The sequence below is a fragment of the Caminicella sporogenes DSM 14501 genome (assembly GCF_900142285.1).
Lineage (GTDB): Bacteria > Bacillota > Clostridia > Peptostreptococcales > Caminicellaceae > Caminicella > Caminicella sporogenes.
The window spans coordinates 1-57,671 of the sequence record NZ_FRAJ01000015.1 but is presented as its reverse complement, the minus strand read 5'-3'; the positions used below and the strand labels follow the sequence as shown (position 1 = coordinate 57,671).

The following is a 57,671-nucleotide window of genomic DNA, read 5'->3' as shown; positions in this document are numbered from 1 at the left end:
GAAGTTCATTTTATTGATGTTGGACAGGCAGATAGTATTTTTATAAGAAATAAAGATGTTTGTATGTTAATTGATGCTGGAAACAATGATGATGGAGATTTAGTTGTAAATTATTTAAGAAGACAAGGCGTAAAAAGACTTGATTATGTAGTAGGGACTCATCCCCATGAGGACCATATAGGAGGACTAGATGTAGTAATAAATAATTTTGATATTGGAAAAGTATATATGCCTAAAATAATCCATAATACGAAGACATTTAAAGATGTTGTATTAGCTGTAAAAAATAAGGGATTAAAAATTACACCTCCTGTTGTTGGAGAAAAATTTAAATTAGGAGATGCAGAGGGGATTATTTTAGCTCCAAATTCAAAAAAATATGAAGACCTTAACAACTATTCAATAGTTATTAAAGTAACTTATAAAGATACATCATATTTATTTACAGGCGATGCAGAAGATATTTCAGAAAGGGAAATGATAAAAAGAGGATTAGATTTATCTGCTGATGTATTAAAGTTAGGACATCATGGAAGTCATTCTTCAACGACAGATGAATTTTTAAATAGAGTAAAACCTAAATTTGCAGTAATTATGTGTGGTAAAGGAAATGATTATGGACATCCTCATAGAGAAACAATGGAAAAACTTAAAAAGATGGGAATACCAGTTTATAGAACAGATGAATGTGGGACTATTGTAAGTATATCAGATGGTAAAGATATCAAGTTTAATGTCAAGTCTGGAAGTTATTCATATCCTGCACAATCAAAAGAAAAGCTGCATAAAAATAATTTTAAGAATACAAAAAAATATACAGTTTCAAATAGTATAAGTGTTTCAGCAAATATAGATAATCCAAATCCAGAGCAAGGTTCTACTATAAATCTTATAGTTAATGGTCCAAGTAAAGGAAAAGTAAGTGCTATTGCTTATTATAAGTCAAAAAATACAAAATATACATCAGTTATAGATAGCAGTGGCAGAGCAGTAATACCAATGAAAATTGGTAGAGCGGCCAAAGGATTTAAAGTTATAGTTGATGTAGTAGTAAATTACAAAGGAAAAGAATATAAGACAAGTACCTCTTTTACTCCAAAATAGGAGGAGGGATTTTATTGAAGGTATTGATAGACAGATTTGAAGGTGATTATGCCGTTTGTGAAAGAGAAAATAGAGAAATTATAAATATTGAAAAATATAAAATTCCTAAAGAAGCCAAAGAGGGCGATGTTTTAATAATTGAAAATGATAGGATTATCATAGATAAAGAAGAAACTGAAAAAAGGAAAAAAGAAATAGAAGCATTGACAGATGATATTTGGGAGTGATTTTAAAAATAAAAGCTATAATGTTCGGAATAATATATACAAAAAATAAAAAACATAAAATAAAATTCGGAAATAATATTGACTAATATAGTTTACTTTGATATTATTTAATTGAAAAGAGAATAATGAACTCATATAATTCTGGTAATATGGTCCAGAAGTTTCTACCAGACAACCGTAAATTGTCTGACTATGAGTGAAAGCGCACCTAGGGTTCCGATTAAAATTTTTATTTTAATGGCAGGTCCGAGTGGTGCGGATGTTACATGATTTGTAATGTTACACCGTGGGGAGAAAAGCCCGGACGGGGAGGTTTCACTTCATAGTTGAAAACTTTCTCGTTCGGGCTTTTGTATTTTTGATTAAAAAACTAATTATTCAGACTTTAGATAAAATAAGACTATTAAAGATTTGTCTGTGAGCATTATTTATTCAATTTATTAAAAATAATAAATTTATTAACGAGCTCATTAATTATTTTTAGTTTTAAATTTAAAGGAGGATAAAAAATGGATATATCAACCAAGAAAATTAAAAACAATTCAATTTTTGAAAAAATATTCAAATTATCTGCACATAAAACTGATGTAAAGACTGAAATAGTAGCAGGTATAACTACTTTTATGACAATGGCATATATTCTCATTGTAAACCCAGATATTTTAAGTGCTACGGGAATGGACAAGGGAGGAGTGTTTACAGCTACGGCTTTATCAGCAGCACTAGCAACTATGCTAATGGCTTTTCTTGCTAATTTACCGTTTGCACTTGCACCGGGAATGGGACTCAATGCTTTTTTTGCATTTTCAGTAGTTATAGGTATGGGTTATAGTTGGCAGTTTGCATTAACAGCTATATTGATTGAAGGCATAATATTTATCCTTTTAACTTTATTTAATGTTCGTGAAGCAATAATAAATGGTATGCCTATGGTTATCAAAAATGCAGTAAGTGTTGGTATAGGATTATTTATAGCTTTTATAGGATTTCAAAATTCAGGCATTATAGTTGATAATCCAGCTACTTTAGTAGCTTTGGGAAATGTTAAGAGTCCGGGTGTATTATTGGCTATTGCTGGAATAATTTTAACAGGTTATTTATTGGTAAAGAATGTAAAAGGTGCATTGCTAATAGGTATGTTGGGAACTACTGCTTTAGGTATGATTTTAGGAATTACTAATTTGCCTAGTGGAGTAGTTAGTGTACCACCATCAATAGCACCAGTTGCTATGAAATTTGATTTTAGTAAAATATTTACTTTAGATATGTTAGTAGTTGTATTTACTTTCTTATTTGTTGATTTATTTGATACAATAGGAACTTTAGTTGGAGTATCAGCTAAAGCTGATTTATTAGATGAAGAAGGTAGAGTTCCAAATGCTAAACAGGCATTGCTTGCAGATGCAATAGGTACTACTGCAGGAGCTATGATGGGAACAAGTACAGTTACAACATATGTTGAAAGTGCTTCAGGAGTTGCAGAAGGTGGAAGGACAGGTCTTACAGCATTTACTACAGGAGTATTGTTTTTAATATCAATGGTATTTGCTCCAATTTTAACTTCAGTACCTGCACAGGCGACAGCTCCAGTATTAATATTAGTTGGATTATTCATGATGAGTCCAATATTAAAAATAAAATTTGATGATTTTACAGAAGCTATTCCAGCTTTTTTGACAATAATATTAATGCCTTTAACATACAGCATTGCAGAAGGTATTGTATTTGGTATTATTTCTTATGTACTTTTAAAAACTTTATCAGGAAAATACAAAGAAGTACATCCTATGATGTATATTATAGCAGTATTATTCTTAATAAAACATGTAATATAATATGAAGCCCTAATATAGTTTAAATACTATATTGGGGTTTTTTGCTAAAATTATTGGTGATTATAAAAATATAGAGGTGGTAGAAACCATGAGCATGAAAGTTAGGAGAGTTTATGTTGAAAAAAAAGAAGGTTTTAATATTGAAGGAGAACATCTGTGCAGGGATTTTAGAGAAAATTTAGGAATTAAAAATCTAACAAAGGTTAGAGTAATGAATCGCTATGATATAGTGGGAATTAGTGATGAAGAATATGAATTGGCAAAGAAGACGATTCTTTCAGAACCAAATGTAGATAATGTTTATGATGAAGAAATTTATATAAAAGAAAATGAAAGAATTTTAGCCATAGAATATTTACCGGGGCAATATGACCAAAGGGCAGATGCAGCTGCCGAATGTATTCAAATACTTACTCAAAAAGATAAACCTTTTGTTAGAGTAGCTAAAATTCTTATACTTGAGGGAAATATAAGTGAAAAAGATTATGAAAAAATAAAGAGGTATAGTATAAATCCTGTGGATTCAAGAGAAGCTTCTTTAGAAAAACCTTCTACACTTGATATGGAAGTTGAGTTGCCATCTGATGTTGAAATACTTGATGGATTTATAGATAAAGATATAGAAAAGCTTATTAAATTTAGAGAAGAATATGGATTTGCTATGAGTATTGAAGATTTAAAGTTTTGCAGAGATTATTTTAGAGATGAAGAAAAGAGAAATCCTACTATTACAGAGTTAAAGGTAATAGATACTTATTGGTCTGACCACTGTAGGCATACTACATTTTTGACTGAAATAGAAGATGTAGAGATAGAAAAAGGTATATACGGAGAAGTAATACAAGATGCTTATGAAGAGTATTTAAAATCTAGAAAATACGTCTATGAAGATAATGAAAAGGATATATGTCTTATGGATATAGCAGTCATTGCAATGAAGGAGCTTAGAAAAAGGGGAAAACTTGATGATTTAGATGTATCTGATGAAGTAAATGCCTGCAGTATAGAAGTAGATGTTGATGTAAATGGAAAAAATGAAAAATGGTTAGTGATGTTCAAAAATGAAACTCATAATCATCCTACTGAGATAGAGCCCTTTGGTGGAGCTGCTACATGTTTAGGTGGAGCAATAAGGGACCCACTTTCAGGTAGAGCTTATGTATACGGTGCTATGAGAGTAACGGGTAGTGGGGACCCTAGAATGCCAATTGAAGATACACTGCCGGGGAAATTACCTCAAAGAAAGATAACTACAGAGGCAGCTCATGGATACAGTTCTTATGGCAATCAGATAGGACTGGCAACTGGACAAGTTGCTGAAGTATATGATGAAGGATTTATTGCAAAAAGAATGGAAATAGGGGCAGTTATAGGAGCTGCAGTTAAACAAAATGTAGTTAGAAAAAGACCTTCAAAAGGAGATGTAGTATTACTCGTAGGTGGAAGAACTGGAAGAGATGGATGTGGTGGAGCTACAGGTTCATCTAAAGCTCATACAGAAGAATCTATATTTACATGTGGAGCAGAGGTGCAAAAAGGGAATCCTCCTACAGAGAGGAAAATTCAGAGATTATTTAGAAATCCAGATATTTCGAGATTGATTAAAAAGTGCAACGATTTTGGAGCAGGTGGAGTTTCTGTAGCTATTGGAGAACTTGCAGATAGTCTTGAAATAGATTTAGATAGTATTCCTAAAAAGTACGAAGGGTTAGATGGTACGGATTTAGCTATATCTGAATCTCAAGAAAGAATGGCAGTAGTAATAGCTAGAGAAGATGTAGATAAATTTAAAAAAATTGCAGCTAAGGAAAATCTTGAAGCAACAGTTGTAGCAGAGGTAACTGATACTGGAAGACTTGTAATGAAGTGGCGTGGTAAAAAAATATTAAATATAAGCAGAAAATTTTTAAATACAAATGGAGTAAAGCAAAAGACAAAGGTAAAAGTTGTTCATCCAGAGAAAGAAGAAAATTATTTTGATAGAGAAATAGAAAAGTTTAAAAATAAGGATATTGAAAAGGCTTGGCTTGAAAATTTGAAGGATTTGAATACAGCATGCCAAAAGGGATTAGTAGAAAGATTTGACAGCAGTATAGGTGCAGGTACAGTTCTTATGCCGTTTGGTGGAGAATATTCTTTAACTCCAGCTGAAGGAATGGTATTTAAAATACCTGTATTGAAGGGTGAAACGAATACTGTAAGCATAATGACATATGGATACAATCCTAAAATAGGAAAGTGGAGTCCGTTTCATGGAGCACTCTATGCAGTACTTGAATCTATAGCTAAAGTTGTGGCTATAGGTGGGGATTATAGAAAGATTAGATTAAGTCTTCAGGAATATTTTGAAAAATTGGGAAAAGATAAGACAAAATGGGGTAAGCCTTTTAGTGCTTTACTTGGAGCATTTTATATCCAAAAAAAGCTGAACATTCCTGCAATTGGCGGGAAGGACAGTATGTCTGGAACATTTAAAGATATTCATGTACCTCCGACATTAGTATCTTTTGCAGTAAATATTGCAGATGCTGGAAATATAATATCTCCAGAATTTAAAAAAGTAAACAGCAAAGTAGTTTTAATCCCTCTTAAAAAAGATGAAAAATATCTTCCTGATTTTGAAATTTTAGATAAAAATTATACAAAAATATATGAATTAATAAATAAAGGTAAAATTTTAGCTGCACAAACTATAAGAAATGGAGGAATAGCAGCTAGTATAAGTAAAATGTGCTTTGGGAATAAAATAGGAATGAAGTTTTGGAATAGTATGAGTATAGACGAATTATTTAAAGCAGATTATGGCTCTTTAATAGTAGAAATAGATGAGCGTGAAGATGTAAAAGAGCTTTTAAAAGATGTAGAGTATAAAGTTTTAGGAAATACTCAAAGGGAGCAAGTTATAGAGATTAATAATATATGTATCAATCTTGATAAAGCAATAAAAGCATGGCAAGAACCTCTTGATAATATTTTTCCAATAAAAAAAGATGTGGAAGGAGTACCGGAAAAGATTTTTTATGATAGAGGAAATAAAATCGTTTCTTGTGTAAAGATAGCAAAACCGAGAATATTTATACCTGTTTTTCCGGGAACAAATTGTGAATATGATATGGCTAGAGCTTTTGAAAGAGCAGGAGGCAAAGTAGAGCAGTTTGTTTTTAGAAATTTATCTTCTATAGATATAGAAAATTCTATTGATGAAATGGTTAAAAAAATAAATAATGCTCAAATTATAGCTATTCCCGGTGGATTTAGTGCAGGAGATGAGCCTGATGGTTCAGGAAAGTTTATTGCTGTAGTATTTAGAAATCCGAAAGTAAAAGAAGCAGTTATGAATTTAATTAAAAATAGAGATGGATTGATGATAGGAATATGTAATGGTTTTCAAGCACTTATTAAATTAGGACTGCTGCCATATGGAGAAATAAGAGATATAGATGAAAATTCACCTACTCTTACATTTAATAGAATTGGACGACACATATCATGTATGGCTATGACAAAGGTTGTATCAAATCTTTCACCTTGGTTTAATAATGTAAAAGTTGGAGATGTTCACAGAATAGCTTTATCACATGGGGAAGGAAGATTTGTAGCAAATGAAGATGTTATGAAAAAACTAATTGAAAATGGACAAATAGCAACTCAATATGTAGATTTTGATGGTAATCCAAGCTATAGAGGAGAATTTAATCCAAATGGTTCATTTAATGCTGTTGAAGGCATAACTAGTCCAGATGGAAGAATTCTTGGTAAAATGGGACATTCAGAAAGAATTGGAGAAAATATCTGTATTAATATACCGGGAGAAAAGGACCAAAAGATATTTGAAGCAGGAGTGGGGTATTTTGGGTAAGTTGAGAATTGAGAATTAAAAATTAAAAAGATATTAGAGGAAAAAGATTAAGCTGAGAGCTAAGAGCTGACAACTAATAACAGCTGATAGTCAATTTGTTATCTTATTTAGAATTAATTTAACTTAGGAGGTTTTAAAATGAAGGTAGCTATTGTAATGGGCAGTGATTCTGATTTTAATGTTGTAGAAAAGTCAATAAAGATATTGAAAGAGTTTGGAGTAGAAGTACATGCAAGAGTTATATCAGCTCATAGAACACCATTTACTGCTATAGAGTTTGCTAAAAATGCTTGTGAAAATGGTTTTGAAGTAATTATTGGAGCTGCTGGAAAGGCAGCACATCTTCCGGGAGTATTAGCAGGTGTGAGTATACTTCCAGTAATAGGTTTACCTATTAAATCTTCTACTATGGATGGACTTGATTCATTGTTGTCAATAGTTCAAATGCCAAAGGGAGTACCTGTGGCAACAGTTGCTATAAATGGAGCAGAAAATGCTGCACTATTGGCAGTTCAAATATTATCGGTAAAATATCCACAGCTTAAGAAAAAGATTAAGGAATATAAAGAAAAGATGGCAAAAGAAGTAGAAGAAAAAGATGAAAAAATACAGTTGAAAATTAAGAATTAAAAATTAAAAAGATATTAGAGGAAAAAGATTAAGCTGAGAGCTAATCTGTCAACTTAAAACTGGAAATTAAAATTTTGGGAGGTAGATTTTATGAAAAAGCTTGAAATGTTATATGAAGGTAAGGCAAAAAAGGTATATAAAACTGATGATGAAAAGAGATATATTATAGAATATAAAGATGATGCTACAGCTTTTAACGGTGAAAAGAAGGGAACAATAGTAGGAAAAGGTATTATAAACAATAAAATGTCTGCACTGCTTTTTAAATTGTTAGAAGAAAAAGGGATACCTACACATTTTGTAGAGATACTTAGCGATAGAGAAATGCTTGTTAAAGACGTTAAGATACTGCCTCTTGAAGTTATAATGAGGAATGTAGCAGCTGGTTCATTATCTAAAAGGTTAGGGATTGAAGAAGGAACTATTTTGAAAACTCCTGTACTAGAATTTTGTTATAAAAATGATGACTTAGGAGACCCAATGATAAATGAATACCATATAAGAGCAATTGAACTTGCAACAGATGAGCAGCTTGAGAAAGTTAAAGAATATGCATTTAAGATTAATGAAATTTTAATAGATTTTTTCAAAGAAAGAAATATTAAATTGATTGATTTTAAATTGGAGTTTGGAATTCATGATGGAGAAGTAATTTTAGCAGATGAAATTTCACCAGATACTTGCAGATTGTGGGATGCAGATACAAATAGGAAGTTAGATAAAGATAGATTTAGGAGAGATTTAGGGGATGTTGAAAAAGCATATGAAGAAGTGCTAAGCAGATTGCAGTAATAAAGACGAGTATATATACATCCGGAGGGGAATTTTAATGTTTGATAGATATTTAAATGATGACAAGTTAAATGAAGAATGTGGGGTTTTTGGTATATATTTAAAAAAATGCAGTGAAATTTCAAGACTTGTTTACTTTGGACTTGTAACACTTCAACATAGAGGACAGGAAAGTGCTGGTATAGCAGTTTATAAAGATGGAAAAATTCAGTATTATAAAGATATGGGGCTAGTTAGAGAAGTTTTTAATGATAATATTTTAAAAAGACTTGATGGAGATATAGCCATAGGGCATGTGAGATATTCAACTACAGGAGAAAGTTATATATCTAATGCTCAGCCACTTGTTGTGCATTATAAAGGAGGAGCTATAGCACTTGCTCACAATGGAAATCTTGTTAATGCAGATAAAATAAGAAGTAAGTTAGAGGATAATGGCTGCATATTTCAAACATCAATAGACAGTGAAGTAATAGCAAATTTAATAGCTAAATATTACAAATTGGGATATAAAGAAGCAATAATAAGAGCTTCTAAAGAAATTAAAGGAGCATTTGCTTTAGCTATTATATGTGAAGGTAAATTAATTGGAGTAAGAGACCCGAATGGATTAAGACCTTTGTGCATAGGGAAATTAGGAGATGGATATATTTTAGCTTCCGAAAGCTGTGCACTTCATGTTGTTGGAGCTGAATATATAAGAGATGTAAAACCCGGTGAAATAGTAATTATTGATGATAATGGAATACAGTCAGTTATCTATGATGAATTTAGTAAAAGAGCACTTTGTTCTTTTGAATTTGTTTATTTTGCAAGACCGGATAGTGTACTTGATGGACAAAGCGTTTATAAAAGCAGGATAGAGGCAGGCAGAATATTAGCAAGGGAACATCCTGTAGATGCAGATATAGTTATGTCAGTACCAGATTCTGGAACAGTTGCAGCTATAGGTTATGCAGAAGAATCTAAAATTCCTTTTAGAGAAGGACTTTTAAAAAATAAGTATTTAGGTAGGACTTTTATTCAGCCAGATCAAAAGATAAGAGAGCTTATGGTTAAATTGAAATTAAGCGTACTTAGAGAAAATGTTGAGGGAAAAAGATTAGTTTTAATAGATGATTCTATTGTAAGGGGAACTACAAGTAAGAGAATTATAGATATGCTGAGAAGAGCAGGAGCTAAACAAGTACATGTTAGAGTAAGTTCACCACCTGTTAAATATTCATGCTATTTTGGTATTGATACTCCGACTAGAAAACAGTTGATTGGAGCTACTCATTCAGTAGAAGAAATTAGAAAAGCTATCGGTGCTGACAGTTTAGGATATTTGAGTGTTGAAGGATTATTAAAATCTATTAATATGACTAGTGAAAAGTTGTGTACGGCATGTTTTAGTGGAAACTATCCTATGAAAGTACCAGAGTCAGGAAATAAATATTTATTTGAAAAGAGATAAGATTATATGATGCATTAATACAAAATTATCTTATGAGGTGAATCTATGAAAAGTAAAAAGCTTACTTACAGTGAATCAGGTGTTGATATTGCTGAAGGTGCAAGAGCTGTACAGCTTATGAAAGGTTATGTAAAGAAAACTTTTACAGAGAATGTATTATGTGATTTAGGAGGATTTGGAGGACTTTTTAGTTTAGATACAGATAAATATAAAGCTCCTGTATTAGTTTCAGGAACAGATGGGGTAGGAACTAAATTAAAAATTGCATTTATGATGGATAAACATGATACAGTTGGTATAGATTTGGTGGCTATGTGTGTAAATGATATATTGTGTCAAGGAGCAAAGCCTTTATTCTTTTTAGACTATGTGGCTACCGGAAAGCTTAATGCAGAAAAGGTTGCTGATATAGTAAAAGGTATTTCGGATGGATGTATACAAGCTGGTTGTGCTTTAATAGGGGGAGAAACTGCTGAAATGCCCGGTTTTTATGCTGAAGGTGAATATGATATGGCAGGTTTTGCAGTAGGTGTAGTTGATAGAGAAAAAATAATTGATGGAAGTAAGATAAAAGATGGAGATGTAATCATAGGGCTGCCTTCAACAGGAATTCACAGCAATGGATATTCTTTAGTGAGAAAACTCTTTTTTGAAAAATTAAAATATAATGTAGATGATTATATAGACGAATTAGATGGAAGATTAGGAGAAGTGCTTTTAAGGCCTACAAAAATTTACGTAAAGCCTGTTGAGAAAGTATTAGAAAAATTTGAAGTTCATGGTATGTGTCATATAACAGGTGGAGGGTTTTATGAAAATATTCCTAGAGTTATACCAGAAGGATTTGGAGTTAAAATAGGCCTTAGAAGCTGGGAAGTACCTTCTATATTTAAACTAATTCAAAGTCTTGGAGATATAGACATAGATGAAATGTTTAAGACATTTAATATGGGAATTGGATTTATTTTAATAGTAGATGAAAATGATAGTGAAGATGTTATAAAGCTGATTGAAAGTACGGGTGAAAGAGCATATAAGATAGGTAGAGTTTTAAAGGGATTACATGGGGTGGATTTATGTCAGAAATAAAAATAGCTGTATTGGTGTCAGGTAATGGAAGTAACCTTCAGGCTTTGATAGATTCCATTGAAAAAGGTGAAATAAAGGGAAAGATTGAAGTAGTAATTTCAAATAAAAAAGGTGCTTATGCATTAAAAAGAGCTAAAAGACATGGAATAGATGGGATTTATATAGGAAAATTGAATTATCCTAAAAGAGAAGATAGAGATAAAAAATTAATTGATATTCTAAATGAAAAGAAGATAGATTTAATAGTTCTTGCAGGTTATATGAGTGTACTTAATGAGAGAATAGTAAATATGTATAGAAATAGAATAATAAACATTCATCCATCTTTAATACCTAGTTTTTGTGGTAAAGGATATTATGGAGAGAAAGTTCATAAAGCTGTTTTAGACTATGGAGTTAAATTGACTGGTGCAACTGTGCATTTTGTTGATGAAGGAACGGATACTGGACCAGTTATATTTCAAAGGGCAGTAGAGATAGATTTTGACGATACGGTAGAAACTCTTTCAAAGAAAGTTTTGAAAATAGAGCATCAGCTATTACCTCTAGCAGTTAAATTATTTTGTGAAGGCAAAATTGAAGTTATAGGAAGAAAAGTAAAAATATTAGATTACATGTAATTAATAGATATGTATAAAAAGTTTGTAATATAACGAGATTTAAGGAGGTTGTTCTATTGATAAAGAGGGCACTCATCAGTGTTTCAAATAAAACAGGTATTGTAGAATTTGCTAAAAAGTTAAAAGAACTTGAAGTTGAAATAATTTCTACTGGTGGAACAGCTAGAAAACTTGTGGAAAATGGTATAGAAGTAACTAATGTTTCTGATATTACAGGTTTTCCTGAGTGTTTAGACGGTAGAGTAAAAACTCTTCATCCAGTTATACATGGAGGAATTTTAGCTGTAAGAGAAAATGAAAATCATATGAAACAACTTAAAGAGCTTAATATAGAGCCTATAGATTTATTAGTAATTAATCTATATCCATTTAAAGAGACGATTTTAAAAGAAAATACATCATTTGAAGAAGCAATAGAAAATATTGATATTGGTGGACCAACAATGCTTAGGGCTGCAGCTAAGAATTTTAAAGATGTAATTGTAGTAGTTGACCCGATAGATTATGAAAAAGTAATAAATGAATTGATAGAAAAAAAAGAAGTGTCTTATGAAACTAGGTATAGACTGGCACTTAAAGTATTTGAATATACTTCTCATTATGATGCACTTATTTCAAATTATTTGAAAGATAGATTAGATGATGAAAAGTTTCCTGAAATATTGACAATTACGTATGAAAAAGTTCAAGATTTAAGATATGGAGAAAATTCCCATCAAAGAGCAGCTTTTTATAGAGAAATAGGTAAAAATACTGGCTCATTAGTTAATGCAAAACAAATTAGTGGTAAAGAGCTTTCTTTCAATAATATAAATGATGCAAATGGTGCATTAGAATTATTAAAAGAATTTGACGAGCCTACTGTAGTTGCAGTAAAACATACAAATCCTTGTGGAGTAGGATGTGGAATTAATATATATGATGCTTATATGAAAGCATATGAATGTGACCCTAAATCTATATTTGGAGGAATAATAGCAGCAAATAAAGCGATAGATAAAAAGACAGCAGAAGAAATAAATAAAATATTTATAGAAATAGTTATAGCTCCAGATTTTGATGAAGAAGGACTTGAAATTTTAAAATCAAAAAAGAATATAAGAATTTTAAAACTTAAAGACATAGAAAAAAAGCAGATGAAAAATAGAGTTGACATAAAAAAGGTAAGTGGAGGTATTTTAATTCAAGATATTGATTTTAGGCTTTATGACGACTTAAAAGTTGTAACTGAAAGAGTACCTACGGAAAAAGAGATGGAAGATTTAATATTTGCTTGGAAAGTTTGTAAGCATGTAAAGTCAAATGGTATAGTTTTGGCTAAAGATAAGCAAACTGTAGGAATAGGACCGGGACAAGTAAATAGAATATGGGCTTTAGAAAATTCAATAAAACAAGCTTTTGTAGATGTTAAAGGAAGCGTTATGGCTTCAGATGCATTTTTCCCATTTAGTGACTGTGTAGAAGCAGCAGCAAAAGCTGGGATTACTGCTATAATTCAGCCGGGAGGTTCTATAAGAGATAGAGAGTCAATTGAAGCGGCTGACAAGTATGGAATAGCAATGATATTTACGGGAATGAGACATTTTAAACATTAGGAATGAGTTATAGGTAGCAGGTTACTGTGTGATAGGTTATATATAGCCACTTTGGAGGTGTTATAATGAAAATCCTTGTTGTTGGCAGTGGAGGGCGTGAGCATACCATTGTATGGAAACTTTCTCAAAGTCCTAAGGTTAGCAAAGTATTTTGTGCACCGGGAAATGCTGGCATAGCTCAAATAGCTGATGTCGTTAACATAAGTGATACAGATATAGATGGACTTTTATCTTTTGCAAAGGATAAAGGTATAGATTTAACTGTGGTAGGTCCGGAGGCTCCATTAGTAAATGGAATTGTAGATAGATTTCAAAGAGAAGGCTTGAAGATATTTGGTCCAAATAAGGATTGTGCAAGACTTGAAGGAAGTAAATCTTTTGCAAAGAATTTTATGATAAGACATAATATACCTACAGCTAAATATAAAGAATATACAGATGTAAATGAAGCTATTAAAGATATTGGAATATTTGGTTTTCCAATGGTTATAAAAGCAGATGGATTAGCTGCAGGAAAAGGTGTTGTAATAGCTAAAAGTGAAAAGGAAGCTTTAAATGCTCTTGAGATGATAATGAAAGAAAGAAAATTTGGAGAAGCGGGAAGCAGGGTAGTTATTGAAGAATTTTTAGATGGAATAGAAGCATCTATACTTTGTTTTGTAGATGGAAAGACAATTGTACCAATGGTTAGTGCACAAGATTATAAAAAAGCATTTGATGATGATAAAGGACCTAATACAGGTGGTATGGGAACGTATTCTCCAAGTATACTATTTGATGAAGAATTAGAGAAAAAAATAGAAGTTGATATATTAAAGCCTTTTATTAAAGGTTTGAGAGATGATGGATTAGACTATAAGGGTATAATCTTTATAGGTTTAATGATAGCTAATAAAAGTCCTAAAGTTTTAGAATTTAATGTAAGATTTGGAGACCCTGAAACTCAAGTAGTACTTACTAGATTAGAAACAGATTTAGTAGAGATAATAGAAAGTATTTTAGATGGAAGGTTAGATAAACAGGAAATAAAATGGTCAGATAAAAAGGCAGTATGTGTAGTGTTAGCTTCTAAAGGTTATCCAGAAAAGTATGAAAAGGGTAAAATTATAAATGGATTAAAAAATATCAATGATTGTTTAGTATTTCATGCTGGAACAAAATTTGATGGAGAAAATATTGTAACTGATGGAGGAAGAGTTTTAGGAGTTGTTGCACTAGGAAATTCTATAAGAGAAGCTAGAGAAATTGCATATAAAAATATTAATAAAATTGATTTTGAAGGAAAACAGTATAGAAAAGATATTGGGAAAATAGCACTCTAAAATAGAGTGCTATTATTGATAATTAATATTAAAATTTGTTAAGTAATGATAAAAAAGCATATCATATTATGCTTTTCTTTTTTTGTCAAATTTTAAAGCTAAAAATTTATATTAAGATGATTTAAGTATTTTTTATAAAAAGTGGGAAAACGTATTGACTAACTTGTACGTACAAGTTATAATTAATTTAAGAAAAACTTGTACGTACAAGATGCAAAAGAGAAAAGGTTTTCAGTTTTCAACAAAGAGTAAATATAATAATTTAAAATGAAATTGATATAAAAAGTAGGGAGGTATTAGTGTGAGTAATAATGGCAAGTTTGCTAATGAAGCACGACAGCTACTAGAATATATTGGTGGTAAAGAAAATATTGCTGCAGTATCGCATTGTGCTACACGTATGCGTTTTGTATTAAATGATGATAAAAAAGCTGATGTTGAGAAAATTAGAGGAATAAAAATAGTAAAAGGTACGTTTACACAAGCAGGGCAGTTTCAAGTAATAATAGGAAATGAAGTGTCAACTTTTTATAATGATTTTGTAAAAGTATCGGGTGTAGACGGTGTAAGTAAAGATGAGGCAAAAAAAGTGGGACGACAGAATATGAATTTACTTCAAAGATTGATTTCACATTTAGGAGAGATTTTTGCACCTTTAATTCCAGCAATTGTTGTTGGTGGTTTAATTTTAGGATTTAGAAATCTTATAGGTGATATTAAGCTATTAGAAAATGGAACTAAAACGTTGACAGAAGTTTCTCAATTTTGGGCAGGTGTACATCATTTTTTATGGTTGATTGGTGAGGCTATATTTTTCTTTTTACCAGTGGGAATTACATGGTCAATTTCTAAGAAAATGGGAACTACGCAGATTTTAGGAATTGTTTTAGGCATTACTTTAGTATCTCCACAACTTTTAAATGCTTATGCTGTAGCAGGTGGTGCTGAACCTCCGGTTTGGGATTTTGGATTTGCACAGGTAAAGATGATAGGGTATCAAGCACAAGTTATACCAGCTATATTGGCAGGTTTTACATTAGCAAATTTAGAAATTTGGGTGCGTAAAATTTCACCGGGTTATATTTCAATGATTATAGTTCCGTTCTTTTCATTAGTACCAACAGTTTTATTAGCTCATGTAGTATTAGGACCAATTGGTTGGAAAATAGGAGCTGCTATTTCAAAAGTAGTATACTCCGGATTAACGTCAACATTTGGATGGTTGTTTGCTGCAGTATTTGGCTTTACTTATGCTCCATTGGTAATAACTGGTCTTCATCATATGACAAATGCAATAGATTTACAATTGATGAGTGAGTTAGGAGGAACTAACCTATGGCCAATGATTGCACTATCTAATATTGCTCAAGGTTCAGCTGTTTTAGGAATGATTTATGTCAATAGAAAAGATGAAGAAGAAAAACAGATTTCTATTCCAGCGGCAATATCATGTTATTTAGGTGTAACTGAACCGGCAATGTTTGGTATCAATCTAAAATATGTATATCCATTTTTAGCTGCTATGATTGGTTCTGCTATTGCAGCAGTTATATCAGTAGGTACAGGAGTTATGGCCAACTCAATTGGAGTTGGAGGATTGCCGGGTATATTGTCTATAAAACCACAAAACATGATGACATTTGCTATAGCAATGTTAGTTGCCATTATAGTGCCTTTTATATTGACGATTTTTTTTGCTAAGAGAAAAATAGCAGCTCAAAAATAATTATAAAACTGAAAAAAGTAAGGTGGGAGATTAGTCCCACTCTTTTTCTGTTGTAGTATAAGTTGTATAAATTAAAGGAGTAGATGTAGTTATGAAGGATTTTAGAAAAAGTGTAATTTATCAAATATATCCTAAATCATTTTATGATTCTAATAAAGATGGATTTGGGGATTTAAGAGGAGTAACTGAAAAGCTAGATTATTTAAAGATTTTAGGAGTAGATTATATATGGCTTACGCCTTTTTACATTTCGCCTCAAAATGACAATGGATATGATGTTGCAGATTATTATAATATTGATTCACGTTTTGGAACTATGGAGGATTTTGAGGAATTAGTGTTTGAAGCAGATAAAAGAGGCATTGGTATAATGCTGGACATGGTATTTAATCATACTTCTATACAGCATGAATGGTTTAAGAGAGCTATGGAAGGTGATAAAAAATATAAAAACTACTATATATTTAAAAGAGGAAAAGATGGGAAAGAGCCGACAAATTGGCTGTCTAAATTTGGCGGTTCTGCATGGAAGTATGTAGAAAGATTTGATGAATATTATCTACATTTGTTCGATGTAACTCAAGCTGATTTAAATTGGAAGAATGAAGAACTGAGAAGAGAAATATACGATATTGTAAATTTTTGGATAAAAAAAGGAGTAAAAGGATTTCGTTTTGATGTTATTAATTTGATTTCAAAGCCAGATGTATATGAAGATGATTATAAAGGAGATGGTCGCTGTTTTTATACAGATGGTTTTCGAATACATCAGTATTTAAAAGAATTAAATAGAGAAACTTTTGGAAAATATGAAGATATTATTACAGTGGGAGAGATGTCATCTACAACTATAGATAATTGTATTAAATATTCAAATCCAAAAGAAAAAGAGCTATCTATGGTATTTAATTTTCATCATTTGAAGGTAGATTATAGAAATGGCGATAAGTGGACACTTATGGATTTTGATTTTATAAAACTAAAAGAGATATTTGATAATTGGCAGGTAGGAATGCAAAAAGGCAATGGTTGGAGTGCAGTATTTTGGTGTAATCATGATCAGCCTCGTATTGTATCACGTTTTGGTGATGATAAAAAGTATCGTAAAGAATCAGCAAAGATGTTAGCTACAGTAATACACATGTTAAGAGGAACGCCTTACATTTATCAAGGTGAAGAAATTGGTATGACAAATCCATACTTTGATAGTATAGAATTATATAGAGATGTAGAGTCGATAAATTACTATAATATATTAAAGCAAGAAGGCAAAAAAGAAAGTGAAATAATTAAGATACTTCAATGTAAATCACGTGATAATTCTCGTACTCCAATGCAGTGGAATAGTGATGAAAATGCAGGATTTACTGTAGGAACTCCGTGGATTTCTCTAGCTAAAAATTATAAGGAAATAAATGTAGAAAAAGCTTTAAAAGATGAAGATTCTATATTTTATCATTATCAAAAGTTGATAAATTTGAGAAAGGAATATGATGTAATTGCTTATGGAGATTTTAAAATGATATTAAAAGAACATAATGATATATTTGCTTATATAAGAGAATATAAAAATGAAAAACTTTTGGTAGTTAATAATTTTTATGGGAAATACACTATGTTTGAGTTGCCTGATGAATTAGATTTTAAAGAGTATAAGAGCAAAGTTTTACTTTCAAATTATAATGATTCGTCAGAAAATTTTCATAAGATAAATTTAAGACCATATGAATCCATTGTATATCACCTTGAAAAATAATGGTAAAGTTGTTAAACTATTTTATATATGTTTTTTAAAAATTAATTTTTAGAAGTGAGTGTCTACAAGGTGATAAAGTATGGATAAAAAGTATTTGAATATTTACAATGAGATTTTAAATAAGATAGAAAATAACTATTTTAAACCAAATTCAAAGCTTCCATCAGAAAATGACTTGATGAGGGAGTATAATGTATCTAGAGCTACGATAAGAAATGCATTGAATTTGTTAGAGCAAAATGGCTATATACAGAAGATAAAGGGGAAAGGGTCATTTGTACTGGATATACACAAGTTTAATTTTCCAGTTTCGGGTTTGATAAGTTTTAAAGAATTGAGCAAGAAAATTGGTTTAAATGCAAATACGATTTTAAAAGAATTATCTGTAATAAAACCTGATAGTTATTTGATGAAACAGCTTCAAATATCGGGAGATGAACATGTTTGGAAAGTTATAAGGGTAAGGGAAATCGATAATAAAAAAATAATTTTAGATAAGGATTATTTTAATAAAAAATTTGTACCATTATTAACTAAAGATATATGTGAAGATTCAATATATGAGTATTTAGAAAGTAAATTAGGACTTAAGATTAGTTTTGCTAAAAAGGAAATTACAGTTCAAATAGCTACAGAAGATGATAAAAAATATTTAGATTTGGAAGGCTATAATATGGTTGTTGTTGTAAAAAGTTATATATATTTAGATGATGCTAGTCTTTTTCAGTACAGTGAATCAAGACATAGACCAGACAAATTTAAATTTGTAGATTTTGCTAGAAGGAATAAGGAAGTTATGAAAGGTTAAAATTAACATAAAAAATTAGCGAAGAATTAATTCTTCGCTAATTTTTTATGTTATATACATGAATAATTATTTTTCAGTTTTTCCAAATGCATTTATATACATTTGCTTAATTTCACTAATTAGAGGATATCTTGGATTAGATACAGTACACTGGTCATCAAATGCTTTTTCACTCATTTCATCTAACGTTCCAAAGAATTTTTGTTTAGAAACTCCTGCTTCTTTTATAGTTTTTGGTATGTTTAATTTAGCTTTTAAATCGTCAATAGCTTTAATTAATAATTCTACTTTTTCTTCGTCTGTATTTCCACCTAATTGTAAATAATCAGCAATTCTAGCATATCTCCATTTAGCATTTGGATATTTATATTGTGGGAAAGTAGCTTGTTTTCTAGGATTATCTACTGCATTATATCTAATAACTTCATTAATTAATAGAGCATTTGCTATACCATGAGGTACATGGTGCATAGAACCTAATTTGTGAGCCATTGAATGACATACACCTAAGAAAGCATTAGCAAATGCCATACCTGCCATAGTTGAAGCATGAGCCATTTTTTCTCTAGCTTTTATATTATTTGGACCATCATTGTATGCTTGAGGTAGGTATTTAAATATTAGTCTAATAGCTTCTAGTGCCATACCATTAGTATATTCTGAAGCACATACGGAAACATATGCTTCTATAGCATGAGTTAATGCATCAATACCAGATGATGCTGTTAATCCTTTTGGCATATTCATCATGAGTTCTGCATCTACTATAGCCATATCTGGAGTAAGTTCATAATCAGCTAATGGATATTTAATTTGAGTTTTTTCATCTGTTATAACTGCAAAAGGAGTTACTTCTGAACCGGTACCAGCTGAAGTTGGTATTGCTACCATCATAGCTTTTTCTCCCATTTTTGGGAATTTATAAACTCTTTTTCTTATATCCATAAATCTCATTGCTAAATCTTCAAATCTAACGTCTGGATGTTCATACATTACCCACATTATTTTAGCAGCATCCATTGGTGAACCGCCACCTAAGGCTATAATTGTATCAGGTTCAAAGCTTCTCATTTCTTCAGCACCTTTTTTAGCAATAGCTAGAGTTGGGTCTGGTTCTACATCGAAAAATACTTTAAAGTCTATTTGCATTTCTTCTAGTACTTTTGTAATTTTATCTACAAAACCTAAATTATAAAGTACTTTATCAGTTACAATAAATGCTTTCTTTTTATTCATATCTTTTAATTCTTTTAGAGCTGTTGCTAAGCATCCATATTTAAAGTATACTTTTTCAGGAACTCTAAACCAAAGCATATTTTCTCTCCTCTCGGCTACGTTTTTTATATTCAAAAGGTGTTTTACTCCAACATTTTCTGATACTGAGTTTCCACCCCAAGAGCCGCAGCCTAGAGTTAAAGAAGGGTCAAGTTTAAAGTTGTATATATCTCCTATTGCACCTTGAGAAGAAGGCATATTTATTATAGTTCTTCCAGTTTTCATTACTTCACTAAATTTTTCAATTCTATCTTTAGATTTGACTTGGTCTGTATAAAGTACAGAAGTATGTCCAAAACCTCCAAGTTCAACGAGTTTTTCAGCTTTATCAAGAGCTTCAGTAAAGCTTTTTACTTTATATAGGGCAAGGATTGGTGATAATTTTTCATGTGCAAAAGGTTCACTAGCTTCTGTAGATTCAACCTCTCCAATGAGAACTTTAGTATTTTCTGGAACTTTAATTCCTGCCATTTCAGCTATTTTATATGCTGATTGACCAACTATATTAGGATTTATAGAACCGTTAACTAAAATAATTTTTCTAATTTTTTCTATTTCATCTTTCTTTAATAAATAAGCTCCTCTTTCTGAAAATTCTTTTTTAACTTCATCATAAACTTTTTCTAGGACAATTACAGATTGTTCTGAAGCACAAATAACTCCATTATCAAAACTCTTTGAAAGAAGAATTGAGTTTACTGCCATTTTTATATGTGCAGTTTCATCTATTATAGCAGGAGTATTTCCAGCACCAACTCCTATAGCTGGTTTACCTGATGAATAAGCTGCTTTAACCATTCCGGGTCCGCCAGTAGCTAGGATTAAATCAGATTCTCTCATTACACATTGTGAAAGCTCTAGAGAAGGTTCATCTATCCATCCTATAATTCCTTCTGGAGCTCCTGCTTTAACTGCTGCTTCTAGAATTATTTTAGCAGCTGCTATTGTTGATTTTTTTGCTCTTGGATGAGGTGAAAAAATAATACCATTTCTAGTTTTTAGTGCTATAAGAGCTTTAAATATTGCAGTTGAAGTTGGATTTGTAGTTGGAACAATTGCAGCTATAACACCTATTGGTTCTGCAATTTTTGTAATGCCAAATGATTCATCTCTTTCAATAACTCCACAAGTTTTTTCATCTTTGTATTTATTGTAAATGTATTCAGATGCAAAGTGGTTTTTTATAACTTTATCTTCTACAATTCCCATACCAGTTTCTTCAGCTGCCATTTTTGCAAGTTTAATTCTAGCATTATTTGCAGCTATAGCAGCTTGTCTGAAAATTTCATCTACTTGTTCTTGAGTATAAGTAGAATATTTTTTTTGAGCTCTTCTTACTTCTTCTAATTTTTTCATTAAATCTTCAACATTTTTAACAGACATAATTAACACCTCTTTCTAATTAGTTAAAAAATTAACAAACATGATTTTTTAAAAAATACATACATTAACATAAAAGTATTATAAAGGAAAAAATATGAGCAAAAATAATTTATTAATTATTTTATTGATATATGTATTTTTTATGATAATATTAAAAAATCTTAATATTTAAGGGGGTTGGCATGATTTTTACATATATTGCTTAAAATGTTAATTTGAAATAAAAATATAAATTTTTTGATTTCGAAGCTGTTTTACATGTTAATAATATCACAAACTTTTATAAAATCAAGTACTTTTTTTATAAAAAATTTGGGAAAACAATTTCTTTTTTTCTGTGTATAATTATATAGTGTTTAAATAAAATATAGATTACACTAAAATTGTATGTATAATAGCATGGAAGGTAATTCTTATAGATACGATATATTTGGAGGTTATATGTATGGAGATTTGTGATGTAGTAATTATTGGTTCTGGACCTGCTGGTTTATTTACAGCAATTAATTGTAGTGGAGATGATAGAAAAGTTGTTATACTTGAAAAAAATAAAACTGCTGGAAGGAAACTTCTTTTATCAGGTGCAGGTCAGTGTAATTTAACTCATGATGGCAGTATAAAAGAGTTTTTAAATCATTATGGTGAAAATGGCAGATTTTTAAGACATGTATTATATAATTTTAATAATGATGATTTGTTAGATTTTTTTAGAAAAAGAGGTCTGGATTTTATTAGTAATGAAAATGGTAAGATATTTCCAGAGACTTTAAAAGCTTTTGATATTTTAAATATACTGCTTAAAGAATGTGAAAAGAGAAGAGTAGATATAAGGTATAATAAAAATGTAAAGGGAGTTATATATGATAAAGAGGAAAGAAAGTTTAAAATAAAGACAGTTGAGAAAGTATATAAATCTAATTTTTTAGTAATAGCTACTGGTGGAAAATCTTATGGTGCAACTGGTTCAACAGGAGATGGATATAGATTTGCAAATTCTTTAGGACATACTATTGAGCCTTTAGCACCTTCGCTTACTCCACTATTTATAAAGAAATATCCTTTTAAGGAATTATCAGGTATATCTTTTGAGAATGTGTTTATATCACTTTGGAGAAATAATAGAAAAATAAGGGAAACTGTTGGAGATGTTCTTTTGACTCATAGAAATATTTCAGGACCGGGAATATTAAATTTTTCACGTTATGTAGTTGCTGGAGATGTAATAAAAATTAATTTTGTAAGAACAGAAAATGAAGAAGATTTTAGAAGTGAATTTGTAAGAAAACTTCAGTCGAATGGTAAAATAATGATAAAGACTTTTTTAAAAGAGTATTTACTGCCTAAAAGATTTGTTGAAAAGATACTTAAAATTGCTGGAATAGAAGAAGAAAAGTGTTCACAACTTAGTAAAGAGAAAAGAAATGAGCTTATTAAAATGCTTGTGTCTTTTCCTATGGAAGTGGAAAAATTAGGTGATTATCATATTGCTATGGCTACAAGAGGCGGAGTATCTTTAAAAGAAGTTAATCATAAGACTATGGAATCAAAGATTTTGAAAAGATTGTATTTTGCTGGAGAAGTTCTTGATGTTGACGGAGATACAGGTGGATATAATTTACAAGCTGCATTTTCAATGGGATATGCTGCAGGTAGGGATATTGCAAAAAACCTCTAAAGAAGTTGTCGGTTTATGATATAATAAATTGATAAAAGTTATTTAATAGAATTAGGAATTTTAGAAGATAATTTAGAATGATTAATAAATTTAGGGAGGGAGAGAAAAGTGAAAAAAATTATTTCTTTAAGTTTAATTTTGACATTGTTTGCATTAGTCTTTACGGGATGTTTGCCTGCATCAGAAAATACAAAACCTGCTGAAGAAAAACAAGAAAAGAATGTAGTAGATGAAAAAGAAAATGAAAAAATCACATTAAAAGTAGCTGCTCCTAGTGGACCAACTACGGTAAGTCTTATCAAAATGTTTAAAGATAAGCCTAGTTTTGGGGATAATATAGAAGTGATTTATGAATCCATTAAATCGCCAGATTTATTAGCAGCTAAAATAATATCTGGAGAAGTTGATTTTGCAGTTGTGCCAACTAATCTGGCAGCTAAATTATATAATAAGGGTGTGCCGTATAAATTGGCAGCACCAACTATTTGGGGTGTACTATATGTAGCTGGGACTGAAAATGTAGAAAAATGGAATGATTTAAAAAACAAAGAAGTAGTAACTATTGGTAGAGGATTGACTCCGGATATATTATTTAGATATTTACTTTCTAAAAATGGATTAAATCCAGATGAAGATTTAAAATTAAATTATTTATCTTCTCCTCAGGAACTTGCACAAACGATGATAGCTGGAAAAAATACTATAGGTATAATTCCTGAACCCATGCTTACAACAGTCCTTATGAAAAATAAAGATATTAAAATCTATATAGATATGCAAAAAGAGTGGAAAAAATTAACCGGATATGAAAGTTATCCACAATCTTCTTTGATAATTAAAAATGAAGTTTTAGAAAAGTACCCTAAAGTAGTAGATAAATTTCTTACTGAATATGAAAATAGCATAAAATGGGTTAATGATAATCCAGATAAAGCAGGTACATATGTAGAAGATTTAAATATAGGTCTTAATGCTAAAATAGTGGAAAAAGCTATTCCAAGAAGTAATATAAAGTATGTAGATGCTTCAAATGCAAAGTCAGCTATAAGAGAATATTTGAAGGTGTTATTTGATTTTTCACCTGAATCAATAGGAGGTAAACTTCCAGAAGATGAATTCTATTTTGAAAGATAGGTTGTACTTACTAATTTCCATAGCAGTTTTGATAATGCTATGGAAATTTTTATCATTAATTATAGATTCTGAGATAATGCTTCCTTCACCAGAAAAAACATTAATAGAACTTATAAGTATTATTAAGCAGAAAACTTTTTTACGGGCTGTTTTTAATACTATATTTAGAAGTTTGACAGGTTTTTTTATATCATTAATACTTGCAGTTATTATTGGAATATTAAGTGGTATATTTAAACCGGTACATTATATTTTTAAACCAATAGTAGGTATTATAAAATCAACACCATCCATTGCAATAATTTTATTATCATTGATATGGCTCGGTTCAGAATATACTCCAATACTTGTTGGTTTTTTAATAATATTTCCTATTTTATATTCTAACATAATTGAAGGAATAAGAAATGTAGATGAGGATTTGATTGAAATGGCCAACATATATAAAGTAAAGAAGTGGAGAATTATTAAGGAGATATATTTTCCATCTATTTTGTCTTATCTTATGGCTGGTGCTGTAACTTGTTTAGGATTAAATCTAAAAGTTGTTATAGCTGCTGAAGTTTTAAGTCAATCGGTTGTATCGATAGGAGAAGGACTTCAATTTGAAAAGTATAATTTAAATACAGCAGGAGTATTTTCTTGGGTTATTATTGCAGTTATAATATCTGCTATTTTTGACTACAGTCTTTTAAAGCTTCAAAATAGGATAGAAAAATGGAAGTGATTATATGGCTTTTATTAAAATAGATAATATTTATAAAAGTTATAAAGGATTAAAAGTTTTGGAAAATTTTACAATGCATATAGAAGGAAAAAAGATTATAGCGATATTAGGACCATCTGGATGTGGAAAGACGACTTTACTCAATATTTTAGCTGGGATTATACAGCCTGATAAAGGAAAAGTTATTGGATTAGAGAATAAAAAGATAAGCTATTTATTTCAAGAACCGAGACTTATTAAGTGGAAAACAGTTTGGGAAAATATTGATTTTATATTAAAAGATAAAATGGCAATGAAAGAAAGAGAAAAAGTAATTACAAAATATTTAAAAATGGTAAACTTAATGGAGTTTAGAAATTATTATCCAAATAAATTGAGTGGAGGAATGAAGCAGAGAGCAGCTATAGCAAGAGCATTTGCATATCCTTCAGATGTACTTTTGATGGATGAACCGTTTAAATCATTAGATTTTGAATTGAAATTTAAACTTATAGATTGTTTTATAAAGTTGTGGGAAGTAGATAAGAGATTAGTTTTTTTTGTAACCCATGATATTCATGCAGCGCTGCTTCTTGGACATGATATTTATGTTCTCAGCGAAAAACCAACAAATGTAAAATTGAGAATGGTAAATGAAATTCCTCATAGAGAGCGGAGTTTGAAAAATAAATATATATTAGAGTTAGAGAAAAAAATTATAGATAATTTTGAGGAAATTACACATGTGTAATTTCCTCTGTAAAGAAGTGAAACTTAACAAATTAGTTCTAAAATAGTTATAGTTTTTAAAAACTAATAAAAAAATAGTTTGTATTATTACAGAAGCTATAGTATTCTATTTATAAAGAAAGTCATATCATATTCTTTTCCCTCCAGTGTTTCGTCAAATTTTATTATCAAGCAGAGGTCTTTGAATTATATTTCCATTAGATAAAAAAATTTTCATAGATTTAAAGATTTTATTTACAGTGTTTGGAAATAAGCTAAACACTATGTTTTATAGGAGTGATATATTCATGTTTTTTATGTCTAATCAGACTTTAGCTAAAGATGTTATGTCTAAAAATTTTATTTCTCTTGATGAAAAATGCAGTTTGAAATCAGCTGTTAAGAAAATGCTTCAGAAAAATTTAACAGAAATATTTGTTTTAAATAATAAAGGGAAATTAGCAGGTATATTGACTTTAACTGATATTTCTAAAATAGGAGATGATATTTTTAATGTAGAATCTAATATAGAACAATTTATGGTAAGAAATGTTATAACTATTAATAAAAATGAGTGTTTGTTAAACTGCAGAGATATTATGGTTGAAAAAGGGATTGGAAGGCTGCCAGTTGTCGAAAATGATAAATTGATAGGTGTAATAAGAGTAGAAGAAATACGAGATTTTTTCTATATGAAAATGGAACAATTTGGAATAAAGTTAAGTCATATTATCAATAACATACATGAAGCTGTATGTGCTATAGATAAAAAGGGGATAGTTGTACTTTGGAATAAAAAGGCAGAAGAATTATACAATGTCAAAATGGAAAAAATATTAGGAAAAAATATAAAAGAAGTTTTTCCAAATGCTATAATGGTTAAAGTTTTAGATACAAGAAAGCCTATAAGAAATAGGTATCATTCACCTTGTGAAAATGCACATATTATAATTAGTGTCTTTCCAGTATTTATAAATAATGAATTTATTGGAGTTGTATCTACAGATAGAGATGTAACAGAAGTAAAGGAATTATCACATCAATTAGAAAAGGCAACTCGTGAATTAAAATTTTTAAAAAGTGAAGTTAAGAAGTTTTCAAGTGATAATTTTGGAAATATTATTGGAAGAAGTAAGAAGCTGTTAAAGAGTATAGAAATAGCTAGACAAGTTGCAAAAACTGATGCAACGATATTAATCACAGGAGAAAGTGGTACAGGAAAGGAAGTTTTTGCTAGAGCTATACATGACTATAGTAATAGGAAAGGACTGTTTGTTCCTGTTAATTGTAGTGCTATTCCGGCAGAATTATTTGAAAGTGAACTATTTGGATATGAAGAAGGTGCATTTACAGGTGCTAAGAGAAAGGGCAAGATAGGCATATTTGAATTGGCTAATAATGGAACTATTTTTTTAGATGAAATTGGAGATATGCCTATGTATATGCAGGCAAAATTGTTGAGAGTTCTGCAAGAAAGGGAAATTAGAAAAGTTGGAGGAGAAAAAAGTATAAGTGTAAATGTTAGAGTTATTTCAGCAACTAATAAAGATTTAAAGAAGATGGTTGAAGAAGGAAAATTTAGAGATGATTTATATTATAGATTAAATGTTGTTGAAATAAAATTGCCTCCATTAAGAGAGAGAGAAAATGATATAGTTTTACTCACGCATAATTTTTTAAAGGAATTGAGCGAAAAAAATAATATAAGTCCACCTAAAATAGAAAAGGAAGTAATTGATATACTGCAAAAGTATGAGTGGCCGGGGAATATTAGAGAATTAAAGAATACTATTGAAAATTTGATAGTTTTATGTAAGGATGGAGTAATTACTAAGGAATTAATTCCAAATTACATAATTGACAAAGTAAAAAAATTAAAAAAAGAAGAAAAATATCCTTTAGATTTAAATGAGGCAATAAAACAGGTAGAAGTGTATACTATTAAAAGAGCTTTGAAATTGGCAAAAGGAAAAAAAGCAAAAGCTGCAAAGCTACTTAATATTCCAAGGAGTACATTGTATTATAAAATGGATGTTTATGGAATAAGTGCAGATAAATAAATGTCAATTAATTGACAAACGTCAAAGTATTGACATTTTTTTTTGCTTGTAAAGATTGCTTAAAATAGACATTTATAAGAGATATTAATTTTTATATGTATAATGGTGTACAAAAAACTGACGTTAATACGACAATTTATTTGTTAAATTAAAAATTTGTAGATTTCTATTATTAAATTAAATACTGTTAAATGCAGATATAAAGAATTTTTATAAATTAACATATGAAGTTGGCACGACATTTGCTTTATTAATAAGTGAGTAATTGATAAAGTAAGGAGGTGAAGATTTGAGAATAGTACTTCCTTTAAAACAGCATGTAGGAAATTTATGTAAGCCTATAGTTAAAGTAGGTGAAGAAGTTAAAAAAGGACAGTTAGTTGCACTGCCAGATGGTTTAGGAGCCAATATACATTCTAGTGTATATGGAAAAGTGGTAGAAATAAAAGATGACAGCATAGTTATAGAAGCCTTTGAAAATCAACCAGAGGAATATGTGAAGATTAAGGAGACTGACAATTATCTTGAAGCAATAAAAGAAGCAGGAATAGTTGGTGCTGGAGGAGCAGGTTTCCCAACTCATATAAAATTGAAAGCAGATTTAAAAGGTGGATATATAATAGTAAACTCTGCTGAATGTGAACCAATTCTAAATCATAATATAAGGTTTGTTGAGGAAAATCCTGAAACAATATTAAGAGGCATTAAATATGTTATGGAAATAACAAATGCTTCTAAGGGATATATAGCTATAAAGCCTAAACATAAAAAAGCCATTATATCTATGGGAAAAGTTTGTAAGGAAGAAGAGAACATAGAAGTTAAGTTTTTACCAGATATGTATCCAGCAGGAGATGAAAGAGTAATAATAAGAGAATTGCTAGGTGTAGAATTACAGCCAGGTCAGCTTCCAATTGAAGCAAATGCTGTAGTTCTAAATGTGGAAACTATAAAAAATATAGTTTTAGCAATAGAAGAGAGAAGACCTGTTATTACAAAGGATTTGACTGTTGGAGGGAGAGTAAAAGATAGACCAGAAGGAAAAGTATTTTTAGATGTACCTTTAGGAATGCCTGTAAAATATTTTATTGATAAATGTGGCGGATATGTTGAGCCATATGGTGAAATAGTTCTTGGAGGTCCATTTACAGGAAAACATGGAGAAGAAGATTCTCCTGTAACAAAGACGACTGGAGGAGTATTGGTAAGTTTACCATTTCCAAAGGAAACTCGAAAAGTAGGAGTAATTGCATGTGAATGTGGGGCTCAAGAAGCTAGGCTTGAAGAAATAGCTAAAGGAATGGGAGCAGAAATAGTAGCTTCTACAAAATGTAAGAGAATGGTAGAAGTTAATGGCAGGTATAGATGTGATAAGCCCGGTGTATGTCCAGGTCAAGCAGAAAAAGTTTTATATTTGAAAAAACATGGAGCACAGGTTATAATAACTGGAACTTGTGAGGATTGAACTAACACAGTTATGAAAGTTGCTCCTAGGGTAGGAGTCGCAGTTTATCATAGTACTGACCATGTTTTAAGAGCTGCTGGTCATAGATTATATAGAAGAAAGAAATAATTTATAAATAAATATTAATTAATGTTAGAGGAGGGATTGTTATGTCAATTACAGCTGAAACTGCAAAGCAGCATGCAAATGATTTTGCTGTTACATGCTGTAGATTTGAAGCAGGCACAGTAATTGAACCATCAAATTTAGAAGACCCTAATATCTTTCCAGATTTAGAAGATTCAGGGCTTTTAGAAATACCTGATAATTGTTTGAAAATAGGAGAAGTTTTAGGTGCTAAATTAACTAAAACTGTTGATGCGCTAACTCCATTAACTCCTGATTTATTAGAAGGTATAAATACAATAGAAGAAACTAAAGAAACAGCAGGAGATGTAAAAGAAGATAAAAAAGATGAGCCTAAGGTAGCTCCGCCATTACCACCATTACCACCAGTCAGTGCAGCAGCTGGTAGTGTAAGAATTCACATAGGAGAAGGTAAGGATATTAATTTAGAAATACCTTTAAGTATTGCAGGTCAAGTTGTTGGAGCACCAGTAGCTAATGCAGGTCAAGTTGTTGGTAATGCTCCTGATTTAACTGACGCTAAATCTGTAAATGTTGAAGCTAATGAAGAAGTTAAACCAAAAGAAATGAGAAGGTTAGTTAAAAAACATTATAAAATAGACAAAGTTGAATTTGGTGATGAAACAAAAATAGAAGGAACTACTCTTTACATTAGAAAAGATATTTGTAATGATGCTGTTAAAGCTGATGATTTAGTTGTAAGTATAAAAATAGATATAATAACTCCTGACAAGTATGATGAGTACAGCGAAACTATCATGGATGTTCAGCCTATAGCAGTTAAAGAAGAAGGTAAAATAGGTAGTGGTGTAACAAGAGTTTTAGATGGCGTTATAATGATGGTAACAGGTACAGATGAAAAAGGAGTACAAATAGGAGAGTTTGGTTCTTCTGAAGGAATACTTGAAAGAAATATTATGTGGGGAAGACCAGGTGCACCAGAAAAAGGTGAAATATTCATAAAGACAGAAGTTGTTATAAAAGAACATACAAATATGGAAAGACCAGGTCCTCTTGCAGCTCATAAAGCTTCTGACTATATTACTCAAGAAATTAGAGAAGCTATGAAGAAGTTAGATGACAGTTTAGTAGTAGATACAGAAGAACTAGTGCAATATAGAAGACCAGGTAAGAAGAAAGTAGTTATTATAAAAGAGATAATGGGACAGGGTGCAATGCATGACAACTTGATTTTACCTGTTGAACCAGTTGGAGTTTTAGGTGCAAAACCTAATGTTGATTTAGGCAATATACCTGTAGTATTATCACCACTTGAAGTTTTAGATGGTGGTATTCATGCATTGACTTGTATAGGACCTGCATCTAAAGAAACTTCAAGACATTACTGGAGAGAGCCTCTAGTAATTGAAGCCATGAATGATGAAGAAATAGATTTAGCTGGAGTTATATTTGTAGGTTCTCCTCAAATAAATTCTGAAAAATTCTATGTATCTGAGAGACTAGGTATGATGGTAGAAGCTATGGATGTAGATGGAGCTATAATAACTACAGAAGGTTTTGGAAATAACCATATAGATTTTGCTAGTCACCATGAACAAGTTGGTAAGAGAGGAGTTCCAGTTGTAGGTATGACATTTGCTGCAGTTCAAGGAGCTCTAGTTGTAGGTAATGAACATATGAAATATATGGTAGACCTTAATAAGTCTAAACAAGGAATTGAAAATGAAATTTTATCTAACAACACATTATGTAGAGAAGATGCAATAAGAGCATTAGCTATGCTTAAAACAGTTATGGCAGGAGAAGAAGTAAAACCTTCAGAGAGAAAATGGAACAACAATGTTAAACTCAACAATATAGAACTTATAGAGAAAGAATTAGGACAAAAGATAGAATTAGTTGAAAATGAACAAATTTTACCAAAGAGTAAGAAGAGAAGAGAAATATACGAAAAAGAAGAAGAGTAATTTTAGGTGGTTAAAAATATGGATAGATTAAAATACGGTTTTAATACGAGGTTCTTTGAAGGAGTAATAGTTGAAATAAAAGATGGATTAGTTGGAATAGATTTAAAAGGAAGAATTGGACATTTAAGAGTTCCAAAGAGGATGCTCATTACTGACTATGATTTGAAACTTGGGCAAGAAGTAGGATTTTTTATGAGCTATCCTGAAGTTTTAAGTGGTGAAGTTAATCAAAAATATGTAGATAATATTGAAAGAGATAAAAAGAGAAAAGAGGAGGGAAAATAAATGAGTCTTACAGTAATAAAGGGACTTCAATCAGAAATTTATGTTCCTATTACACCTCCACCAGTATGGACTCCAGTTACTAAAGATTTAAGTGAGATGAGAGTTGCTTTAGTAACAGCTGCTGGTGTGCATTTAAAATCAGATAAGAGATTTAATTTAGCAGGAGATTTTACTTTTAGAGTTATACCTGGAGATACACCTTCAAGTGAATTAATGGTATCTCATGGTGGATACGATAATGCTGATGTAAATAAAGATATAAACTGTATGTTTCCAATAGATAGATTAAGAGAATTAGTTGAAGAAGGATTTATCAAAGAAATTGCACCAGTACATTTTGGTTTCATGGGTGGTGGAGGAGACCAGCAGAAATTTAGAGAAGAAACTGGTCCAGAAATAGCAAGAAGATTAAAAGAAGAAGAAGTTGATGCAGTTGTTCTAACTGCTGGCTGAGGTACTTGCCACCGCTCTGCCGTGATTGTGCAGAGAGCGATTGAGGAAGCTGGAATACCTACTATAATTATTGCAGCACTTCCTCCTGTAGTAAGACAAAATGGTTCTCCAAGAGCAGTTGCTCCATTGGTTCCAATGGGTGCAAATGCTGGTGAGCCAAATAATCCAGAAATGCAAAAAGCAATAGTAAAAGATACTTTAAAGCAACTAATAGAAATATCAACTCCAGGGAAAATAGTACCTCTCCCATATGAATATGTTGCTAAAGTATAATTTTGTTTCTCTACCCCTTATTTGTTTAAGGGGTAGAGAAGACAAAAAAATAAAGGTGATGTTATGAAAAAAGAAAAAATCATGAGAAGGCTTGTTATAAAATCTTTTCATATAGATAAAGTTGAGTATGGAGAAAAAAGCTCTATAAAAAATGGAGTTTTAAAAATTGATAAGAAACTTGATGATTATTTTACTTCTTCAGAAGATATATTTGAAAAGATAAAAATAAATATAATTGAACCCGGTAATTATGATATTGAAATTAACAATATAATGGATATTATACCTATATCTACAAAGGTATTAGGTAGGCTTGGAGAAGGAATTACTCATACTTTAACAGGTGTTTATGTTTTACTTACTGGAGCAGATTCAGAAGGTATACAGCTTAGCAATTTTGGTTCATCTAATGGAATATTGAGGGAAAAACTTATATTCAATAGAGCAGGAACACCTTCTAGAAATGATTACATTATTCATTTTGATGTAATCTTAAAGTCAGGACTTCATATTGACAGGCGTATAACTACAGCGATTCATAAGACATGTGATGAATTTATTCAAATTTACAGAAACATATTAAAGCAGTTAGATGGAAGAACTGCTACAGAGTCTCATGAATTTTTCGATAAGATAAGACCCGGTAAGAAGAAAATTGTCATTGTTAAGCAGGTAGGCGGCCAAGGTGCAATGCATGATAATCAATTATTTCCAGACGAACCTTCAGGAATTAAGGGAGGATGGTCTAATATAGACTTAGGCAATGTACCTATTATTTTATCGCCTAATGAATATAGAGATGGTGCTTTAAAAGCGATGACTTAAGAGGTGAGGATTATGGGAATAGGTCCCTCAACTAAAGAAACTTCATTACATCATTTTAGAGACCCCCTTTTAGATGTTGTATCAAATGATGATGATACTGATTTGTTGGGAGTAATAATTGTAGGTACTCCTCAAGATAATAAAGATAAATACTTTGTGGGACAGAGAGTTGCTGCATGGGTTGAAGCAATGAGAGCCGATGGAGTGATTATTTCTGTTGATGGTTGGGGAAACTCTCATGTTGATTTTGCTAATACAATTGAAGAAATAGGAAAAAGAGGAATTCCTGTTGTAGGAATGAGTTTTGTAGGAAATCAGGCAAAATTTGTAGTTACAAATAAATATATGGATACCATAGTAGATTTTAACAAATCGAAAGAGGGCATAGAAACAGAAGTAGTTGGAGAAAACAACGTAAATCATTTAGATGCTAGAAAAGCTCTTGCATTATTAAAATTAAAAATAAAAAAGATGGGGGGATAAATATTGAGAGCGATAAGAAGTATTCATGCTGTAGATTCTCATACTATGGGAGAACCAACTAGAATAGTTATTGGAGGTATCCCGAATATACCAGGGAAAACTATGGCAGAAAAAAAAGCATACTTAGAAAATGAGATGGATCATATAAGAAAATCAATTATGCTTGAACCAAGAGGGCATAATGACATGTTTGGTTCAGTTATAACTTCTTCTGTACATGAAGAAGCAGATTTTGGAATAATTTTTATGGACGGCGGCGGATATTTAAATATGTGTGGTCATGGTTCTATAGGAGCTGTTACCGTAGCTATTGAAACTGGAATTATTAAGGCAGTAGAACCTTATACGAATGTTGTTATGGATACTCCAGCAGGTATAGTAAAAGCTAAAGCAAAAGTTGAAAATGGAAAAGTAAAAGAGGTATCTATAGTAAATGTTCCAGCTTTTCATTATAAAAAAGATGTAGAAATTGATGTTCCGGGAATAGGAAAAGTTGTACTTGACATTTCTTTTGGAGGTAGCTTTTTTGCTATAGTAGATGCTAAACAGCTTGGTCTAAAAGTAGCCCCTCAAAATACTCAAAAATTGATTGAAGTAGGATTGAATATAAGAGATATTATTAACAAGTCTATTGAAATCCAACATCCAGAGCTTGAGCATATAAAAACAGTAGATTTAGTAGAAATTTATGACGAACCTACTCATCCCGATGCTAACTTAAAAAATGTAGTTATATTTGGACAGGGACAAGTAGATAGGTCACCGTGTGGAACAGGAACTAGTGCTAAATTAGCTACATTATATTCTAAAGGCAAAATAAAAGAAAATGAATTATTTGTATATGAAAGTATATTGGGAACTTTATTTAAAGGTAGAGTGGTAGGAACAACTGAAGTTAAAGGCTACAAAGCTATTATACCAGAAATTACTGGTTCTGCATATATAACTGGATTTAATCATTTCTTAATAGACCCTGATGACCCACTTAAATATGGTTTCGTATTAAAATAAATTATAAGCTTTTTTGTTAAAAAAATATCTTGAAAATGGAAAAGGATTAAAAATAACAGAGAACAGGTGACAGGTTACAGTAAGGGATTAAAAATGGAATAAGCTGTAAGCTGTTGCCTGACAGTTTTTATTGGTGAAGATTAGTATCAATTAATAAAAATTATCAAAAAATTATAAAAAGTGAAATTTTGCATTAAATTTTTGCAAAAACTTAATATTTATGTTAGTATATTTTAATATAAGTAAATTTATAGGGCTGTTATACTTTTTATTTATAGTGTTAAAATTTAACATTTGTTAATCAATTGAAAATCAAAAATATTAAATTTAGGAGGGAAATTTATGAATGTTATAACTACTGTTTTGTCGGCATTAGCTGCTTTTGGTGCGTGGTTTACTGCAGTTTTTGTAAAAGATTTTATGAAGCATAAGGACAATTTAGAGGATAATTCTTGGGTAAAAGTTACTTCTATAGGTTTTGTTACTAACTTCTTTGATACTTTAGGAATAGGTTCATTCGCTCCTACAACAGCATTATTAAGAGCTTTTAAGCAAGTTCATGACAGAGTTATTCCGGGTACTTTAAACGTTTCTTGTACTTTACCTGTTATAGTAGAAGCATTCATATTTATAAAAGTTATTCAAGTTGAAATGGTTACTTTAATTTCAATGATTGCTGCAGCGACAATAGGTGCATGGATAGGAGCAGGAATAGTTTCAAAACTTCCAGAAAAGAAAGTTCAAATTACAATGGGTATTGCTTTATTTATAACTGCATTTTTAATGCTTGCCGGTCAAATGAAATGGATGCCTGGTGGAGGAGAAGCTATAGGACTAACAGGCGGAAAATTAATAATCGGTATAATTGCTAACTTTATACTTGGGGCTTTAATGACTGCTGGTATTGGTCTTTATGCACCTTGTATGGCTTTAGTTTATATGCTTGGTATGTCACCAAAGGTAGCGTTTCCTATAATGATGGGTTCATGTGCATTTTTAATGCCGGTGGCATCTGTTAAATTTGTTAAAGAAGGTGCTTATGATAGAAGAGCTTCTATGGGTATTACATTAGGTGGTATAGTAGGGGTTATAATTGCTGCATATATAGTTAAGTCATTACCTTTAAATGTATTAAGATGGCTAGTAATAGGTGTAATACTATACACATCAATTACACTAATCAAGTCAGCTGTGAGTACAAAAGATTTAGAAATATCTGATAAAAATTAATAATTTGTTATCAATTAATAAAATTCAATAAAGAGTAAAAATTACTTCTACATAATTTAAATTATGTAGAAGTAATTTTTATTTTTATTTTTTAGTAAAATTAACCAGAAATTAATATTTTTAATACATTAATTGCAAAAAATTTGACAAATTTTAATTATATTTACTCAAATTTTGGTATTATTATAATATATAAAGATTATAAAATGAGGGAGGTAATTTTACAAAAAATGAGAACTAAAAAAACTTCTATTAAATTTAAAGTAGTTATACTACCATTAATACTTGTGCTAATTGCTATTACTGTATTTGGAGCTACATCGACTTATTTTATGCACAAGAGCTTGTTAGAACAGATGAAAGGAGATAGCTTTTTAGTTTTAGAACAAATTGTAAATCAAATAAAAAATAATAAAGCATCTTTAGAAGCAATAAATCAAAATATAGAAAATCATATAAAGATTACTGGTAGGAGAGTAATAGCTAATAGTAGTAATATGAGCAATGATTTATTAATAAAATTAGCAAAAGATTTAGAAGTTGACGAAATAAATGTATATAATGATAAAGGAGAAATTATTTATTCAAATTTAAAAGAAAATATAGGATGGGTAGCACCGGAAAATCATTTGGCACAAAAATTTATAAAGGGAAAAGAAGAAACATTAATGGAAAAAATAAGAAAGAGTACTGTGTCAAATGACTATTATAAGTATGGATACATAAGAAATCCAAATGGTGGTTTTGTACAAGTTGGTATGCTTGCTAATAAAGTTCATGAATTAACAGAAAAATTTGATTATCAAACACTTGTTGAAAAACTGACTAAAGATGAAGATATAGTTTATGCACTTTTTATAGATAAAAATTTAAAAGCAGTTGCTCACAGCAATAAAGATAGAATAGGAAGAGAATATACAGATTTAGGAAGTAAGACGGCAGTAATTGAGGGGAAGCCTTATGCATCAGAGTATTTTTATAAGCCAAAACAAGTTGATGTATATGATGTTTTAATGCCTATAGAAGTCAATGGAAAACGCATTGGAGCAATAGATGTAGGATTTTCAATGAAAAGGGTTCAGTCTGCTATATATAAAAATATTATTACAGCTATTGCAGTAGGAATTTTAGCTTTTATTATAATAGGAATTTTATTATATAATATATCAAATAGCACAGTAAAGGCATTAAATAAATTGAAAGAACATTTACAGGCAATAGCTAAAGGAGATTTTACAAGAAATGTATCTTCTGAATTGTTAAAGAAAAAAGATGAATTAGGAGATATAAGTAGAGCTTTAAATGATATGCAGATTTCAATTAGAGAGATTGTAAAAAAAATCAAAGAAAATTCTGAAGAATTAAGTCAAAATTCAAATTCACTTGCAGCAACATCAGAGGAGATGGCAACATCATCTGAGGAGCTTTCAAATACAATACAGCAGGTAGCAGAAGGAGCAACATCTCAAGCAGTCAATTTAAATAATATAGTAGATGATATATCTCATCTGACACAAAGTATAGAAAAAGTGTATGAAGAACTTCAAAATGTAAAAAATGAAACAAATAGTACAGTAGATAAAGTAAATATAGGTAAAGAAGAGATGGACAAGCTCATAGAGTCTATAAATAATATTAAAAATGCATTTGAAGTGGTAGTGCAGAAGGTTAATAATCTTACAAATTCCGTAAAAGAGATAAGCAGCATATCAGAAGTAATATCAGGAATATCAGAGCAAACTAATCTTTTGGCACTTAATGCAGCTATAGAAGCAGCAAGGGCAGGAGAAGCAGGAAGAGGTTTTTCAGTAGTGGCAGAGGAAATAAGAAAGCTAGCAGAACAGACAAGCAAATCTACTGATGAAATAAATAAACTTGTAGTTTCAATAAATTCGGATACTAATGAGGTAATACATACTTCAAAAAATGTTGAAGATTTTATCAAGGTACAGGCAACTTCAGTAGAGAATACAGTTAAATCTTTTGGAGATATGCTTCAATCTATGGAAAATATAGGTCCTTTAATGGAAAGAACATATGAAAGAATGGATGAAATGGCAAAATCAAAGGATGAAGTATTATCAAGAGTAATGGATGTTAGTGCAGTAACAGAGGAAAATTCTGCAGCTTCAGAAGAAGTAGCAGCATCATCTGAGGAGCTTACAGCATCATCAGAAGAAGTGGCATCAACTGCAGAGACATTGAAAAACATGGCAGATAAACTTATGGATTTAGTGTCTAAATTTAAAGTTTAAAGAATATTTTCGTATAAAATTATATAAATATATTATATTAGGAATTAGGAGGGAGGATTGAAAATGAATAAGAAAGTTGGAATAATTGGATGCGGAAATATGGCAAGTGCCATTATTGGAGGAATTATTCAATCAAAATTAATATCACCGGAAAATGTAATTGTTAGTGATAGAGATTATGCTAAGTTGGAGTTAATATCTAAGAAATATGGTATTAAAATTACTAAAGACAATACAGAAGTGGCTAATTTTAGTGACATATTGATTTTAGCTGTAAAACCTTATATTCATGATGTAATTCTTGAGGAAATAAAAAATAATGTAAAAAGTGATACTGTAGTAGTAACGATAGCTGCGGGAATAGATATAAATTACATTGAGACAAAACTTGGACAAACTGTTAAAGTAATAAGAACAATGCCAAATACGCCAGCACTTGTAAGACAAGGTATGAGTGCATTATGTGCTAATAAAAATGTTACAGATAAAGAACTTGAAAATGTAGTAAAAATATTTGAAAGCTTTGGAAAGGTAGAAATTATAGATGAAAAACTTATGGATTTTATACCAGCTATAAGTGGTTCTTCTCCTGCATATGTTTTTATGTTTATTGAAGCTCTTGCAGACGGTGGGGTGGTTAGTGGAATACCAAGAGATAAAGCTTATAAAATGGCGGCACAGGCTGTTTTAGGTGCAGCACAGATGGTTCTTGAAACAGGGAAACATCCGGGAGAATTAAAGGATATGGTATGCACACCGGGTGGAACTACTATAGAGGCTGTTAGTTCATTAGAAAGGAATAATTTTAGAGGAGCAGTTATTGAAGCTGTAAAAGCTTGTAATGATAAAGCAGTTTCTATGCTCAAAAAATAATTTGAAATTTTTATAAAAAAGTATAACCTTCACAATCATTGTGAAGGTTATTTTTTTGTCAGAAATAGCTTGACAAGTAATAAATATATGATATACTACAATTAATAATGAAAATCATTATCAATAAGCAATAAAGGAGGTTCTTATGAGTGTAGTAATAGTAGGTGGACATGAGAGAATGGAAAGAATATATAAAAATACAGGCAAGAAATACGGATGCAAAGTAAAAGTATTTACTAAAATGCAGAGAGATTTTCACAAACGTATAGGTAATCCAGATTACATAGTAGTTTTTACTGATGTAATATCACATAAGCTAGTTGATGTTACATTGAGAATATCTAAAAAGAAGAATATACCAAACTTGAGATTACACAATAGTAGTTTGAAAACATTAGAAAAAGTTTTGCAACAAATTATTGTAAACTGAACTTCCTTGTGAATATAAAGGAAGTTCTTTCTTTTAATTATATATAATAAACATTGAAGATTTGACTTTTAAACTTACTGTATTAATTTAAGAGTTGAGAATTGTTAAAGATACTTTTTATGAAGATAGAGATTTGGCAGTTTGTTGAGTTTCACTTGTTTTTGGGAATATAACAGTAAATATAGTACCTACTCCTTCATAGCTTTCTACAGTTATTTGTCCTTTATTTTTTTCTACAATTTTTTTAACAATATTGAGTCCATATCCATGATTTTCTCCTTTTTTAGTAGAAAAACCTTTTTCGAAAATTTTATCATAGAGTTTTGGAGATAGTATTGGATATGAATTTATAATACTTATAAAGTATCTATCGTCTGATTCTCCAATATCGATAGTAAGTATTTTTTCATCTTCTGTAGATTTTTCTAATTCATAAATTGCATTGTCAAGCAAATTAAATAATATTTTTGAAAGCTCAATATTATCTATTTTTAATTCTGAAAGAGAAGTATTAATATCTAATTCGACAGTTATTCCTTTACTTTCTGCTATAGCAAATTTACTGTAAAGTATTGCAGCAACTTCGACATTTTCAATTTTTGATATAGAGAAAAATTCATTTGTCTTTCCACAAATATTGTATATGTATTCGAGTGCTTTATTTGGTTTGTTTAATTGTATCATTCCAGCAATTACATTTAAATGGTTGTTGAAATCGTGTTTTTGTCCTCTTAAGGCTTCTATGACTTCTTTTGAGCGATTTAATTTTCTTATGGATTCTTCCTCTTTTTTAAGGAATTTTATTATATAGAATACGTTTATTATTGCTATAAATCCTAAGATGTTTAATATGATACCTACAAATGTGGGATATTCATATATTATGATTTTTCCCATAAGATTTATAATTAAATTGTTTGTTAAAAACATTATAGATAGACTTTGCAGTAGAATTAATAATACTAAAATATATGCTTTAGTTTTTAATTTCATATTAAACTCCTCTTTATTATTCTGTGTTTTTTAAAGATTTAAAATCAACTAGAGTTATGTTAAATATATATCCTATTAAAAATCCAACAATTAATAGTATGTCGGATATTAATATAGCAATAATAGTTCCTCCAAATTTTAAAGACATCAATGTAATAGGGTCAATTTTAAAACATTTTAAAATAGGAAATAGAAAAATACCTTCTCCCCAAAGGAGTAAAAGGAATGAAGTTAAAGAAGCTATAATTCCAGTTAAAAAATTTTGTTTACCTATTAATTTAATTAATATTCCAAGAATGAACATCAATATAAATGCATGTGTACCTAGATGTATTTTAAAAGTAATGTATATTTTACGAACTATAAATACAAAAAAAGAATATATAAAAGCAATATGCATTAATTTTTTTATTTTAAGTTTTATTCCTAAAAGGCTTAGTCCTGCTCCTGCCATAAAAAAGCCTTCTATAAAGTAGGCAGTTAAACATTCAATAGTATGCATATACTACACCCCTAAAAATATTTTCATATTTTATTATTTAAGTTCTTTCGGTAATTCTGGTTGATAGCCTATGACACTTGAAGCTGCAGCTATATTTGAAAGAGCTATAAAAGAGAGTATAACAGTAGATAGTTGTAGTAATTTTTTTAGCATGATAAATCCCCCTCTTTGAAAAAAATATGTAAAATTTTGTCGAAAACATTATAAAACTTATAACCTGTATTTGTCAATGTAAATGACTGCCAAAGTATTCCAAATGTAGAGGCATAAATGAAAATAATGGGTTTGTCAAAATGAATAAACCATATTAAACATAAGAAACACCATATGCATAGTATTATTAAAGACATCTTTTTTAATTTTTGTCTTTTAGTTTTTGTAGTAATAGGTTTGCCAGGGGTGTCGGCAGGAGCAAATTTGCCTATAGACCACAGTGAGAAAAAGAAAGTAAAAATTATTAGATTAAGCATATTATTTTTATCTAAAATTATATATTTATTTAAGAGTCCTAAAATGTTCGCTAAAATAGAACCGGTTATTGCACAATTTAACATGCATGAACAGTGAGCTCCACCGGAAAAGACTCTAAGTGTGGAAAAAGTAAGCATAGTTATTAAGACATGTTTAAAAGTCCCAAAAAATAATGCAGGCAAAAGTGCAAATGCATATGCTAAAATACTGCTTATCAATAGTCTTAAAGAATATCTTAAAATAGCATCTTGTTTTTTGTCTATTTCCAAATGTTTTTTAAATATTTTTAAAATGTGAGTTATGAACGTTTCTACATCAAATTTCTTTTTCATTTTGCTAGACCCTTTCTTTTTTAATTTAAAAAATTAAATATAAAATAAATCTTCTACAAATAGGTGAAAAATCCTGCCATTAAATCCTAAAAAATCTAAAATTTTTTATAATTTAACAAATTTGAAAAACTCCCTCAAAATTTGAGGGAGTTTTGAAGCTATTTTGAATTATTATTTATTTCGCTGTAAAATTTTGTACTGTCAATAGCATCTACATCTCGCTTCATAGATAGCGGCATTACATAGGCGTTTTGTGTTTTTTCAATGATTGGATAATTAGAAGAATTATATGTTTTATCAATTAAGTTCATTGCGTCTTGAGCCCCAAAATATTTTTTGTCTTTATTAATTTTATTTTTAAATTTATTCATATTTTCACTCCTTATAATTTAAATACACAGATTATAGCTAGTATATAAAATTTAAAAGTTATACATTTATATTATTTCTAAAACTGCAGAAAATATTAATTCAGAAAATTTTGGTTATATATATTTAAAAAAGATGTTTTGTAATATAAAATATATTTAAATAAAAAATATGGTTAAAATATCATATAGGAGTGAAAAAATTATGGTGTATAATTCCAAACTTTCTTCAGAATTTTTAGACGAATTATTTGAGGCAATTTTACTTTTGAGAAATCGAGAAGAATGTTATAGATTTTTTGAAGATATATGTACGATTAAGGAATTACAATCTATTTCTCAAAGGCTTCAAGTTGCAAAACTTCTTAGGGAAAATAAGACGTATCATGAGATAGAAGATATAACTGGAGCTAGTACAGCAACTATAAGTAGAGTAAATAGATGTATTCATTATGGAGCTGATGGATATAACATTATTCTTGATAGATTAGAAAAAATTAAAAAAGAAAAAAACAAAGATGAATAGAAGTCTTTGTTTTTTTCTTTTTAAGAATATTTATTTTAAGGTTATTGCCGATTTTAGTATTTTAGCAGATAAGTAGGGGAATTTAGAACTCATTATATATGACATTACAGCTATTCCATCGGCTCCTGCTGAAATAACTTCAGGAGCATTTTTTTCATTTATACCACCTAAAGCTATTACAGGGATATTGACATTTGCTTTTATATCTTTGATTAACTTAATTCCTTTAGGTTTTAATCCTTTTTTGCAATCTGTTTTATAAATATGACCAGCTAATAGATAATCTGCTCCAAGATTTTCTGCTGCAATAGCTTCTTCTAAATTGTGAACAGATATTCCTAATATTCCTTTAAACTCAATTTTTTTATTTTTGATATTTTGAAAACCTATGTGAAATCCATCTGCATTTAATGATTTTGCAACTTCAAGGTTAGTATTTATAATAAGTGGTACATTGTATTTAGACAGTATTGGTTTTAAAATGGATGCTGTAAGAAGGAGTTTTTCATATGATAAATCTTTTTCTCTTAATATAACTCTATCTATTCCTCCGATTACAGCACTTTCAACAATGCTATAGAGGTTACCTTGTTTGATTATTTTTCTATTAGTAATGAGATAAAGCACATTAGTCGTCCTCTCTGAGAATATTTATATTTTTACCTTTCATTACTTTATTCATATTTCTCATAGAACACATTTTTCCACACATGCTGCAACTATCTTCATGCTGAGGCATTGATTCTTTTCGGTACTTTCTTGTTTTTTCAGGGTCGATAGCTAGCTTAAACATTTTTTCCCAATCTAAATTTTGTCTAGCTTTACTCATTTCATAATCCCATTTTTTTGCACCTTTTATGTTTTTAGCTATATCTGCAGCATGAGCAGCTATTTTGGTGGCTATTATTCCTTCTTTCATATCTTCGAGAGTTGGAAGCCTAAGATGCTCTGCAGGAGTAACATAGCATAAAAAGTCAGCACCGTTTGCAGCTGCAATAGCACCACCTATGGCACTTGTTATATGGTCATAACCTGGGGCAATATCAGTAACAATTGGTCCTAGAACATAAAAGGGAGCTCCATGGCATAATTTTTTTTCAAGTAGCATGTTGGCAGCAATTTCATTTATTGGCATATGTCCGGGACCTTCTATTATAATTTGAACGTTTCTTTCCCAAGCTCTTTTAGTAAGTTCTCCTAAAACTATAAGTTCTTTAATTTGACTTGCATCTGTAGCATCATTAATACTTCCCGGTCTGCATGCATCACCAAGACTTATAGTTACATCATACTTTTCGCATATATCTAAAATCTTATCGAAGTGTTCATAAAATGGATTTTCTCTATCATTAAGTTCCATCCAAGCATATAGTAAGGAGCCGCCTCTTGAGACTATATTTGTGAGTCGTTTATTTCTTTTAAAAACTTCAGCAGTTTCTCTATTGATTCCAGCATGGATTGTCATAAAATCAACGCCATCTTCAGCATGTTTTTCTATAACTTTTAAAAATTCTTCAGAAGATATATCTTTTAATTCTTTATCATAAAAACCTACTGCATCGTAAACAGGTACAGTACCAATCATTGCAGTAGACATATTAATTAATTTTTTTCTGAATTCTTCAGTTTTTCCATAACAGCTTAGGTCCATTATGGCTTCAGCTTTCATTTCTATTGCTACTCTTGCTTTTTCAAGTTCTTTTTCTATATTGCAGCAGTCTTTTGATATGCCTAAATTGACGTTTATTTTTGTTCTAAGACCTTCTCCAACACCTTCAGGGTTTAGAGATTTATGGTTTTTGTTTGCAGGAATTACAATTTTACCTTCAGCAATTTTTTGTCTTAAAATGTTTACATCTATATTTTCTTTTTTAGATACAATTTCCATTTCTTTTGTAATGATACCTTTTTTAGCGGCATCCATTTGAGTTGTATAATTCATATTAAACATCCTTTCTTTATATTTTAAGCTTAATGTTTTAAGTTATAGGTTAGCTCTTATTTTTCAGCCTAAGGTCAATCTTTAGGAGCATTTTAAATTCTTAATTCTTAACTTAGTATCTTTCTAATGTTTTTAACTTTTTCAGCTATGTTTTTAGCACTGACTATTTCGGAAATCATTGCAAAACATCTACCGCCATTTTTTTTGACTTCAAGTATATTAGATTCTTTTATGCCGCCTATAGCAACATATGGAATAGATATGTTTTCACTAACCCATTTTAGATAATTTAGTCCTTCAGATTTTTCAATATTTTTTTTAGTGTTTGTTTTGAAAATAGGACCTACACCTATGTAATCAGCTCCATTTTTTACTGCCTTTTTAGCTTGATTTTCATTATGTGTTGATAAGCCTATAATCATATTTGGAGCTAATTTTTTTACTTCTTTTATAGGCATGTCTTCTTGTCCTATATGTATTCCATCTGCTTTTACAGATAGAGCTATATCTACATCATCATTGACAATGAAAAATACATCATTGTTTTTAGTTAGAGTGCGAATTATTTTACATTCTTTATATTTTTCTAATTTACTTTTGTGTTTTTCTCTGTATTGGATTATTTTTATTCCAGCTTTAATCATTTCTTTTGCTATTTGTATATTATTTCTGCCTAAAGATAAATTTTCGCACAGTATTCCATAAATATCGGTGTGTGGAAAAAATTTTTTGATTAAAAAAGATTTTTCCAATTCATATGTTTTAAATCTTAAAAATTCATATTTTTTTGATTCAGAGTATTTGCCTAAAATTTTCAAATTTTCTTCTATGCTTCTTAATCCTTCTTCGACTCTTTTAAAGTTTGCATAGATGAGATTTTCTAAAGTTTCTTTTTTATCAATAATAGTATTTTGAGAGATTTTTAAGCCACAGTCATTGATAGAATTTCTGTAATATAATAAGTTAGAATCATTAAATGATTTTCTGACGCTGTGTCTTATTTCTCTAAGCGTACTAGATAGATTTGAGTTATCATATATAAATCTTGCAATATCTTCTAGAACTCTTAAACCTTCAGAAACTCTATTTATATTTGCATCAATTATTCTGTAAATTTTATTCATATTTACACCTCTTGATTAGAAGTGAATCCAGTCTTTTAGTACCGGCTGGTATCCCCTTGCAGATATTACATTCATCATTTCTTTTACACTGCGTTTGTCAGAAATATCGAATTGACTTTCTGTTTTATCAGTTGAAGAATGTCCTCCGACTTTTGTAGAAACGCCAGCAGACATTTTGGTAACTCCTAGTGGAATGAGGTTATCTCTTAGGTTTTGAGGTTCACGTGTAGATATATTTATTCCAATGCGAGGAATAAATAGTCTAAAAGCCAGCAAAATTTGAACTAATGATTTATCATCTACTTCGTAAATATCATTGAAATTTCCTATATGAGGTCTAATTCTTGGTAAAGATATGCTAATTTCTACATCAGAATATTTATCATACAGATATTTAGCATGAAGACCTGTAAAAAAGGCTTCTTTTCTCCAATCATTTAGTCCTAATAGTGCACCAATGTTTACATTTCTTATTTTAGATTTGCATGCTCTTTCAGGAGCGTCTAATCTAAATCTGTAGTTTTTCTTAGGTCCTGAAACATGAACTTTATCATAGATATTTTCATCATAGACTTCTTGATATATAGTCAATCCATCAACACCATTGTCTATAACTTCTTTGTATTCTTTTTCAGTCAAGGGATATATTTCAATTGAAATAGAGTCAAAATATTTTTTTAGGATGTTTACTGCATTAATTATATAAGATGGTGGGGTATGTGTTCTTGATTCACCTGTTAAGATTAAAATGTGTCTAAGACCTGTTGAAGAAATAGCTTTAGCTTCAGTTTCTATTTCTTCTGTTGATAATTTTTTTCTGGTTATTTTATTGCTTACATTAAATCCACAGTATGAGCATTTATTTACACAAAAATTTGCTAGATACATAGGTGTATATAAAAGTATAGTTTTTCCAAAGTGCTGAATAGTTAATTTATGTGATTTTTGAGCTATTTTTTCAATGAATTTTTGAGCTGTAGGAGATAAGAGAGTTAAAAAATCGTATTTATCGAGTTTATCTTTATCAATTATTTTTAAAATATCTGAATCTGTTACGTGTTTAAAAAAATTTTCAAAATCAAAGTTATTGTATTTTATATATTCATAATAAAAACTCATATGACCACACCTTTTTTATTCATTTAAAAATCCAGTTAATGGAGAAGATGCTTCAGCATATTTTTTTTCTGGTGCAATTTTAGATATGTAGGCAAGTCTTCCGGCTTTTACACTTAAGTTAAAAGCATGGGCCATTTTTACAGGGTCTTTGGCAGTGGCAATAGCAGTATTGACTAATACTGCAGCTGCTCCCATTTCCATGGCTTGTGCGGCATGAGAAGGCTTACCTATTCCAGCATCTACTATGATTGGAATGTCTATTTCTTCTATCAATATGCGAATAAGTTCTTTAGTTTGAAGTCCTCTATTTGTTCCAATTGGAGCACCTAGAGGCATAACTGCAGCTGCTCCGGCATTGACAAGACTTTTTGCAACCATTAAATCAGGATTCATATAAGGAAGAACTATAAAACCTTCTTTGGCTAGCATTTCAGTAGCTTTTATAGTTTCATAATTGTCTGGAAGTAGATATTTATTGTCAGAAATGACTTCAATTTTTATCCAGTTTCCACATCCCATAGCTCTTGCAAGTTTTGCAATTCTAACTGCTTCTTCAGCATTTCTAGCTCCAGAAGTATTTGGAAGGAGTATGCAGTCTTTTGGAATATAGTCTAAAATATTTTCTTGTTTTGAATTTAAGTCAACTCTTCTTAAAGCCATTGTAATTACTTTTGAACCAGATTTTTTTACAACTTCAGGAATTATTTTTTTATTTGGGAATTTGCCTGTACCTATGAAAAGTCTATTTTCAAGCTCCATCCCACCAATAATTAGTTTATCATCCATATTTTACACATCCTTTTCACCCATAATGATTCTTAAAACAGTATTGGCTTGATGGTTAGCGGCTATGGAAACTCTAGGAGCCATGAGACCACAGCCGGGTTTAGCTTCAGATATACCATCGCCAATTAAATAAAAGTTTTTTCTGATTTTTTTAGTGATTATTGTATTGTTTGAAAAATAGCCTGCTACTCCAGATGCAGCAACTATGATTTTATCAGGCATATTTTTAAGAACTGTATTTATCAATGTAGCTTTAGATTTTGGTTTGTCAAATGCTTCGACTATGATTTGACAATTATAAAATGTGTTTTCAATATTATTTTCATTTAAATATATATTTTTTGTTTTAACATTTATAAATGGATTAATTTTTGAAATTAAATCTTTTAAAGCATCTGTTTTAGGCATTCCGATATGGCTTATAAAGTATGCTTGTCTGTTTAAGTTGCTAGGTTCTACAATGTCAAAGTCAACTAATAAAAGGTTTCCTACGCCTATTCTTGCTAATGAAACTGCAACATTTGAGCCAAGACCACCTAAACCTGCAATTCCAACTATAGCGTTTTTTACTTTTTTGTGAACACCGGGAGTATGTCTTGCAAGCATGAGATTTTCTAATTCTTTTTTGGAAGGTATTTCACCTTTTTTTATTAAAGTCAACCTGTCATTTTCTTTTAAAGTTATATTATTTTTAATAATAAAGCCATTTAGAATAATTATATCTGCATTTTTTTTGAATTGATTTTTAATATCAAAGGCTGTAGTATTTTCTTTTACTTTGATTTTTTGTTCATTTATAAAAATTTGCATTTTAACCTCCACCTACGAGATTAATTATCTCTATCCTGTCATTTTCATTAAGCAAATAATCTGAGTACTGTTTTTTGTCTAAAATTTTACGATTAACTTCTACAACTACTTTATCTTTGTCAAGATTTAGTTTAGTGAGGAGCTGCAATACAGTTATTCCGTTTTTAAAGTTCATTTTTATACCATTGACAATCAATCCATTTCCCTCCTTTCAGTTTTAGAGTTTTTAAGTAATAAAAAAAGGAGCATATATTTGCTCCCTCATAACTGTAATTAATAAAGTAATAAAAAATCACAAATCCCTAGAGAATTTGTGATAATTAATATACTTTATCAATCTTCCCTACGGTGGTACTAACCACATCAGGTTATGAGGGTCAGAGATAACATCTCTTTCTCAGCCTATCATTATAGGCTCCCCTAGATGTAAAATATTGAATTTTTAACAAGAAAAATTATACCATAATTACAAATATTTTTCAATAATTAGAAATTATTTAACTATTAAGAGATTTTTCTTTAATCTAAATATAAATTCTTCATTTTCAAATGTTTTATGCTTGATAAAATCCATATCTTCAATTATTACATTTAGTTTAGAGTTTATTTTAATAATTTCTTCGGCATTTTCACCTACTTTATCAAATAATGTATCTATCTTTTTATTTACGGTTTTGATTTCGGACTTTATTTCATTTATGTCAGATTTGATATTATTTATTTCAGATTTCATACTACTGATATCAGATTTAATATTATTAATTTCAGATTTCATGCCGTTAATATCAGAATTGATACTGTTAATTTCAGATTTTATGCTACTAATATCAGAGTTAATGTTGTTAATTTCAGACTTCATACTGCTAATATCAGAGTTGATGTTGTTAATTTCAGATTTCATGCCGCTGATGTCAGATTTAATGTCACTAATTTCAGATTGCATGAGTTTTTGATTTTCTAAAATTTGATGTAATAGATTTTCGATATTGTTCATTTTCTTATAAAACCTCCTTTCAATAACGATTAATTTTGTTTTTTAAATCCGTTCAAGTAGTCCATATTTCTTATAGATATTCTATCACTTTATTTTAAAAGTTTAAATATGAATAAGATATTTTTTATAATTTGTGATAGAACATTGAAATAAAGAATTAAAAAATTTTTATAAAATAAGCAAATAAGTTTTATATTTCTAATTTCAAATTGACTATTTTATGTTTTTATGTAAAAATGTAATTGACGTAAAAAACTAAAATGGGGAGCTGGATTAATCCGGCTGAGAGGAAGCTGTGTTGCTTCGACCCATATAACCTGAACTGGGTAATGCCAGCGAAGGGAAAATATTGTCCAAAGTTTTTATTGACAGTAATAAACCCTTTATCCAGTTCAGGATAAAGGGTTTTTAACATTTGAAAAGGAGGATGATTTATGTCTGTTATTAATGTAAGTTTACAGGTTTTACCTAGAGTTCCTGATGAAAAAATTTATGATGTTGTAGATAAGGTTATAAGCTACATAGATTCTTGTGGAGTTAAATATGAGGTTGGACCTATGGAAACTACTATGGAAGGAGAGATTGATGAACTTTTAGAAATAGTAAAAAAAGCTCAGGAAATATGTATAAAAGAAGGAGCAACAAGAGTTTTATCAATAGTTAAGATAGATTACAAACCAGAAGGCGTGACTATGGATGAAAAAATTGGAAAGTATAGGAAATAGATTAGCACCCATAGTATTTATAGTTATTTTAATAAGTATTTGGCAGATTGCTGTAGCAAGTGGATATATAAAGCCATATATACTTCCGCTTCCTAAAGATGTAATTATTACATTTTTTAATATATTACCGGAAATTAAAGAGCATATAATTATAACCATACAAGAAGCAGTATATGGATTGGGAATAGCAGTGATATTTGCGATTATTTTGGCAGTAGTTATGGATAGTGTAAAAATTATTAAAGATGCTGTTTATCCGATTTTAATATTATCACAAACTGTGCCTATAATAGTTTTAGCACCACTTTTTGCTATGTGGTTTGGATTTGGCATGTTTCCAAAAGTAATAGTTGTAGCATTAGTTTGTTTTTTTCCAATAGTAGTCAGTTTACTTGAAGGACTAGAATCAGTAGACGATGACCTTATTAATTTGATTAAGTCTATGGGAGCGTCAAAATTAAAAATATTTAAGATAGTAAAATTTCCAGCTTCAATGGTAAGCTTTTTTTCAGGACTAAAAGTTGCTGCAACTTATAGTATCATGGGTGCAGTGATAGGGGAGTGGATGGGTGGAAAAGCAGGACTTGGGTTATATTTATTAAGGGCAAAGAAATCGTTTTTAATTGATAAAGTATTTGCTGTTATTTTTTTAATAGTACTTCTCAGTATAACAATATTTAAGCTAGTTTCAGTACTACAATATTTATTTATGCCGTGGTCTAAAGAAAATAGATGAGGAGGTTAATTAAATGAAAAAGTTAGGTTTATGTTTTTTAATTCTGATTATTTTAATAGGAAGTTTAGCAGGTTGCAAAAGTCAAAAAAATGATGAATCAGGAACATTGGATGAAGCTAAAAAATTGGAAAAAGTTACACTTATACTTGATTGGCTTCCAAATACAAATCATACTGGAATCTATACCGCTTTAGAAAAGGGCTATTTTGCTCAAGAAGGTTTAGAAGTTGAAATCATTCAGCCGCAAGAAGGTGATGTAAATGCTTTAGTGGGTGCAGGTAAGGGTGATTTTGGTATAAGTTTTCAAGAGCAAGTTACTATGGCAAGATGTGCAAAAAATCCTATACCAATAAAAGCAATTGCAGCTATTATTCAGCATAATACTTCTGGATTTGCATCACCTGTAGAAAAAGGAATAAAAACTCCTAAAGATTTTGAAGGTAAAAAGTATGGAAGCTGGGGAACAGATTTAGAGAGGGCATTTTTAAAGACGCTTATGGAAAAAGAAGGTGCAGATTTTAATAAGCTTGAGATATTAGATATTGCTAGTTATGATTTTTTTACAAGTGTGACTAAAGATGTGGATTTTCAATGGATATTTTACGGTTGGGACGGTATAGCAGCAGAAGTTAAGAATTTTCCAATAAACTTTATAAAACTGCAAGATGTAGACCCACAACTTGATTTTTATACACCTGTAATTATTACAAATGAAAAATTAATAAATGATAATCCAGAGATGATTAAGAAATTTCTAAGAGCTGTTTCAAAAGGCTATGAATTTGCAATAGAAAATCCAGATGAGTCAGTAGAATATTTATTGAAATATGCTCCGGAAACTGATAGAAAAATAGCTGTTGCTAGTCAAAAATATCTTGCAGGAGAATATAAAAAAGGTGTTGATAGATGGGGAGAAATGAAACTTGAAGTTTGGGAAAGGTTTGGAGATTGGATGTATAAAAACGGCTTGTTAGAAAGTAAGTTTGATGCAAAAGAGGCGTTTACAAATGAGTTTTTACCAGAAAAATAAACTTGAAGTTAAAGGTATAAGTAAAAGATTTGAAGATTTGTTAGTAGTAGATAATGTTTCTTTAGAATTAAAGGAAAATGAATTTGTTTCCTTGTTAGGACCAAGTGGAAGTGGAAAAACTACTATATTTAATATAATTGCAGGGTTAATCAAGCCGGATAATGGAAATGTAATAATAGATAATCAAGATTTTACTGGTAAAACAGGCAGGGTAAGCTATATGTATCAAAAAGATTTATTATTGCCTTGGAAAAAGATAATAGACAATGTAGCATTGCCTTTGATTATTGAAGGTGTAAAGAAAAAAGAAGCTAGAGAAAGAGTAAAAAAATATTTTAAAATATTTGGGCTGGAAGGGTTTGAAATGAAATATCCCTTTCAGCTTTCTGGTGGAATGAGGCAAAGAGCTGCTCTTATGAGAACTTATATGTTTTCCAAGGATATAATCTTATTAGATGAGCCATTTGGAGGACTTGATGCCATTACAAAGAAAAAAATGCAGTATTGGCTTTTGGAAGTCATAAAAAATTTAAATGCTTCTATACTTTTTATTACTCATGATATAGAAGAAGCTATTTTTTTATCTGATAGAATATATATATTATCTGATAGACCAGCAAGTATAAAAGAAGAAATAAATGTAAATTTACCTAAATCCAGGAAAAGTGAAATATTAGTTTCTTCAGAATTTAATGACATAAAAAAACATATACTTAGTATTTTATAAAGAAAAGAAGGTGTTTTTATGGCTGTCTTTGATAAAGAAGCTAATTCATATGATAGTTGGTATAAAACTAAGTTTGGTAGTTTTATTGATATGGTTGAAACTGATTTAGCTTTTAAGCTATTCAAGCCTAAAAGAGGTATGAAAATATTAGATATAGGCTGTGGAACGGGAAATTTTAGTATAAAACTTGCTAAAATGGGATGTAAAGTCATTGGAATTGATATTTCAGATGAAATGCTTAAAATAGCTAGGAAAAAAGCTAAAAAAGAAGGATTGGATATAGAATTTTATAATATGGATGTTTATAATTTAAGATTTGAAGATGATTATTTTGATGGAGCTTTTTCTATGGCAGCTTTTGAGTTTATAAAAGAACCTGAAAGAGCCATTGAAGAAATATTCAGAGTTGTTAAGAAAAAATCACAGATTATGATAGGAACGATTAATAAAGATAGTAAATGGGGAAAGCTTTATCTTAGCGAAGAATTTCAAAAAAATTCAGTTTTTAAATATGCTGATTTTAAAACTTTAGATGATTTAAAAAAATTAAAGCCTGAAAAATTAATTAAAACTGGGCAGTGTTTATTTATTTCACCTTATGCAAAAGAAAATGAAATAACAATTGAAAATGAAAAGAAACTTTCTAAAACGGAAAAGGGTGGTTTTATATGTGCTCTATGGATAAAATAGCTTCTTGTGAAATATCATTCATTCCAATAATGAGCAAAAATTATATTGATGAGGTGAAAGAAGTAATTGAGATAATAAAATGTTATGATTTAGAATATAATGTTGGCATTTTATCAACTACAATAAGAGGAAGTAAAGAAAAGATATTTGATATGGTTAAAGAAATTTATGATAAGATGGATAAAAAAACTAATTTTACTATGGATATTAAAATATCGAATATTTGTGGATGCAAAAAATAGGTTAAAACTGCTTACTTACAAAGCGAAATCTATTTTTTGTATGACTTGTAAATTGTTATGAAATATAATTTTTGCGTATTTTTATAAATAATTATGCAAAAACTATTGACAATAGTATTATATGCATTTATAATTTATTACAATAAGTTAACAACTTTATAGTGAATAAAAGACAGTGAAGAGAAGAGTAGGTATAAGATGGAGTTTCAGCGAGCTGGTGATGGTGGGAGACCAGTACAAAGTCTATACTGAAGAACATCTCGGAGTTTCTAACCGAAATCTTTTAAGAGAGTAGGCTTAGACGGAGCCAATCCGTTATCAAATTGGACAGTATCGAGTAATGTACATTGCTCCGTACTGATAAGAGAGAGCTTAATTTGGCTAATGAGGGTGGTACCGCGGAAGATATGCCTTTCGTCCCTAATGTGGGATGAAAGGTTTTTTTATTTATAAGATTTTGTTAAATTAGTCCGGACTAAAAGATATTAAGAATTATATTTGTAAATTTATGAATATCAAAAAAATGAATTTATAGAAGTTTTCTTATATGGTTTTTAAAATATGCAAATCAAAGAAGCTGTTAAGCAGTAATTGAATAGGAAATTAGAGGAGGAATATAAAATGAAATGTTTGGAAAAGACTTTAATAATACCTAAAGGATATAAATCAAAATTGGGTTTATTAGAAACTGAAATAGGAATAAAAGAGATAAAAGATTATTTTGAGAAAGCATTAGCTAAAAAACTTAAACTTACTAGAGTATCTGCACCTTTATTTGTAATACCTGAATCTGGATTGAATGACAACTTAAATGGTGTTGAAAGACCTGTACGTTTTGATGTTTTAGGAATAGGAGGAAAAGATGTAGAAATAGTTCAGTCTTTAGCAAAGTGGAAGAGAATGGCTTTAGCTAAATATGGATTTGAAGTAGGTAAGGGATTATATACAGATATGAATGCTATACGTAGAGATGAGGAGCTTGATAATCTTCATTCTATATATGTTGATCAGTGGGATTGGGAGAAAATAATAGCTAAGGAAGATAGAAATATAGAAACTTTAAAGAGTATTGTTAAAGATATTTATACAGTGTTTAAGGAAACAGAGGAGTATATTTGCAAGTTGTATCCAAAACTTGATAGAGTTCTTCCAGATGAGATATTTTTTATTACTTCTCAAGAACTAGAAGATATGTATCCTGAATTAACGCCTAAACAGAGAGAAGACGCTATAACTAAGGAAAAAGGTGCAGTATTTATAATGAAAATAGGTCATCAGCTTGAATCTGGAATTAAACATGACGGTAGAGCACCAGATTATGATGATTGGGAATTGAATGGAGATATTATATTCTGGTATCCGGTACTTGAAACTGCATTTGAAGTTTCATCAATGGGAATTAGAGTTTCAGAGGAATCTCTTGAAAAACAGTTAAAACTTGCTGGATGTGAAGAACGTAAAAATTTAAGATTTCATAGAGATTTACTTGAAGGAAAATTGCCTTATACAATTGGTGGAGGTATAGGTCAGTCAAGAATGTGTATGTTCTTTCTTCAAAAAGCTCATATTGGAGAAGTACAAGCTGCAATATGGCCTGAAGAAATGATAGAAAAATGTGAAGAAGCTAATATAATATTATTATAATTAATAGATTATTTTAAAATTTATAATTATAATAGAAAAATAATAGTAAACTTTTTTAAATAGCAGTTAATAAATTTAAAGTCTTGGATTAGTTAAATAGTCCAAGACTTTAAATTTTTCATTATTAAAATTTTAAAGTTTGTAATATGAAATTTGCAATTTGCAGCTTAAAATATCTCAAAGATATATTTGTTTATTTTTTGATTTTAAATGATTTTAAAGTTTGCTTTATATATTTTAGAGTTTTTTCAACAGCTTCATCTATTGTACAGTTAATTTGATTATTAAGTACACGTAGAAGCATTCCTTGATAAATTAATAATATCATTTCATTTATTATCGGTAAATCTTCTTTTTTAAAAAAACCTTCTTCTGCACAGGCTTCAAGAAGAGCCATATCTCTCATATATATATTTTTTTCTAAAAGCATTGTAAGTAGTTCCTGTGGCTGATTTCCAAGTTCTTCGGGAAATATAGAATAATATTCTTTAACTGCATCATTTAAAGTATTGCTGTATTTATCGAAGAAAATTTTATAGTATATTTTAGGTTTTTTGAAAGAGTTATAGCAAAAACATTTCCAAATACGCAAGAATTTATCTAGAGCATTTTTTGCTCCATTTATATAATTAGGAAGGTTAAGAGCATAATCTTTTAAATATTTCATTGATGAAAAAAATAATAAGTGTTCAAGGTCTTTAAAATAGTTATATAGGGTTGCACTATTATATCCTGCTATATCTGCAACCTTCCTAATAGTAACAAAATCTATTCCTTCGTTTTCAATAATTTGATTTGCAGCTTCTATAAAATATCCCATCATACGTTTTCTCTGAATTTCTTTTTTATTCACTTTAATCACCTATCAATTAGTATTTCGATAAAATCCTTAAATATTATAACACATAAAGAAATAATTTAAATAACAATAAACATTATAAAATTTAATGGTTATTATTAGATTATTACATTGCTTTATAATTATTATTCGAACAAAAATAAAAACCTCTGAATATTTTTTCAGAGGAAGATGTAAATTATTTTGTATAGGATAACATAATTCGCTTCATATACAGTAATATGCGATTTATAGCTTCTTCAATTGTAAAATCAATTTGTTCATTTATAATTCTTAAAAGCATAGCTTGATAAAGCAGAATATGTATTTCATTTATTTCTTCAATATCTTTTTTTGTAAGGTTTTCATCTAAAAAACAAGATTCTAATATGTACATGTTTCTATCATATATATTTTGACCTAATAACATGGGTAATAAATCGTATGATTGTTTGCCAAGTTCTTCTGGAAAAATTTCATAATACAATTTAATAGTATCATCTAAAGAATTACTATATTTGTTAAAAAATATTCTATAATATATTTTTGGATTTTTAAAAGAATGATAGCAAAACGCTTTCCAAATAGCTAAATATTTATCTATTGAATTTTTCATTTTATTAAAATTCTGAGGTAAACTTAAAACATATTCTCTTAAATATTTCATACATGTAAAAAAAATTAAGTGGTCAAGATTTTCAAAGTAATTATATATGGTGGCACTATTATATCCTGCTAAATCAGCAACTTTTCTAATGGTTACAGCTTCAATACCTTCTTCTTCAATTATTTTATTTGCAGCTTGTATAAAATATGCCATCATGCGTTTTTTTTGAATTTGTTTTTTATCCATTTACATCACCAACTATTATAAAGATTATTTATATTAAATATATATTTATTATAAATTATATCATATGTATAATATTTTAAGAAACTAATAAAAAGTGTTTAATTATATTTAATACAAAAAATTAAAAATTAAATCATGATTATTATATAATCGTATTTACAAAATCGCTTGTTATATGATATAATAGTTACAAAATTAACAGAGTATTTTAGAAAACGTTTTTAAATTTTAGTATAATATAGAAGTCTTGCTATTTCAGTTATTTAGTTATAAGGAGGAATTAAGGTGAGTGAAATTTACGATGTAGTAATTATAGGTTCGGGACCTGCAGGTTTAGCAGCAGGATTGTATGCAGCAAGGGCGAAGATGAAAACATTGATATTAGAAAAAAATAAAGCAGGAGGACAAATAGTAACAACAAATGAAGTAGCAAATTATCCAGGTTCAATAGAAAATGCGACAGGACCAAGTCTTATAGCAAGAATGGTAAAGCAGGCAGAAGAATTTGGAGCACAGAGAAAGAAAGACAATGTAGTGGAAGTAGATTTTAGTGAAAAGATAAAGAAAGTTAAAGGAGAAAAAGAAGAATACAAAGCAAAAGCAGTAATTATAGCAACAGGAGCAACACCAAGAAAGCTGGGAGTACCCGGGGAAGCAGAATTGACAGGAAAAGGAGTATCATACTGTGCAACATGTGATGCAGACTTTTTCACAGACTTAGAAGTATTTGTAATAGGAGGAGGGGACTCAGCAGTAGAAGAAGCAATATACTTAACTAAATTTGCAAGGAAAGTAACAATA

General features: G+C 29.8%; 55 protein-coding genes, 3 riboswitches and 1 other annotated feature (1 of these 59 running past the window's edge). Of the genes, 39 read left to right on the top strand and 16 right to left on the bottom strand.

Annotated elements, in window-relative coordinates:
- The 14 genes from BUA90_RS09190 to treR form a co-directional block, all read left to right on the top strand.
- On the top strand, nucleotides 1-1,104 hold the 3' portion of the coding sequence (locus tag BUA90_RS09190) for a ComEC/Rec2 family competence protein (protein ID WP_072967889.1). 147 nt of this gene lie to the left of the window's left edge; the window shows 1,104 of its 1,251 coding nt (coding positions 148-1,251); the start codon falls outside the window, past its left edge; its stop codon occupies nucleotides 1,102-1,104.
- Between the two features lie 14 nt (nucleotides 1,105-1,118).
- Complete coding sequence (locus BUA90_RS09185) at nucleotides 1,119-1,331, top strand: DUF3006 domain-containing protein (RefSeq protein ID WP_072967888.1); 213 nt, start codon at nucleotides 1,119-1,121, stop codon at nucleotides 1,329-1,331.
- Between the two features lie 111 nt (nucleotides 1,332-1,442).
- Nucleotides 1,443-1,544, top strand: a riboswitch (purine riboswitch).
- Between the two features lie 296 nt (nucleotides 1,545-1,840).
- Nucleotides 1,841-3,166, top strand: a complete 1,326-nt coding sequence (locus BUA90_RS09180; protein WP_094756833.1) for an NCS2 family permease — start codon at nucleotides 1,841-1,843, stop codon at nucleotides 3,164-3,166.
- An 88-nt stretch (nucleotides 3,167-3,254) separates the two neighbouring features.
- Nucleotides 3,255-7,025, top strand: a complete 3,771-nt coding sequence (locus BUA90_RS09175) for a phosphoribosylformylglycinamidine synthase (RefSeq protein ID WP_072967886.1) — start codon at nucleotides 3,255-3,257, stop codon at nucleotides 7,023-7,025.
- Between the two features lie 138 nt (nucleotides 7,026-7,163).
- A complete protein-coding gene (gene purE / locus BUA90_RS09170) occupies nucleotides 7,164-7,655 on the top strand; it encodes a 5-(carboxyamino)imidazole ribonucleotide mutase (RefSeq protein WP_072967884.1) in 492 nt (163 codons plus the stop codon).
- A 90-nt stretch (nucleotides 7,656-7,745) separates the two neighbouring features.
- A complete protein-coding gene (gene purC, locus BUA90_RS09165; RefSeq protein WP_072967882.1) occupies nucleotides 7,746-8,447 on the top strand; it encodes a phosphoribosylaminoimidazolesuccinocarboxamide synthase in 702 nt (233 codons plus the stop codon).
- Between the two features lie 37 nt (nucleotides 8,448-8,484).
- A complete protein-coding gene (gene purF, locus BUA90_RS09160) occupies nucleotides 8,485-9,903 on the top strand; it encodes an amidophosphoribosyltransferase (RefSeq protein ID WP_072967880.1) in 1,419 nt (472 codons plus the stop codon).
- 45 nt (nucleotides 9,904-9,948) lie between these two features.
- Nucleotides 9,949-10,992, top strand: a complete 1,044-nt coding sequence (gene purM, locus BUA90_RS09155) for a phosphoribosylformylglycinamidine cyclo-ligase (protein ID WP_072967877.1) — start codon at nucleotides 9,949-9,951, stop codon at nucleotides 10,990-10,992.
- Complete coding sequence (gene purN / locus BUA90_RS09150) at nucleotides 10,980-11,612, top strand: phosphoribosylglycinamide formyltransferase (protein WP_094756832.1); 633 nt, start codon at nucleotides 10,980-10,982, stop codon at nucleotides 11,610-11,612. Before purM ends, purN begins: the two co-directional genes overlap by 13 nt.
- A gap of 56 nt (nucleotides 11,613-11,668) precedes the next feature.
- Complete coding sequence (gene purH / locus BUA90_RS09145; RefSeq protein ID WP_072967875.1) at nucleotides 11,669-13,207, top strand: bifunctional phosphoribosylaminoimidazolecarboxamide formyltransferase/IMP cyclohydrolase; 1,539 nt, start codon at nucleotides 11,669-11,671, stop codon at nucleotides 13,205-13,207.
- Nucleotides 13,208-13,272: 65 nt separating this feature from the next.
- Nucleotides 13,273-14,529 (top strand): phosphoribosylamine--glycine ligase, encoded by a 1,257-nt coding sequence (gene purD, locus BUA90_RS09140; protein WP_072967874.1) that lies wholly within the window; start codon nucleotides 13,273-13,275, stop codon nucleotides 14,527-14,529.
- Between the two features lie 301 nt (nucleotides 14,530-14,830).
- Nucleotides 14,831-16,255 carry a PTS system trehalose-specific EIIBC component gene (treP, locus tag BUA90_RS09135; RefSeq protein ID WP_072967871.1) on the top strand — a complete coding sequence of 475 codons (1,425 nt, stop codon included), beginning with the start codon at nucleotides 14,831-14,833 and terminating at the stop codon, nucleotides 16,253-16,255.
- Between the two features lie 91 nt (nucleotides 16,256-16,346).
- Complete coding sequence (gene treC, locus BUA90_RS09130) at nucleotides 16,347-18,011, top strand: alpha,alpha-phosphotrehalase (protein WP_072967869.1); 1,665 nt, start codon at nucleotides 16,347-16,349, stop codon at nucleotides 18,009-18,011.
- A gap of 79 nt (nucleotides 18,012-18,090) precedes the next feature.
- On the top strand, nucleotides 18,091-18,819 hold the full coding sequence (gene treR, locus BUA90_RS09125; protein WP_072967867.1) for a trehalose operon repressor: 729 nt from the start codon (nucleotides 18,091-18,093) through the stop codon (nucleotides 18,817-18,819).
- 66 nt (nucleotides 18,820-18,885) lie between these two features.
- On the opposite strand, the gene adhE is transcribed toward treR, so the two are convergent.
- Entirely contained in the window at nucleotides 18,886-21,477 is a 2,592-nt protein-coding gene (adhE, locus tag BUA90_RS09120; RefSeq protein WP_072967865.1) for a bifunctional acetaldehyde-CoA/alcohol dehydrogenase, read from the bottom strand.
- Between the two features lie 445 nt (nucleotides 21,478-21,922).
- On the opposite strand from adhE, the gene BUA90_RS09115 reads away from it, so the two are divergent.
- From BUA90_RS09115 to BUA90_RS09035, 16 genes are all read left to right on the top strand, one after another.
- Nucleotides 21,923-23,152, top strand: a complete 1,230-nt coding sequence (locus BUA90_RS09115) for a BaiN/RdsA family NAD(P)/FAD-dependent oxidoreductase (RefSeq protein ID WP_072967863.1) — start codon at nucleotides 21,923-21,925, stop codon at nucleotides 23,150-23,152.
- A 108-nt stretch (nucleotides 23,153-23,260) separates the two neighbouring features.
- A complete protein-coding gene (locus BUA90_RS09110; RefSeq protein WP_072967861.1) occupies nucleotides 23,261-24,286 on the top strand; it encodes an ABC transporter substrate-binding protein in 1,026 nt (341 codons plus the stop codon).
- Nucleotides 24,264-25,013 carry an ABC transporter permease gene (locus BUA90_RS09105; RefSeq protein WP_072967859.1) on the top strand — a complete coding sequence of 250 codons (750 nt, stop codon included), beginning with the start codon at nucleotides 24,264-24,266 and terminating at the stop codon, nucleotides 25,011-25,013. The genes BUA90_RS09110 and BUA90_RS09105 overlap by 23 nt, the downstream gene beginning before the upstream one ends.
- A gap of 4 nt (nucleotides 25,014-25,017) precedes the next feature.
- Nucleotides 25,018-25,743, top strand: a complete 726-nt coding sequence (locus BUA90_RS09100) for an ABC transporter ATP-binding protein (protein WP_094756831.1) — start codon at nucleotides 25,018-25,020, stop codon at nucleotides 25,741-25,743.
- 286 nt (nucleotides 25,744-26,029) lie between these two features.
- A complete protein-coding gene (gene prdR / locus BUA90_RS09095) occupies nucleotides 26,030-27,781 on the top strand; it encodes a sigma-54 dependent transcriptional regulator PrdR (RefSeq protein WP_072967857.1) in 1,752 nt (583 codons plus the stop codon).
- A 289-nt stretch (nucleotides 27,782-28,070) separates the two neighbouring features.
- Nucleotides 28,071-29,354, top strand: a complete 1,284-nt coding sequence (gene prdC, locus BUA90_RS09090) for a proline reductase-associated electron transfer protein PrdC (protein ID WP_200793511.1) — start codon at nucleotides 28,071-28,073, stop codon at nucleotides 29,352-29,354.
- Between the two features lie 41 nt (nucleotides 29,355-29,395).
- On the top strand, nucleotides 29,396-31,300 hold the full coding sequence (gene prdA, locus BUA90_RS09085) for a D-proline reductase (dithiol) proprotein PrdA (protein WP_072967853.1): 1,905 nt from the start codon (nucleotides 29,396-29,398) through the stop codon (nucleotides 31,298-31,300).
- Between the two features lie 18 nt (nucleotides 31,301-31,318).
- Nucleotides 31,319-31,585, top strand: a complete 267-nt coding sequence (locus BUA90_RS09080) for a CBO2463/CBO2479 domain-containing protein (protein ID WP_072967851.1) — start codon at nucleotides 31,319-31,321, stop codon at nucleotides 31,583-31,585.
- A complete protein-coding gene (gene prdB / locus BUA90_RS12180; protein WP_094756830.1) occupies nucleotides 31,586-32,311 on the top strand; it encodes a D-proline reductase (dithiol) protein PrdB in 726 nt (241 codons plus the stop codon).
- Between the two features lie 63 nt (nucleotides 32,312-32,374).
- Nucleotides 32,375-33,136 (top strand): proline reductase cluster protein PrdD, encoded by a 762-nt coding sequence (gene prdD, locus BUA90_RS09065; protein WP_072967845.1) that lies wholly within the window; start codon nucleotides 32,375-32,377, stop codon nucleotides 33,134-33,136.
- Nucleotides 33,137-33,148: 12 nt separating this feature from the next.
- A complete protein-coding gene (locus BUA90_RS09060; RefSeq protein WP_072967843.1) occupies nucleotides 33,149-33,619 on the top strand; it encodes a glycine/sarcosine/betaine reductase component B subunit in 471 nt (156 codons plus the stop codon).
- A 3-nt stretch (nucleotides 33,620-33,622) separates the two neighbouring features.
- Nucleotides 33,623-34,630 (top strand): proline racemase, encoded by a 1,008-nt coding sequence (locus BUA90_RS09055; protein ID WP_072967841.1) that lies wholly within the window; start codon nucleotides 33,623-33,625, stop codon nucleotides 34,628-34,630.
- Nucleotides 34,631-34,972: 342 nt separating this feature from the next.
- Entirely contained in the window at nucleotides 34,973-35,860 is an 888-nt protein-coding gene (locus BUA90_RS09050) for a sulfite exporter TauE/SafE family protein (protein ID WP_072967839.1), read from the top strand.
- 230 nt (nucleotides 35,861-36,090) lie between these two features.
- Nucleotides 36,091-38,115, top strand: coding sequence for a methyl-accepting chemotaxis protein (locus BUA90_RS09045; RefSeq protein WP_072967838.1), 2,025 nt, complete (start codon nucleotides 36,091-36,093; stop codon nucleotides 38,113-38,115).
- A gap of 63 nt (nucleotides 38,116-38,178) precedes the next feature.
- On the top strand, nucleotides 38,179-38,988 hold the full coding sequence (gene proC, locus BUA90_RS09040) for a pyrroline-5-carboxylate reductase (protein ID WP_072967837.1): 810 nt from the start codon (nucleotides 38,179-38,181) through the stop codon (nucleotides 38,986-38,988).
- A 145-nt stretch (nucleotides 38,989-39,133) separates the two neighbouring features.
- Nucleotides 39,134-39,418: a DUF2325 domain-containing protein gene (locus BUA90_RS09035; protein ID WP_072967836.1), complete on the top strand. Its 285-nt coding sequence runs from the start codon at nucleotides 39,134-39,136 to the stop codon at nucleotides 39,416-39,418.
- Between the two features lie 117 nt (nucleotides 39,419-39,535).
- On the opposite strand, the gene BUA90_RS09030 is transcribed toward BUA90_RS09035, so the two are convergent.
- The 5 genes from BUA90_RS09030 to BUA90_RS12410 form a co-directional block, all read right to left on the bottom strand.
- Nucleotides 39,536-40,411, bottom strand: a complete 876-nt coding sequence (locus tag BUA90_RS09030) for a sensor histidine kinase (protein ID WP_072967835.1) — start codon at nucleotides 40,409-40,411, stop codon at nucleotides 39,536-39,538.
- Between the two features lie 16 nt (nucleotides 40,412-40,427).
- Nucleotides 40,428-40,913 carry a hypothetical protein gene (locus tag BUA90_RS09025; protein ID WP_072967834.1) on the bottom strand — a complete coding sequence of 162 codons (486 nt, stop codon included), beginning with the start codon at nucleotides 40,911-40,913 and terminating at the stop codon, nucleotides 40,428-40,430.
- A gap of 33 nt (nucleotides 40,914-40,946) precedes the next feature.
- Nucleotides 40,947-41,066 carry a cyclic lactone autoinducer peptide gene (locus tag BUA90_RS09020; protein WP_072967833.1) on the bottom strand — a complete coding sequence of 40 codons (120 nt, stop codon included), beginning with the start codon at nucleotides 41,064-41,066 and terminating at the stop codon, nucleotides 40,947-40,949.
- Nucleotides 41,060-41,716, bottom strand: a complete 657-nt coding sequence (locus BUA90_RS09015) for an accessory gene regulator ArgB-like protein (RefSeq protein ID WP_072967831.1) — start codon at nucleotides 41,714-41,716, stop codon at nucleotides 41,060-41,062. Before BUA90_RS09015 ends, BUA90_RS09020 begins: the two co-directional genes overlap by 7 nt.
- Before the next feature lie 158 nt (nucleotides 41,717-41,874).
- Complete coding sequence (locus BUA90_RS12410; protein WP_159430018.1) at nucleotides 41,875-42,027, bottom strand: hypothetical protein; 153 nt, start codon at nucleotides 42,025-42,027, stop codon at nucleotides 41,875-41,877.
- Nucleotides 42,028-42,289: 262 nt separating this feature from the next.
- Between BUA90_RS12410 and BUA90_RS09005 the strand changes: the two genes are divergently transcribed.
- On the top strand, nucleotides 42,290-42,610 hold the full coding sequence (locus BUA90_RS09005) for a YerC/YecD family TrpR-related protein (RefSeq protein ID WP_072967827.1): 321 nt from the start codon (nucleotides 42,290-42,292) through the stop codon (nucleotides 42,608-42,610).
- Between the two features lie 30 nt (nucleotides 42,611-42,640).
- Here the strand turns inward: BUA90_RS09005 and thiE (BUA90_RS09000) are convergent, their stop codons facing one another.
- The 8 genes from thiE (BUA90_RS09000) to BUA90_RS08965 all read right to left on the bottom strand — a co-directional run bounded on the left by thiE (BUA90_RS09000) (nucleotide 42,641) and on the right by BUA90_RS08965 (nucleotide 49,385).
- The gene (gene thiE, locus BUA90_RS09000) at nucleotides 42,641-43,237 is read right to left on the bottom strand and encodes a thiamine phosphate synthase (RefSeq protein WP_094756828.1); all 597 of its coding nucleotides are present in this window, start codon (nucleotides 43,235-43,237) and stop codon (nucleotides 42,641-42,643) included.
- Between the two features lies 1 nt (nucleotide 43,238).
- Entirely contained in the window at nucleotides 43,239-44,552 is a 1,314-nt protein-coding gene (gene thiC, locus BUA90_RS08995) for a phosphomethylpyrimidine synthase ThiC (protein ID WP_072967823.1), read from the bottom strand.
- A gap of 107 nt (nucleotides 44,553-44,659) precedes the next feature.
- On the bottom strand, nucleotides 44,660-45,676 hold the full coding sequence (gene thiE, locus BUA90_RS12750; RefSeq protein WP_094756827.1) for a thiamine phosphate synthase: 1,017 nt from the start codon (nucleotides 45,674-45,676) through the stop codon (nucleotides 44,660-44,662).
- A gap of 15 nt (nucleotides 45,677-45,691) precedes the next feature.
- Nucleotides 45,692-46,795 carry a 2-iminoacetate synthase ThiH gene (gene thiH / locus BUA90_RS08985; RefSeq protein ID WP_072967821.1) on the bottom strand — a complete coding sequence of 368 codons (1,104 nt, stop codon included), beginning with the start codon at nucleotides 46,793-46,795 and terminating at the stop codon, nucleotides 45,692-45,694.
- A 15-nt stretch (nucleotides 46,796-46,810) separates the two neighbouring features.
- Nucleotides 46,811-47,581 carry a thiazole synthase gene (locus BUA90_RS08980; RefSeq protein WP_072967818.1) on the bottom strand — a complete coding sequence of 257 codons (771 nt, stop codon included), beginning with the start codon at nucleotides 47,579-47,581 and terminating at the stop codon, nucleotides 46,811-46,813.
- Nucleotides 47,582-47,584: 3 nt separating this feature from the next.
- Entirely contained in the window at nucleotides 47,585-48,391 is an 807-nt protein-coding gene (gene thiF / locus BUA90_RS08975) for a sulfur carrier protein ThiS adenylyltransferase ThiF (protein WP_072967816.1), read from the bottom strand.
- Nucleotide 48,392: 1 nt separating this feature from the next.
- On the bottom strand, nucleotides 48,393-48,587 hold the full coding sequence (gene thiS, locus BUA90_RS08970; protein ID WP_072967814.1) for a sulfur carrier protein ThiS: 195 nt from the start codon (nucleotides 48,585-48,587) through the stop codon (nucleotides 48,393-48,395).
- A 127-nt stretch (nucleotides 48,588-48,714) separates the two neighbouring features.
- Nucleotides 48,715-48,823: riboswitch (TPP riboswitch) on the bottom strand.
- 61 nt (nucleotides 48,824-48,884) lie between these two features.
- Entirely contained in the window at nucleotides 48,885-49,385 is a 501-nt protein-coding gene (locus tag BUA90_RS08965; RefSeq protein ID WP_072967812.1) for a coiled-coil domain-containing protein, read from the bottom strand.
- A 251-nt stretch (nucleotides 49,386-49,636) separates the two neighbouring features.
- Nucleotides 49,637-49,746, top strand: a riboswitch (TPP riboswitch).
- A gap of 73 nt (nucleotides 49,747-49,819) precedes the next feature.
- Between BUA90_RS08965 and BUA90_RS08960 the strand changes: the two genes are divergently transcribed.
- The 7 genes from BUA90_RS08960 (at nucleotide 49,820) to asnA (ending at nucleotide 55,179) form a co-directional block, all read left to right on the top strand.
- Nucleotides 49,820-50,110, top strand: a complete 291-nt coding sequence (locus BUA90_RS08960; RefSeq protein ID WP_072967810.1) for a thiamine-binding protein — start codon at nucleotides 49,820-49,822, stop codon at nucleotides 50,108-50,110.
- On the top strand, nucleotides 50,082-50,846 hold the full coding sequence (locus tag BUA90_RS08955; protein ID WP_072967808.1) for an ABC transporter permease: 765 nt from the start codon (nucleotides 50,082-50,084) through the stop codon (nucleotides 50,844-50,846). The genes BUA90_RS08960 and BUA90_RS08955 overlap by 29 nt, the downstream gene beginning before the upstream one ends.
- A gap of 13 nt (nucleotides 50,847-50,859) precedes the next feature.
- Complete coding sequence (locus tag BUA90_RS08950; protein WP_072967806.1) at nucleotides 50,860-51,876, top strand: ABC transporter substrate-binding protein; 1,017 nt, start codon at nucleotides 50,860-50,862, stop codon at nucleotides 51,874-51,876.
- On the top strand, nucleotides 51,854-52,603 hold the full coding sequence (locus tag BUA90_RS08945) for an ABC transporter ATP-binding protein (RefSeq protein WP_072967804.1): 750 nt from the start codon (nucleotides 51,854-51,856) through the stop codon (nucleotides 52,601-52,603). The genes BUA90_RS08950 and BUA90_RS08945 overlap by 23 nt, the downstream gene beginning before the upstream one ends.
- An 18-nt stretch (nucleotides 52,604-52,621) precedes the next feature.
- Nucleotides 52,622-53,293 (top strand): class I SAM-dependent methyltransferase, encoded by a 672-nt coding sequence (locus BUA90_RS08940; protein WP_072967802.1) that lies wholly within the window; start codon nucleotides 52,622-52,624, stop codon nucleotides 53,291-53,293.
- Entirely contained in the window at nucleotides 53,281-53,535 is a 255-nt protein-coding gene (locus BUA90_RS08935; protein ID WP_159430017.1) for a YkoF family thiamine/hydroxymethylpyrimidine-binding protein, read from the top strand. Before BUA90_RS08940 ends, BUA90_RS08935 begins: the two co-directional genes overlap by 13 nt.
- A gap of 166 nt (nucleotides 53,536-53,701) precedes the next feature.
- Nucleotides 53,702-53,960, top strand: a binding site (T-box leader).
- 196 nt (nucleotides 53,961-54,156) lie between these two features.
- A complete protein-coding gene (asnA, locus tag BUA90_RS08930; protein ID WP_072967799.1) occupies nucleotides 54,157-55,179 on the top strand; it encodes an aspartate--ammonia ligase in 1,023 nt (340 codons plus the stop codon).
- A 193-nt stretch (nucleotides 55,180-55,372) separates the two neighbouring features.
- Here asnA and BUA90_RS08925 read toward each other — a convergent pair whose 3' ends face one another.
- Together BUA90_RS08925 and BUA90_RS08920 are read right to left on the bottom strand one after the other, a co-directional pair.
- Nucleotides 55,373-56,032: a TetR/AcrR family transcriptional regulator gene (locus BUA90_RS08925; RefSeq protein WP_072967798.1), complete on the bottom strand. Its 660-nt coding sequence runs from the start codon at nucleotides 56,030-56,032 to the stop codon at nucleotides 55,373-55,375.
- Nucleotides 56,033-56,216: 184 nt separating this feature from the next.
- A complete protein-coding gene (locus BUA90_RS08920; RefSeq protein ID WP_072967796.1) occupies nucleotides 56,217-56,870 on the bottom strand; it encodes a TetR/AcrR family transcriptional regulator in 654 nt (217 codons plus the stop codon).
- Nucleotides 56,871-57,155: 285 nt separating this feature from the next.
- Between BUA90_RS08920 and BUA90_RS08915 the strand changes: the two genes are divergently transcribed.
- Nucleotides 57,156-57,671: NAD(P)/FAD-dependent oxidoreductase (locus tag BUA90_RS08915; protein ID WP_143146260.1), on the top strand; the 516-nt coding region annotated here is incomplete at its 3' end.

What these genes read in the sequence shown, in the direction of transcription:
- thiE (WP_094756827.1), bottom strand. Translation starts at nt 45,676, where the DNA reads ATGAATAAAATTTACAGAATAATTGATGCAAATATAAATAGAGTTTCT.
- BUA90_RS08920 (WP_072967796.1), bottom strand. Translation starts at nt 56,870, where the DNA reads ATGGATAAAAAACAAATTCAAAAAAAACGCATGATGGCATATTTTATA.
- purD (WP_072967874.1), top strand. Translation starts at nt 13,273, where the DNA reads ATGAAAATCCTTGTTGTTGGCAGTGGAGGGCGTGAGCATACCATTGTA.
- BUA90_RS08965 (WP_072967812.1), bottom strand. Translation starts at nt 49,385, where the DNA reads ATGAACAATATCGAAAATCTATTACATCAAATTTTAGAAAATCAAAAA.
- BUA90_RS09105 (WP_072967859.1), top strand. Translation starts at nt 24,264, where the DNA reads ATGAATTCTATTTTGAAAGATAGGTTGTACTTACTAATTTCCATAGCA.
- BUA90_RS09025 (WP_072967834.1), bottom strand. Translation starts at nt 40,913, where the DNA reads ATGCATACTATTGAATGTTTAACTGCCTACTTTATAGAAGGCTTTTTT.
- BUA90_RS09115 (WP_072967863.1), top strand. Translation starts at nt 21,923, where the DNA reads ATGGAGATTTGTGATGTAGTAATTATTGGTTCTGGACCTGCTGGTTTA.
- thiC (WP_072967823.1), bottom strand. Translation starts at nt 44,552, where the DNA reads ATGAATTATACAACTCAAATGGATGCCGCTAAAAAAGGTATCATTACA.
- purM (WP_072967877.1), top strand. Translation starts at nt 9,949, where the DNA reads ATGAAAAGTAAAAAGCTTACTTACAGTGAATCAGGTGTTGATATTGCT.
- BUA90_RS09050 (WP_072967839.1), top strand. Translation starts at nt 34,973, where the DNA reads ATGAATGTTATAACTACTGTTTTGTCGGCATTAGCTGCTTTTGGTGCG.
- BUA90_RS08950 (WP_072967806.1), top strand. Translation starts at nt 50,860, where the DNA reads ATGAAAAAGTTAGGTTTATGTTTTTTAATTCTGATTATTTTAATAGGA.
- purC (WP_072967882.1), top strand. Translation starts at nt 7,746, where the DNA reads ATGAAAAAGCTTGAAATGTTATATGAAGGTAAGGCAAAAAAGGTATAT.
- BUA90_RS09060 (WP_072967843.1), top strand. Translation starts at nt 33,149, where the DNA reads ATGGGAATAGGTCCCTCAACTAAAGAAACTTCATTACATCATTTTAGA.
- thiF (WP_072967816.1), bottom strand. Translation starts at nt 48,391, where the DNA reads ATGCAAATTTTTATAAATGAACAAAAAATCAAAGTAAAAGAAAATACT.
- BUA90_RS08960 (WP_072967810.1), top strand. Translation starts at nt 49,820, where the DNA reads ATGTCTGTTATTAATGTAAGTTTACAGGTTTTACCTAGAGTTCCTGAT.
- prdA (WP_072967853.1), top strand. Translation starts at nt 29,396, where the DNA reads ATGTCAATTACAGCTGAAACTGCAAAGCAGCATGCAAATGATTTTGCT.
- BUA90_RS09035 (WP_072967836.1), top strand. Translation starts at nt 39,134, where the DNA reads ATGAGTGTAGTAATAGTAGGTGGACATGAGAGAATGGAAAGAATATAT.
- treR (WP_072967867.1), top strand. Translation starts at nt 18,091, where the DNA reads ATGGATAAAAAGTATTTGAATATTTACAATGAGATTTTAAATAAGATA.
- prdD (WP_072967845.1), top strand. Translation starts at nt 32,375, where the DNA reads ATGAAAAAAGAAAAAATCATGAGAAGGCTTGTTATAAAATCTTTTCAT.
- adhE (WP_072967865.1), bottom strand. Translation starts at nt 21,477, where the DNA reads ATGTCTGTTAAAAATGTTGAAGATTTAATGAAAAAATTAGAAGAAGTA.
- purE (WP_072967884.1), top strand. Translation starts at nt 7,164, where the DNA reads ATGAAGGTAGCTATTGTAATGGGCAGTGATTCTGATTTTAATGTTGTA.
- BUA90_RS08940 (WP_072967802.1), top strand. Translation starts at nt 52,622, where the DNA reads ATGGCTGTCTTTGATAAAGAAGCTAATTCATATGATAGTTGGTATAAA.
- BUA90_RS08955 (WP_072967808.1), top strand. Translation starts at nt 50,082, where the DNA reads ATGAAAAAATTGGAAAGTATAGGAAATAGATTAGCACCCATAGTATTT.
- BUA90_RS12410 (WP_159430018.1), bottom strand. Translation starts at nt 42,027, where the DNA reads ATGAACTTAATTGATAAAACATATAATTCTTCTAATTATCCAATCATT.
- purN (WP_094756832.1), top strand. Translation starts at nt 10,980, where the DNA reads ATGTCAGAAATAAAAATAGCTGTATTGGTGTCAGGTAATGGAAGTAAC.
- prdR (WP_072967857.1), top strand. Translation starts at nt 26,030, where the DNA reads ATGTTTTTTATGTCTAATCAGACTTTAGCTAAAGATGTTATGTCTAAA.
- treC (WP_072967869.1), top strand. Translation starts at nt 16,347, where the DNA reads ATGAAGGATTTTAGAAAAAGTGTAATTTATCAAATATATCCTAAATCA.
- BUA90_RS09020 (WP_072967833.1), bottom strand. Translation starts at nt 41,066, where the DNA reads ATGCTAAAAAAATTACTACAACTATCTACTGTTATACTCTCTTTTATA.
- asnA (WP_072967799.1), top strand. Translation starts at nt 54,157, where the DNA reads ATGAAATGTTTGGAAAAGACTTTAATAATACCTAAAGGATATAAATCA.
- BUA90_RS08980 (WP_072967818.1), bottom strand. Translation starts at nt 47,581, where the DNA reads ATGGATGATAAACTAATTATTGGTGGGATGGAGCTTGAAAATAGACTT.
- BUA90_RS09045 (WP_072967838.1), top strand. Translation starts at nt 36,091, where the DNA reads ATGAGAACTAAAAAAACTTCTATTAAATTTAAAGTAGTTATACTACCA.
- BUA90_RS09080 (WP_072967851.1), top strand. Translation starts at nt 31,319, where the DNA reads ATGGATAGATTAAAATACGGTTTTAATACGAGGTTCTTTGAAGGAGTA.
- proC (WP_072967837.1), top strand. Translation starts at nt 38,179, where the DNA reads ATGAATAAGAAAGTTGGAATAATTGGATGCGGAAATATGGCAAGTGCC.
- BUA90_RS09175 (WP_072967886.1), top strand. Translation starts at nt 3,255, where the DNA reads ATGAGCATGAAAGTTAGGAGAGTTTATGTTGAAAAAAAAGAAGGTTTT.
- purF (WP_072967880.1), top strand. Translation starts at nt 8,485, where the DNA reads ATGTTTGATAGATATTTAAATGATGACAAGTTAAATGAAGAATGTGGG.
- BUA90_RS09005 (WP_072967827.1), top strand. Translation starts at nt 42,290, where the DNA reads ATGGTGTATAATTCCAAACTTTCTTCAGAATTTTTAGACGAATTATTT.
- BUA90_RS08945 (WP_072967804.1), top strand. Translation starts at nt 51,854, where the DNA reads ATGAGTTTTTACCAGAAAAATAAACTTGAAGTTAAAGGTATAAGTAAA.
- BUA90_RS09015 (WP_072967831.1), bottom strand. Translation starts at nt 41,716, where the DNA reads ATGAAAAAGAAATTTGATGTAGAAACGTTCATAACTCACATTTTAAAA.
- BUA90_RS09030 (WP_072967835.1), bottom strand. Translation starts at nt 40,411, where the DNA reads ATGAAATTAAAAACTAAAGCATATATTTTAGTATTATTAATTCTACTG.
- BUA90_RS08935 (WP_159430017.1), top strand. Translation starts at nt 53,281, where the DNA reads ATGGATAAAATAGCTTCTTGTGAAATATCATTCATTCCAATAATGAGC.
- thiH (WP_072967821.1), bottom strand. Translation starts at nt 46,795, where the DNA reads ATGAGTTTTTATTATGAATATATAAAATACAATAACTTTGATTTTGAA.
- BUA90_RS09100 (WP_094756831.1), top strand. Translation starts at nt 25,018, where the DNA reads ATGGCTTTTATTAAAATAGATAATATTTATAAAAGTTATAAAGGATTA.
- BUA90_RS09180 (WP_094756833.1), top strand. Translation starts at nt 1,841, where the DNA reads ATGGATATATCAACCAAGAAAATTAAAAACAATTCAATTTTTGAAAAA.